54 protein-coding genes and 1 other annotated feature (2 of these 55 only partly in view) are annotated in these 57,671 nt (G+C 39.4%); of the genes, 41 read left to right on the forward strand and 13 right to left on the reverse strand.

Annotated features, from left to right (window positions below; translation table 11 throughout):
- The 3 genes from IGL24_RS03840 to IGL24_RS03850 all read left to right on the forward strand — a co-directional run.
- Positions 1–774, forward strand: partial view of an aminopeptidase C gene (locus IGL24_RS03840; RefSeq protein WP_206856509.1) — the 3' portion only. Its footprint begins 555 nt before the window's first position; the window shows 774 of its 1,329 coding nt (coding positions 556–1,329); its start codon lies beyond the left edge, outside the window; its stop codon occupies positions 772–774.
- Between the two features lie 182 nt (positions 775–956).
- Entirely contained in the window at positions 957–1,790 is an 834-nt protein-coding gene (locus tag IGL24_RS03845; protein WP_207115817.1) for a fructosamine kinase family protein, read from the forward strand.
- Between the two features lie 16 nt (positions 1,791–1,806).
- Complete coding sequence (locus IGL24_RS03850) at positions 1,807–2,556, forward strand: acyl-ACP thioesterase domain-containing protein (protein WP_207700278.1); 750 nt, start codon at positions 1,807–1,809, stop codon at positions 2,554–2,556.
- Between the two features lie 94 nt (positions 2,557–2,650).
- Here IGL24_RS03850 and IGL24_RS03855 read toward each other — a convergent pair whose 3' ends face one another.
- On the reverse strand, positions 2,651–3,619 hold the full coding sequence (locus IGL24_RS03855) for an asparaginase (protein WP_207700279.1): 969 nt from the start codon (positions 3,617–3,619) through the stop codon (positions 2,651–2,653).
- Between the two features lie 153 nt (positions 3,620–3,772).
- On the opposite strand from IGL24_RS03855, the gene IGL24_RS03860 reads away from it, so the two are divergent.
- The 8 genes from IGL24_RS03860 to IGL24_RS03895 all read left to right on the forward strand — a co-directional run bounded on the left by IGL24_RS03860 (position 3,773) and on the right by IGL24_RS03895 (position 14,492).
- Entirely contained in the window at positions 3,773–4,606 is an 834-nt protein-coding gene (locus IGL24_RS03860; protein ID WP_429968394.1) for a DUF72 domain-containing protein, read from the forward strand.
- A 124-nt stretch (positions 4,607–4,730) separates the two neighbouring features.
- Positions 4,731–5,570 (forward strand): Cof-type HAD-IIB family hydrolase, encoded by an 840-nt coding sequence (locus IGL24_RS03865; protein ID WP_207700281.1) that lies wholly within the window; start codon positions 4,731–4,733, stop codon positions 5,568–5,570.
- Positions 5,571–5,601: 31 nt separating this feature from the next.
- Positions 5,602–6,156, forward strand: coding sequence for an HAD family hydrolase (locus IGL24_RS03870; RefSeq protein WP_207700282.1), 555 nt, complete (start codon positions 5,602–5,604; stop codon positions 6,154–6,156).
- 197 nt (positions 6,157–6,353) lie between these two features.
- Positions 6,354–8,075 (forward strand): septation ring formation regulator EzrA, encoded by a 1,722-nt coding sequence (locus IGL24_RS03875; RefSeq protein ID WP_206856525.1) that lies wholly within the window; start codon positions 6,354–6,356, stop codon positions 8,073–8,075.
- A gap of 185 nt (positions 8,076–8,260) precedes the next feature.
- Positions 8,261–9,403 carry a cysteine desulfurase family protein gene (locus tag IGL24_RS03880; protein ID WP_207700283.1) on the forward strand — a complete coding sequence of 381 codons (1,143 nt, stop codon included), beginning with the start codon at positions 8,261–8,263 and terminating at the stop codon, positions 9,401–9,403.
- A 19-nt stretch (positions 9,404–9,422) separates the two neighbouring features.
- The gene (thiI, locus tag IGL24_RS03885) at positions 9,423–10,634 is read left to right on the forward strand and encodes a tRNA uracil 4-sulfurtransferase ThiI (protein WP_207115812.1); all 1,212 of its coding nucleotides are present in this window, start codon (positions 9,423–9,425) and stop codon (positions 10,632–10,634) included.
- Positions 10,635–10,823: 189 nt separating this feature from the next.
- On the forward strand, positions 10,824–11,477 hold the full coding sequence (locus tag IGL24_RS03890; RefSeq protein ID WP_206856533.1) for a redox-sensing transcriptional repressor Rex: 654 nt from the start codon (positions 10,824–10,826) through the stop codon (positions 11,475–11,477).
- A 109-nt stretch (positions 11,478–11,586) separates the two neighbouring features.
- Positions 11,587–11,799 (forward strand) — a binding site (T-box leader).
- Between the two features lie 47 nt (positions 11,800–11,846).
- The gene (locus IGL24_RS03895) at positions 11,847–14,492 is read left to right on the forward strand and encodes a valine--tRNA ligase (protein WP_206856538.1); all 2,646 of its coding nucleotides are present in this window, start codon (positions 11,847–11,849) and stop codon (positions 14,490–14,492) included.
- 67 nt (positions 14,493–14,559) lie between these two features.
- On the opposite strand, the gene IGL24_RS03900 is transcribed toward IGL24_RS03895, so the two are convergent.
- On the reverse strand, positions 14,560–15,876 hold the full coding sequence (locus IGL24_RS03900) for an ISL3 family transposase (RefSeq protein WP_207699991.1): 1,317 nt from the start codon (positions 15,874–15,876) through the stop codon (positions 14,560–14,562).
- A 263-nt stretch (positions 15,877–16,139) separates the two neighbouring features.
- Between IGL24_RS03900 and IGL24_RS03905 the strand changes: the two genes are divergently transcribed.
- The 4 genes from IGL24_RS03905 to IGL24_RS03920 all read left to right on the forward strand — a co-directional run bounded on the left by IGL24_RS03905 (position 16,140) and on the right by IGL24_RS03920 (position 19,203).
- Positions 16,140–17,453: a glutamate ligase domain-containing protein gene (locus IGL24_RS03905; RefSeq protein ID WP_207115811.1), complete on the forward strand. Its 1,314-nt coding sequence runs from the start codon at positions 16,140–16,142 to the stop codon at positions 17,451–17,453.
- Positions 17,443–18,102, forward strand: a complete 660-nt coding sequence (locus IGL24_RS03910) for an HAD family hydrolase (RefSeq protein WP_207115810.1) — start codon at positions 17,443–17,445, stop codon at positions 18,100–18,102. The genes IGL24_RS03905 and IGL24_RS03910 overlap by 11 nt, the downstream gene beginning before the upstream one ends.
- Before the next feature lie 58 nt (positions 18,103–18,160).
- Positions 18,161–18,853 carry a RadC family protein gene (gene radC, locus IGL24_RS03915; protein WP_206856541.1) on the forward strand — a complete coding sequence of 231 codons (693 nt, stop codon included), beginning with the start codon at positions 18,161–18,163 and terminating at the stop codon, positions 18,851–18,853.
- 149 nt (positions 18,854–19,002) lie between these two features.
- Positions 19,003–19,203 (forward strand): cold-shock protein, encoded by a 201-nt coding sequence (locus IGL24_RS03920; protein ID WP_206856542.1) that lies wholly within the window; start codon positions 19,003–19,005, stop codon positions 19,201–19,203.
- A gap of 143 nt (positions 19,204–19,346) precedes the next feature.
- On the opposite strand, the gene rnjA is transcribed toward IGL24_RS03920, so the two are convergent.
- Complete coding sequence (gene rnjA, locus IGL24_RS03925; protein WP_429968395.1) at positions 19,347–21,026, reverse strand: ribonuclease J1; 1,680 nt, start codon at positions 21,024–21,026, stop codon at positions 19,347–19,349.
- Position 21,027: 1 nt separating this feature from the next.
- The gene (locus IGL24_RS03930) at positions 21,028–21,240 is read right to left on the reverse strand and encodes a DNA-directed RNA polymerase subunit epsilon (RefSeq protein WP_206856544.1); all 213 of its coding nucleotides are present in this window, start codon (positions 21,238–21,240) and stop codon (positions 21,028–21,030) included.
- Between the two features lie 390 nt (positions 21,241–21,630).
- Between IGL24_RS03930 and IGL24_RS03935 the strand changes: the two genes are divergently transcribed.
- From IGL24_RS03935 to IGL24_RS03945, 3 genes are all read left to right on the forward strand, one after another.
- Positions 21,631–23,361 (forward strand): ABC transporter transmembrane domain-containing protein, encoded by a 1,731-nt coding sequence (locus IGL24_RS03935; protein WP_207115809.1) that lies wholly within the window; start codon positions 21,631–21,633, stop codon positions 23,359–23,361.
- The gene (gene efrB, locus IGL24_RS03940) at positions 23,358–25,118 is read left to right on the forward strand and encodes an ABC transporter ATP-binding protein (RefSeq protein ID WP_206856548.1); all 1,761 of its coding nucleotides are present in this window, start codon (positions 23,358–23,360) and stop codon (positions 25,116–25,118) included. Before IGL24_RS03935 ends, efrB begins: the two co-directional genes overlap by 4 nt.
- Positions 25,119–25,192: 74 nt before the next feature.
- Entirely contained in the window at positions 25,193–25,681 is a 489-nt protein-coding gene (locus IGL24_RS03945) for a gamma carbonic anhydrase family protein (protein WP_206856549.1), read from the forward strand.
- Between the two features lie 83 nt (positions 25,682–25,764).
- Here the strand turns inward: IGL24_RS03945 and clpP are convergent, their stop codons facing one another.
- A complete protein-coding gene (clpP, locus tag IGL24_RS03950; RefSeq protein ID WP_010736070.1) occupies positions 25,765–26,358 on the reverse strand; it encodes an ATP-dependent Clp endopeptidase proteolytic subunit ClpP in 594 nt (197 codons plus the stop codon).
- Between the two features lie 244 nt (positions 26,359–26,602).
- Between clpP and IGL24_RS03955 the strand changes: the two genes are divergently transcribed.
- The 6 genes from IGL24_RS03955 (at position 26,603) to glnA (ending at position 32,055) form a co-directional block, all read left to right on the forward strand.
- Positions 26,603–27,067: a hypothetical protein gene (locus tag IGL24_RS03955; protein ID WP_371740687.1), complete on the forward strand. Its 465-nt coding sequence runs from the start codon at positions 26,603–26,605 to the stop codon at positions 27,065–27,067.
- A 140-nt stretch (positions 27,068–27,207) separates the two neighbouring features.
- The gene (locus tag IGL24_RS03960; RefSeq protein ID WP_207115808.1) at positions 27,208–27,942 is read left to right on the forward strand and encodes a glycerophosphodiester phosphodiesterase; all 735 of its coding nucleotides are present in this window, start codon (positions 27,208–27,210) and stop codon (positions 27,940–27,942) included.
- 7 nt (positions 27,943–27,949) lie between these two features.
- Complete coding sequence (gene miaA / locus IGL24_RS03965; protein ID WP_207115807.1) at positions 27,950–28,873, forward strand: tRNA (adenosine(37)-N6)-dimethylallyltransferase MiaA; 924 nt, start codon at positions 27,950–27,952, stop codon at positions 28,871–28,873.
- A complete protein-coding gene (hflX, locus tag IGL24_RS03970) occupies positions 28,870–30,114 on the forward strand; it encodes a GTPase HflX (protein WP_207115806.1) in 1,245 nt (414 codons plus the stop codon). Before miaA ends, hflX begins: the two co-directional genes overlap by 4 nt.
- 169 nt (positions 30,115–30,283) lie before the next feature.
- Positions 30,284–30,679, forward strand: coding sequence for a MerR family transcriptional regulator (locus IGL24_RS03975; RefSeq protein WP_010736065.1), 396 nt, complete (start codon positions 30,284–30,286; stop codon positions 30,677–30,679).
- A 35-nt stretch (positions 30,680–30,714) separates the two neighbouring features.
- The gene (glnA, locus tag IGL24_RS03980; protein WP_206856554.1) at positions 30,715–32,055 is read left to right on the forward strand and encodes a type I glutamate--ammonia ligase; all 1,341 of its coding nucleotides are present in this window, start codon (positions 30,715–30,717) and stop codon (positions 32,053–32,055) included.
- A 144-nt stretch (positions 32,056–32,199) separates the two neighbouring features.
- On the opposite strand, the gene IGL24_RS03985 is transcribed toward glnA, so the two are convergent.
- Positions 32,200–32,505 (reverse strand): DUF898 family protein, encoded by a 306-nt coding sequence (locus IGL24_RS03985; RefSeq protein WP_206856555.1) that lies wholly within the window; start codon positions 32,503–32,505, stop codon positions 32,200–32,202.
- A 343-nt stretch (positions 32,506–32,848) separates the two neighbouring features.
- Between IGL24_RS03985 and IGL24_RS03990 the strand changes: the two genes are divergently transcribed.
- The 5 genes from IGL24_RS03990 (at position 32,849) to IGL24_RS04010 (ending at position 38,691) form a co-directional block, all read left to right on the forward strand.
- Positions 32,849–34,459 (forward strand): CTP synthase, encoded by a 1,611-nt coding sequence (locus IGL24_RS03990; protein WP_206856557.1) that lies wholly within the window; start codon positions 32,849–32,851, stop codon positions 34,457–34,459.
- A 263-nt stretch (positions 34,460–34,722) separates the two neighbouring features.
- On the forward strand, positions 34,723–35,592 hold the full coding sequence (locus IGL24_RS03995; RefSeq protein WP_206856558.1) for a class II fructose-bisphosphate aldolase: 870 nt from the start codon (positions 34,723–34,725) through the stop codon (positions 35,590–35,592).
- 175 nt (positions 35,593–35,767) lie between these two features.
- Positions 35,768–37,039, forward strand: a complete 1,272-nt coding sequence (locus tag IGL24_RS04000; RefSeq protein WP_206856559.1) for a UDP-N-acetylglucosamine 1-carboxyvinyltransferase — start codon at positions 35,768–35,770, stop codon at positions 37,037–37,039.
- Positions 37,036–38,331 carry a transcription termination factor Rho gene (rho, locus tag IGL24_RS04005; RefSeq protein ID WP_206856560.1) on the forward strand — a complete coding sequence of 432 codons (1,296 nt, stop codon included), beginning with the start codon at positions 37,036–37,038 and terminating at the stop codon, positions 38,329–38,331. Before IGL24_RS04000 ends, rho begins: the two co-directional genes overlap by 4 nt.
- Positions 38,332–38,427: 96 nt before the next feature.
- On the forward strand, positions 38,428–38,691 hold the full coding sequence (locus IGL24_RS04010) for a type B 50S ribosomal protein L31 (RefSeq protein WP_010718705.1): 264 nt from the start codon (positions 38,428–38,430) through the stop codon (positions 38,689–38,691).
- 118 nt (positions 38,692–38,809) lie between these two features.
- Here IGL24_RS04010 and IGL24_RS04015 read toward each other — a convergent pair whose 3' ends face one another.
- Together IGL24_RS04015 and IGL24_RS04020 are read right to left on the reverse strand one after the other, a co-directional pair.
- A complete protein-coding gene (locus tag IGL24_RS04015; RefSeq protein ID WP_207115805.1) occupies positions 38,810–39,889 on the reverse strand; it encodes a nucleotidyl transferase AbiEii/AbiGii toxin family protein in 1,080 nt (359 codons plus the stop codon).
- Positions 39,886–40,623: a DUF6577 family protein gene (locus IGL24_RS04020; protein ID WP_207115804.1), complete on the reverse strand. Its 738-nt coding sequence runs from the start codon at positions 40,621–40,623 to the stop codon at positions 39,886–39,888. The genes IGL24_RS04015 and IGL24_RS04020 overlap by 4 nt, the downstream gene beginning before the upstream one ends.
- A gap of 425 nt (positions 40,624–41,048) precedes the next feature.
- Between IGL24_RS04020 and IGL24_RS04025 the strand changes: the two genes are divergently transcribed.
- The 3 genes from IGL24_RS04025 to IGL24_RS04035 all read left to right on the forward strand — a co-directional run bounded on the left by IGL24_RS04025 (position 41,049) and on the right by IGL24_RS04035 (position 45,413).
- A complete protein-coding gene (locus IGL24_RS04025; RefSeq protein WP_207114813.1) occupies positions 41,049–41,636 on the forward strand; it encodes a nucleotidyltransferase family protein in 588 nt (195 codons plus the stop codon).
- 100 nt (positions 41,637–41,736) lie between these two features.
- A complete protein-coding gene (locus tag IGL24_RS04030) occupies positions 41,737–42,927 on the forward strand; it encodes an MFS transporter (RefSeq protein ID WP_207114812.1) in 1,191 nt (396 codons plus the stop codon).
- Between the two features lie 281 nt (positions 42,928–43,208).
- The gene (locus IGL24_RS04035; protein ID WP_207699404.1) at positions 43,209–45,413 is read left to right on the forward strand and encodes a M60 family metallopeptidase; all 2,205 of its coding nucleotides are present in this window, start codon (positions 43,209–43,211) and stop codon (positions 45,411–45,413) included.
- 112 nt (positions 45,414–45,525) lie between these two features.
- Here IGL24_RS04035 and IGL24_RS04040 read toward each other — a convergent pair whose 3' ends face one another.
- The 5 genes from IGL24_RS04040 to IGL24_RS04060 all read right to left on the reverse strand — a co-directional run bounded on the left by IGL24_RS04040 (position 45,526) and on the right by IGL24_RS04060 (position 50,742).
- Complete coding sequence (locus IGL24_RS04040; protein ID WP_207699405.1) at positions 45,526–46,845, reverse strand: PTS sugar transporter subunit IIC; 1,320 nt, start codon at positions 46,843–46,845, stop codon at positions 45,526–45,528.
- Between the two features lie 27 nt (positions 46,846–46,872).
- Complete coding sequence (locus IGL24_RS04045; protein ID WP_207114808.1) at positions 46,873–47,178, reverse strand: hypothetical protein; 306 nt, start codon at positions 47,176–47,178, stop codon at positions 46,873–46,875.
- Between the two features lie 302 nt (positions 47,179–47,480).
- Positions 47,481–48,287, reverse strand: a complete 807-nt coding sequence (locus tag IGL24_RS04050; protein WP_207114807.1) for a TPM domain-containing protein — start codon at positions 48,285–48,287, stop codon at positions 47,481–47,483.
- Positions 48,284–49,477, reverse strand: a complete 1,194-nt coding sequence (locus IGL24_RS04055) for a TFIIB-type zinc ribbon-containing protein (RefSeq protein WP_206856577.1) — start codon at positions 49,475–49,477, stop codon at positions 48,284–48,286. Before IGL24_RS04055 ends, IGL24_RS04050 begins: the two co-directional genes overlap by 4 nt.
- A gap of 17 nt (positions 49,478–49,494) precedes the next feature.
- Complete coding sequence (locus IGL24_RS04060; RefSeq protein WP_206856581.1) at positions 49,495–50,742, reverse strand: SPFH domain-containing protein; 1,248 nt, start codon at positions 50,740–50,742, stop codon at positions 49,495–49,497.
- Positions 50,743–51,295: 553 nt separating this feature from the next.
- Between IGL24_RS04060 and dnaX the strand changes: the two genes are divergently transcribed.
- The 9 genes from dnaX to tnpA form a co-directional block, all read left to right on the forward strand.
- Positions 51,296–53,032 carry a DNA polymerase III subunit gamma/tau gene (gene dnaX / locus IGL24_RS04065; protein ID WP_206856583.1) on the forward strand — a complete coding sequence of 579 codons (1,737 nt, stop codon included), beginning with the start codon at positions 51,296–51,298 and terminating at the stop codon, positions 53,030–53,032.
- A gap of 18 nt (positions 53,033–53,050) precedes the next feature.
- Positions 53,051–53,362, forward strand: coding sequence for a YbaB/EbfC family nucleoid-associated protein (locus IGL24_RS04070; protein WP_206856585.1), 312 nt, complete (start codon positions 53,051–53,053; stop codon positions 53,360–53,362).
- Positions 53,363–53,385: 23 nt separating this feature from the next.
- Positions 53,386–53,982: a recombination mediator RecR gene (gene recR / locus IGL24_RS04075; protein ID WP_206856587.1), complete on the forward strand. Its 597-nt coding sequence runs from the start codon at positions 53,386–53,388 to the stop codon at positions 53,980–53,982.
- A gap of 89 nt (positions 53,983–54,071) precedes the next feature.
- Complete coding sequence (tmk, locus tag IGL24_RS04080; RefSeq protein ID WP_206856588.1) at positions 54,072–54,734, forward strand: dTMP kinase; 663 nt, start codon at positions 54,072–54,074, stop codon at positions 54,732–54,734.
- Positions 54,731–55,060 (forward strand): cyclic-di-AMP receptor, encoded by a 330-nt coding sequence (locus IGL24_RS04085; protein ID WP_010736048.1) that lies wholly within the window; start codon positions 54,731–54,733, stop codon positions 55,058–55,060. Before tmk ends, IGL24_RS04085 begins: the two co-directional genes overlap by 4 nt.
- A gap of 8 nt (positions 55,061–55,068) precedes the next feature.
- On the forward strand, positions 55,069–56,007 hold the full coding sequence (gene holB, locus IGL24_RS04090; protein WP_207699406.1) for a DNA polymerase III subunit delta': 939 nt from the start codon (positions 55,069–55,071) through the stop codon (positions 56,005–56,007).
- Positions 56,008–56,046: 39 nt separating this feature from the next.
- Positions 56,047–56,871, forward strand: a complete 825-nt coding sequence (locus IGL24_RS04095; protein WP_207114806.1) for a PSP1 domain-containing protein — start codon at positions 56,047–56,049, stop codon at positions 56,869–56,871.
- The gene (locus IGL24_RS04100; protein ID WP_010736045.1) at positions 56,864–57,211 is read left to right on the forward strand and encodes a DNA replication initiation control protein YabA; all 348 of its coding nucleotides are present in this window, start codon (positions 56,864–56,866) and stop codon (positions 57,209–57,211) included. Before IGL24_RS04095 ends, IGL24_RS04100 begins: the two co-directional genes overlap by 8 nt.
- 291 nt (positions 57,212–57,502) lie before the next feature.
- A protein-coding gene (gene tnpA / locus IGL24_RS04105) for an IS200/IS605 family transposase (RefSeq protein WP_207699407.1) crosses the window boundary here: on the forward strand, positions 57,503–57,671 show its beginning. Its footprint extends 194 nt past the window's final position; 169 of the gene's 363 nt are visible here — the first part of the coding sequence; it begins with the start codon at positions 57,503–57,505; the stop codon falls past the right edge of the window.

Genomic DNA, 57,671 nt, shown 5'->3' on the forward strand with positions numbered 1-57,671 from the left:
TTGCGTCAATTAGTGGCAGAAGGAAAAACAAGTGAAGAGATCCAAGTAGAAAAAGAAAAAATGCTAGCTGGCATCTATCAGTTTCTAACGATCTCATTGGGAACACCGCCAACTGAATTTGATTTTGAGTATCGTGATGAAGAAAAAAATTATCATATCGATCAACAATTGACGCCTCAAATGTTTTACGACAAATATATTGGTGTAAATTTGGATGATTATGTAAGTATCATCAATGCACCTACAGCGGACAAACCTTATGATCGTTCTTATACGGTTGAAATGCTAGGGAATGTCGTTGGGGGCAAAGAAGTCAAATATCTAAATGTCGACATGACGACTTTCAAAAACTTGGCGATTGCTCAACTGGAACAAGGAGAGTCTGTGTGGTTTGGTTGTGATGTTGGTCAATCTTCTACAAGAGATAGTGGGATCATGGCAACAGATGTTTATGAGATGGATGAATTATTCGATTTAGATTTTTCTATGACAAAAGCGGAGCGTTTAGATCATGGAGAAAGCTTGATGACTCACGCGATGGTCTTGACTGGTGTGGATTTGGTTGATGGAAAATCGACGAAATGGAAAGTGGAAAACAGCTGGGGAGAAAAAGTCGGAGATAAAGGATTCTTTGTGATGAGCGACGAGTGGATGGATGAATACACGTATCAAATCGTTGTCCGCAAAGACTTATTGACGGAAGAACAACTAGCAGCTTTCAATGCTGAGCCAACTTTATTAGCACCATGGGATCCAATGGGTGCATTAGCTTAATTACGAAATCAGTAAAAACAGATACAGAAGCCTCGGTGGTTTACTGTGTCTGTTTTTATTTGTTTTCTTGATTTCAGGTTTTTATAAATACCTGTGTTATACTTTTAACTAATAAAGGAGTTGTTGTGGGCGTACTTGATCGATGAATGATCGATCTTGCGAAATAGCAAGGAGGAGCGAAAATGGATATTCAAGAAGTGTTGGCAGAGATTCGTTTAAGTGGGAAAGTTATACCAATTACTGGGGGAGATGTAAATCAAAACTATCGAATTGAAGAACAACAGAAATCTTATTTTTTAAAAATCCATCCTCATGTGACGAAACGCTTTTTTGAAGCAGAAGTGGATGGCTTAAAAGAGTTGGCACCACATGTACGCGTACCTGAAACGTATATGTTAGGGGAAACAAATGAAGGTGCGTATCTATTGATGGAATGGATCGAACCAGGAAAAGGTGATCCACGTGAACTTGCAAAAGATTTAGTGAAGATCCACCGTTCGACTGCACCACAGTTTGGGTTTCGCAAAGATAATTATTTAGGCAGTTTACCACAAATCAATACGTTCGAAGAAGATTGGTGGACGTTCTTTTTTAAAAATCGTTTGGAAGCTCAAATCGATGTGGCTGAGAAAAATAATCGGTGGAATGACACCCGCCAAAAAGAGTATCGGCGGTTGAAAGAAGAAGTATTGAGTCGTGAAGTTCATCAAAAGATCACTCCTAGCCTCTTGCATGGAGATTTATGGAGTGGTAATGTTTTCTATGATAGACAAGGAAGACCAGTGTTTATCGATCCAGCAGTTTCTTATGGGAATCGTGAACAAGATATTGCGATGAGTCAGTTATTCGGCGGATTTCGCCCAGAATTCTTGGAAGCTTATCAAGAAAGCTGGCCATTGGACGAAGGGTGGGAGACTCGCCTGCCACTGTACCAACTCTATTACTTGTTAGCCCATCTCAACATGTTTGGCGAGAGTTATGGCACACAGGTCGATCATATATTAATGAAGAAGTAACTGGAGGTTTTTTCTTTTGACACAAAAATATACAAAAAAACATGAAGTATCTTACTATGAATGTGATATCAATCAAACAATGACGTTTCCGTCGATGTTAGGAGTTGTTATCAAAACTTCGGAAGATCAAAGTGATCATTTAAACCGAGGAACCGATTTTGTTAGCGGATTTGGTTTGACTTGGGTGATCACAAACTATTCAATGAAAATCAATCGCTTGCCTCATGTAGGTGAAAATATCGCTATCACTACACAAGCGATGCAGTACAACAAATTCTTCTGTTATCGTAATTTTTGGATCCATGATGAGGAAGGCAATGAATTAGTTGAGATCGAATCAGTATTTGTCTTGATGGATCTAGTGAATCGTAAGATGAGCAGCGTTAATGAAGAGATCATTGCACCTTTTGAGAGTGAAAAAATCAAGAAAATCAAACGTCAAGAAAAAATTGAGCCAATCGAATCAGGTTTAATGTTACCTTACCGCGTGCGGTTTTACGATATTGATAGTAATCAACACGTGAACAATGCGATGTATTTCAACTGGATCATTGATGTTCTTGGCTATGATTTTCTTACTACGCACACACCTAAACATGTGTTGATCCGTTTTGATAAAGAAGTTGAATATGGCAATGAGATTGAAAGCCATTATGAACAAGTCGCTTCTGGAATAGAGGTAAAAACAAGGCATGAAATCAGAATGCAAGGACAACTGTATTGTGCTGCGAATATCTTGTGGGAGAAAAAAGAGGTAACAAAATAAATCGAGTAGTACAAGTTTATGACAGAAGTGTTTCATCCTTTTCTAATAGGATGAAACGCTGGCTGCTATCATCTTGTACTACTCGATTCGTCTTTTATTGGGTCATAAATTGAATGAGATTTTCTTCTGCTAAGCCACCATTGATGGCGATCAAAAGTTTTAGTCTGGCTTTTTGACTATTGATACTATTACAAAAAATAACCCCCATGTTTGCGAGGTCTTTTCCGCCACCTTCGTAATCGTAGACGGGTTCAGCGATTCCATTGAAACAACGGGATACTAACACGACTGGGATTTTTTGGACCAAAAGTTTCTTTAGCGCAGTCAATGCCTGTGGGGGAAGATTCCCAGCGCCTAATGCTTCAATGACTAAGCCATCAACTTTCGTGTGTGCAAGTGCTTCGAGTAAATCACCTTGCATACCGGCATAGGCTTTGACGATTGGGATCGTTCCTTCGACTGACGCGATACCTAGTCTTTGTACCTCAAGTAATTCTTGCATAAACAAAATGCGATTTTTAGTGATCAAGCCGATTGGTCCTAAGGTAGGGGTACGAAAGGTAGCGACATTTGTCGTATGGGTTTTAGTGACATAACGTGCGGAGTGGATCTCATCGTTCATCACGACCAAAACGCCTTTGTCTTTTGCCTCATCACAGCTGGCTACACGAATGGCACTTTCAAAATTATACAAACCGTCACTACCTAGCTCATTGCTTGAACGCATGGCGCCTGTCAAGACGATCGGTAGTTTGTCGCCAATGGTTGAATCCAGGAAAAAAGCTGTTTCTTCTAATGTGTCCGTCCCATGAGTGATCACGACCCCTTGGATGTCAGAAAGAAGTGCTTGGTTGATTCTTTCTTTGAGTTGTAACATATGTTTAGGCATGATGTGGGGAGAAGGAAGATTAAAAATGTCTTCCATGATCAGATCCACATTCTCAGGGATTTTTACTTCTGCATCTAATAGTGGGTTTGCTACGTCTGGACTGACGCCGCCTGTTAAAGAATTTTCTTTCATGGCGATCGTACCGCCTGTGTGTAAGATAAGAATTTTTTTCATTTTCAGAACTTCCTCACGAATAATTTTGCATAGGGTTTCTTGATTATTGTATACTATATAAAAGAGTTTTGCTACGAATGAATCAATTGAAATCGATCGGCTAGGAATATAAAATGAAGATAATGAATTTTAAACGAATGGAAGTGATTCGCCGTGATCAAAATTGGCTTGACTTCATTTAAAGAACATGACAAATTAACAGGAAAAAAGAATAATACGCTTTACGATTATGCGAGTGTGCTTTCATTCGTCGAATTAGATACAGCATATTATGGGATCCCTAGGAAATCATCGGTGGAGAAGTGGGTGAATGAAGTACCCGCATCTTTTCGCTTCGTGATGAAAGCTTATCAAGGTATTAGCGGTCAAGGGGACTGGCAGAAGTACTATCAATCAGAAGAAGAGATGATCGAGCGTTTTTTAGACGTCATGGCGCCAATGTATGAAGCAGGGAAACTTTTTTGTTTCCTCGTTCAATTCCCCGCTTCGTTCAAGTGTACGAAAGAGAATGTAGCGTATTTAAGAAAACTAAGAAAATGGTTTGCCGGCTATCCGATAGCGATCGAGTTACGTGATTATTCTTGGTATAGTGAACAGTTTCTATCTCGAACAAGACAATTTATGACTAAAGCAATGTCTTCCTTAGCGGTCATTGATGAACCACAACTATTAAATACGACGATTCCTTTTGATCCTTATGTTACAAATCCGGATTTTACGCTTTTTCGTTTTCATGGAAGAAATGAGCAAGGTTGGCAAGCGAATGATCAGGATTGGCGAAAAAAAAGAACGTTGTATCGATATTCTGAAGAAGAGTTGCAAGAACTAGCAGCGGCAATCAAAAAAGTAGAAGGATCAACAAAACAGATCGGTGTGATTTTTAATAATAACTCTGGTGGAGATGCGGCCGAAAATGCCTTGGCGTTACAAAAAATCTTAGGAATCGAACCAGAGGAGCTTAATCCAAAACAAATCGATTTGTTTTGAATAATTGGTTTCTAGCCAATTTTTGTCAATATATGTAAAATATGAACGATGTTTATCAATCAGAAATGATAGTATTGGACCATAAATTTAATCAACGAATAATCGAAAGAGGTGATGGAACTACATGATCAAAGCAGTTTTTTTTGATATCGATGGCACATTAGTCAATAATCAAGCCAAAGCGTTGACTTCAACTAAAGATGCGATTGGACAATTACAAAAAAAAGGCATATTGTGTGGTGTCGCCACTGGACGTAGCCCCGTTAAAATCAAAGAAGTGATCGATGAACTTGAACTAGATATGTTTGTTGTCTACAATGGGCAATTAGTCTTTGATCGTGATCACACGATCGTCGACCAGCCATTTGACAAAAAAGTATTGAACGATATCGTCCACTTTTCGGATGCGTATCATCGACAAATCATTTTTGGTGGACGGGAACAACTGGATGGTTCAACGACGATGATGTTAGGGCAATCGATCGTCATCAAAAAAATAGTGAATCATTTGCCTAAAAAATTTCCGGTACGTCTATTGAAAAAAATCTTACAAGTCTTCAGTCCACATCGGCAACGAAAACGGTATGAAACATTAGCGATATTGAACGAGCCGATCTATCAATGTATTTTATTGAGCCAAACGTCTGAACAAGAAAAACTTGTCCAACGATTTCCAGAATGCTCGTTCCAACGCTCAAATCCTTATACGGTCGATATTATTCCAAAAGGCGGTTCTAAATTGTTAGGAATCAAACAGTTTGCGGAAAATAAAGGTATCGCATTGACCGATATCATGGCATTCGGCGACCATTACAATGATGTTGAGATGCTAAAAGGTGTGGGGATCGGTGTTGCAATGGGGAATGCCCCAACTGCTGTGAAGCAAGAAGCTGATTTTGTTACGGCGACAAATGAAGATGATGGTATTTATAAAGGATTGAAGCATTTTGGTGTAGTACACTGAACGAGTGTCTGTTAGGAGGAAGAATTTTAGTATGGAACCAGAAACACCTTATCAAAAAGTGGAACGATTTCATCGGACGTTTGATCCGAGAATCCCAGATCGACCAACTGCTTTTACTAAAAAACATGCGGATGATCGAGCAGGTTTCAAAATCGAAGAGTTAGTTGAATTTGTGGCAGCAGCGAGTGGTGGCGATGCAGAAAAATTGCATGATTCCGTCCAATATTTGCATCAAGCACTCGATCAAGCAGAGAAAAAAATGCTTACAAAAAAGGCTTGGGGAGAAGAAAGTTTAGTCGAGCAAGTGGATGCGTTGACAGATTTACTTTATTTTACCTATGGCTCTTTTTCGTTACTTGGCGTTGATCCTACCAAGATTTTTGACATCGTCCATCAAGCGAATATGGGAAAACTGTTTCCAGATGGCAAACCCCATTATGATCCAATCACGAACAAAGTAATGAAACCGGACAATTGGCAGAGAGATTATGCGCCAGAAGACAGGATTGCAAAAGAAATCCAAAAGCAAATAAGTAGAGCGGATCAGCTAAAATCTTTCGCAGAAAAACTGTCAGCAAGCGATTAGTTGCTAAAAATATAGATTATCCACGTGCAAAAAAGATTTTTTACGTAGGTAGTGTATGAGTGAACAGAGTGTGTTATAATATAAAATAGATGTCTTTTTGCACGAAAGACGTATTAACAATGTTATGCAAAATCAGATTCGTCTGATCATAAACAAATATAGACAGTAGATGCATATTGAAAACGGAGGAACCTTAAATGGGAAATAATGTTATCATCGGGATCGTCATTGCAATCATTATAGTCGCCATTCTGGCTTTTTTGGTTAGTTACGTAATGAAGAAAAAAAACCAAGATCGATTGGACGTCTTAGAAAAACGCAAGGAAGAATTATTCGACTTGCCTGTGATTGAAGAAGTTGACGATGTCAAAAAAATGCATCTAGTGGGGCAAAGCCAAAATACCTTTCGTGAATGGAGTCAAAAATGGAATGACATTTCTACCTCATCCTTTGCCGAGTTAGAAAGTCAAATCTTTGAAGTCGAAAATCTCAATGAGAGCTTTAGATTCTTAAAAGGGAAAAAAGCAGTCGAAGAAGCCGAAGCAACAATGAACCAAATGGAAAAAGAAGTTGCTGAGATTCGCGATGGTCTGAAAGAGTTGCGTGAAACAGAAGAACGTAATTCCTTGGCTGTTCAACAAGCTTTAGACGTTTATGAGGAATTAAAAGCAACGATTCGTGAGGAAGAACAACAATACGGACCAGCTTTACCTGAGTTACAAAAACAAGTGAAAACCATTGAAAATGAGTTCACACAATTTGTTACTCTAAATACTTCTGGTGATCCAGTTGAAGCGCGTGAAGTGCTAGATAAAGCAGAAAAACACACGTATGAAGTAGATGCTTTAATGAAAAAAATTCCTCCATTATTCGAAGATTTGAATACGACTTTCCCAGCGCAAGTTGAGGAGATCCAAGAGACGTATGACCGCTTGATCAAAGAGGAGTATGTTTTTCCAGAAGAAAACCTAGTTGGCGATATCGAAACGATCAATCGTCGAATCGAACGTTCGTTGATCAATATTGAGAAAACGGAAGTTGAAACTGTAGAATTTGAAAATCGTGAAACGGCCAATCTGATCGATGCACTATATGATATATTAGAGCGTGAGATGGAAGCACAGGCTTTTGTCGCTAAAAACCAAGCAACGATCGAACAGTATATCAAACATGCGACGAAAAACAATCGTCAATTGTTGATCGAATTAGATCATACCGCTCAAAGTTATACATTGAACCATAATGAGATCGGGCGTGTCCGTGGTTTCCAAACAGAAGTGGAAGAGATCGAACGTCAAAACGAGCAGATCAAACCACAGCTGCAACAACACGAAGTTCCTTACTCAGAAGTGAGAACGTTCTACAAAAAAGTTTTCAAAGTGTTAGAAGATATTGAAAACCAACAGGTTGAAATCAGCGATTCTTTACACGAACTAAGAAAAGGTGAAAAAGAAGCGCAAGAAAAAATCGATACATTCGAATTTAAATTGCGTAGTCTTAAACGGTTTGTTGAAAAACAACGATTACCAGGTTTGCCAAATGATTATCTAGAGTTTTTCTTTGTGGCAACAGAACGCATTGAAGAATTGAGTACTGTGTTGAATAAAATCAGAGTCAACATGGATGAAGTCGAACGTCTTGTCGCATTATGCGAAGAAGACTTAGAGTTACTAGATAAGAAAACTCACGATCTAGTGGATGCAGCAGCATTGACCGAACAAATGTTGCAATATGCGAACCGTTATCGCCACACACACGAAGAAGTGAAAGAAGCGATTGAAAAGAGTTATTACTTATTCAATAAAGAATATCACTATCAAGAAGCTTTGGATGAGATCGGCACAGCATTAGAGCGCACAGAACCAGGTGCATTCAAACGAATTGAAGATTTTTACTTCAATCATCCTGATTTAGTATGATCGCGTGATCAAAAAAGACAACACAGGCAATTGCCAAGTGTTGTCTTTTTTTCAGGAACTGAGCCATCATGACCGATCAGTGAGGAGTGTTCAATTGTTTTTATCTTGTCTCAAACAAACGCCTCTTGAAAGCGTAATGGACAACCGTTATAATAGAAAAGAATTTCAAAAAAGAAGGGTTTTATATGATATATTTCGATAATAGTGCGACAACACCGATCTATCCTCAAAGCTTGGATGCGTATGTCAAAACAAGTCAGCGGATCATCGGCAATCCATCAAGTCTACACGATTTAGGGAATCAGGCAAATCGCTTGTTACAGCAAGCAAGAAAACAAATCGCTGAATTAGTTTCTGCCTCTCCTGAAGAAATTTATTTTACATCAGGAGGAACAGAAGGAAACAACTGGGTACTGAAAGGAACGATGCTGGAAAAACTTGGCTATGGCAACCATATGATCATTTCAGGCGTTGAACATCCAGCAGTCAGTGAAACAGCTGAACAATTAACGAAGCTCGGTATCGAAGTGAGTATTGCGCCTGTCGATAAAAGAGGGATCGTACGCATAGATGAGCTGAAAAAATTAGTACGTAAAGAAACGATTTTGGTTTCAGTTATGGCGGTCAATAATGAAGTCGGTGCGATCCAGCCAATCAAAGAAATCAGTACCTTTTTGAATGATCATCCTAAGATTCATTTTCATGTGGATGCAGTACAGGCAATCGGTAAAGTACCTTTGGCGGAGTGGTTGACTGAACGAGTGGATTTTGCCACTTTTTCTGCACATAAATTCCATGGGCCTCGTGGTGTTGGCTTTATTTATTGGAAAAAAGGTCGTCGTTTATCGCCGCTATTGACCGGTGGTGGGCAAGAAAAGAATCAACGTAGCGGAACAGAAAATGTGCCAGGAATCGTCGCGATGGCTAAAGCTTTACGATTAGCATTAGATATCAAAGCACAAAAACCAAACCAAACAGCGTATCTTAAACAAGCATTGATTGAAGCTTTACATACGTATGATAAAGTAACGATTTTTTCTGAGGGTGACGATTATGCACCACACATTTTGTGTTTCTCACTAAAAGGAATCCGCGGTGAAGTACTGGTCCATGCACTGGAAGAAAAACAAATATTTGTTTCTACGACTAGCGCTTGTTCTTCTCGCAAGCACATGGCAAGTAGCACACTACATGCGATGCAAGTTCCCAATGATCTAGCTACTTCCGCTATTCGTGTCAGCTTGGACGAAAGTAATACGATGGCAGAAGTTGAGCAATTCATGATTATTTTCAAGCAGTTGTATAAGAAATTTTCAGTCATCAATTAAGAATCAGAGGAGTGTTTTTTTGAAGTACAGTGAAATTATGGTTCGCTATGGTGAACTTTCAACAAAAGGAAAAAATCGTAGAAGTTTTATTATGCAGTTGGCACAAAATGTCAGACAAGCATTGAGCGATTTTCCTGAAATCAAGATTCATGCAGAGCGCGATCGTATGCATCTCCTTTTAAATGGAGTAGACGGTCAGCTAGTCATCCCTAAGTTAGCAAAAATCTTCGGGATCCAAAACTTTTCACCGAGCGTGCAAGTGGAAAAAGACGTACAAAGTTTAAAACAAGCAGTTCAGGAGATCATGCAAGAAATCTATACAGGAAAAGAAACATTTAAGATCATTGCAAAGCGTAGTGATCATAGTTTTGAATTGAATAGTAATGAACTGAATCAAGCCCTAGGAGATGCAGTCATCGATGTTTTTCCTGATATCCAAGTACAAATGAGAAAGCCAGATATTGCCTTACGTGTGGAGATACGCCGAGATGGTGCTTATCTTTCCTATGAAACGATCAAAGGTGCCGGTGGTCTGCCGGTTGGTACAAGCGGTAAAGGCATGTTGATGCTTTCAGGAGGGATCGACTCACCTGTTGCCGGTTATTATGCTATGAAACGTGGGGTTGAGATCGAAGCGGTCCATTTTGCTAGTCCGCCTTATACAAGTGAACAAGCGTTGCAAAAAGCCAAAGATCTAACAGTCAAACTAACGCCTTATGTAGGAAAAATCGAGTTCATCGAAGTACCATTTACAGAAGTGCAAGAAGAAATCAAACGAGTGGTACCACAAGGTTACTGGATGACGATCACTCGTCGTATGATGCTTCGCTTAACAGACGAGATCCGCCGTATTCGTCATGGCTTGGTGATTTTAAATGGGGAATCTTTAGGACAGGTGGCTTCGCAAACACTTCAAAGTATGGTAGCTATCAATGAGGTTACGAATACACCGATCATTCGCCCTGTAGCGACGATGGATAAACTAGAGATCATCGAAGTAGCGGAACAAATCGATACGTTTGATTTGTCCATCCAACCATTTGAAGATTGCTGTACGATTTTTGCTCCACCGCAACCCAAGACACGTCCGCGACTTGAAAAAGTCCATCAATATGAAGAACGATTGGATATCGATGGCATGATCGAACGTGCATTGGCAGGATTGAAGATCGAAACGATCCACACGGAAACAACGAAGCAACAAGCAGAAGAGTTTTCTGACTTACTCTAAACGCTGGTAGCAGGCAAAAAAGTCCAACTTCAAGAAATAAGTAAGAAAATCAAAAAATAACTTTTTATATTTTTGATTTTCTTGCTTATTTTATTTGTTTTTAAAAGGAGTTGAGCGTCCGCCTATTGCGAGGTTCCTCGTTCCATGCTAAACTGAGATTATGTGAAATGATTAACAAGGAGAAGCGATATGCGAGAAAAATCAGAAACGTTACCCAAAGCAACAGCCAAACGGTTGCCTTTATATTTACGCTATTTGAATATGTTGAATGATTCTGGTGTTCAACGGATCAAATCAAATGAATTCAGTGAAATCACGCAAGTACCTTCCGCAACGATCCGCAGAGATTTTTCTCATTTAGGGGAATTGGGACGAAGCGGTTATGGGTACGATGTTCCCTATTTGATTGAAGTGTTTGATCGGATCTTGAATACAGAAGAAGAAAAAAGAATCGCCTTAGTTGGTTTTGGTAATTTAGGAAAAGCATTAAAGCATAATAATTTCAGAAGAAATGCGAATTTGAATATTGTTTGTGTCTTTGATAATGATCCAGCCATTGCAGGGAAAGAAATCGAAGGCGTGATGGTATACCCTATGGATCGTTTTAGTGAAATCGTTGAAAAAGAAGGCATCAAAGTGGCGATATCAACTGTGCCGAGTAAGTATTCACAATCAGCCATCGATGAGATCGTCAAAGGTGGAATCACTGCGATCTTGAATTTTGCGCCTGATCGTGTCAGTGTCCCGCCACATGTCCATATGCAATACATCGATTTGACTACTGAATTACAGACATTGATTTATTTTGATGAGAATTATTCACAAGTCTTTTCTTCTAAATAACAGCACAGAGAGCGAACAATGAACGTTCCAAGGGTTTGTTTTTCAGCAAATCGATCAGTGATTCATTAAGAGCTTTTATTGACTTTAGATTCTAACCATTGTAAAATGAGTCAAGATGTTGATCAAGAGGAGTAACTAGTCCGACGTTTAGAGAGAGAGAACGAATGGTGGAACGTTCTTAACGAAAGCTAGTGAAGGTAGCTTGGGAGTTTTTATCTTGAATCGAGTAGAGATAAACGAGTAGTGATCGTTAACTCACTTTGAGAGGTAATAGGCAGCTATTACAAATTAGGTGGTACCGCGTAATCTATACGTCCTAAATACGAAAGTATTTTAGGGCGTTTTTTTATTTTAAAGGAGGAACACAGTATGACGGAAGAAAAGAATCTCTCCACAAAGTACAATCCGCAAGAAGTTGAAGCGGGACGTTATCAAAACTGGTTAGACGAAGATTTGTTCAAACCTAGTGGCGACAAGAAAGCAAAACCTTATTCGATCGTTATCCCCCCTCCCAACGTGACTGGTAAACTCCATTTAGGTCATGCTTGGGATACAACATTACAAGATATGTTGATTCGCCAAAAAAGAATGCAAGGGTACGATACGTTATGGTTACCCGGAATGGACCATGCGGGGATCGCGACACAAGCAAAAGTAGAAGAAAAACTACGTGAGCAAGGCGTTTCTCGTTATGATCTTGGTCGTGAAAAATTCATTGATCAAGTATGGGAATGGAAAGAAGAATATGCGGGTCATATCCGTGAACAATGGGCAAAAATGGGCTTATCTTTAGATTATAGCCGTGAACGTTTCACTTTAGACGATGGCTTATCTGAAGCGGTTCGTAAAGTATTCGTTAGCTTGTACGAAAAAGAGTTGATCTACCGTGGCGAATACATCATCAACTGGGACCCGCAAGCACGGACAGCCCTTTCTGACATTGAGGTGATCCACAAAGAAATCGAAGGCGCCTTTTATCATATGAGCTATGAATTAGCTGACGGTTCAGGTGTGGTTGAAATCGCAACGACACGTCCGGAAACGATGCTTGGTGATACAGCGATTGCGGTTCATCCAGAGGACGAGCGATACCAAGCACTGATTGGGAAAAAAGTTATTTTACCTTTAGTTAACAAAGAGATCCCGATCGTAGCCGATGAATATGTCGACATGGAATTTGGAACAGGTGTTGTAAAAATCACACCAGCCCATGATCCAAATGACTTTGAGGTTGGTAATCGTCATGATCTTCCACGAGTGAATGTCATGAACGAAGATGGCACGATGAATGAATTAGCAGGGAAATATCAAGGGATGGATCGTTTTGCAGCACGTAAAGCGATTGTCGCTGATCTAAAAGAGATCGGTCGTTTGATCAAGATCGAAACGATGATCCACAATGTTGGTCACTCTGAGCGTACAGGGGTAGTTGTTGAACCTCGTTTATCGACACAATGGTTTGTAAAAATGGCGCCTTTAGCTGAAAAGGCAATTCAAAACCAAGAAACAGAGGATGCTGTGGAATTCTTCCCACCACGCTTCAACCAAACGTTCTTACGTTGGATGGAAAATGTTCATGACTGGGTCATCTCACGTCAATTATGGTGGGGACATCAAATTCCTGCGTGGTACCACAAGGAAACTGGTGAAATGTATGTCGGTATGGAAGCACCAGCTGATAGTGAAAACTGGATACAAGATCCTGATGTCTTGGATACTTGGTTTAGTTCAGCGTTATGGCCTTTCTCAACGATGGGATGGCCTGACGAAAACAATGAAGATTACCAACGTTACTTCCCAACAAGTACATTGGTAACAGGATACGATATTATCTTTTTCTGGGTAAGCCGAATGATTTTCCAAAGCTTGGAATTTACAGAACGTCGCCCATTTGAAAACGTCTTGATCCACGGATTGATCCGTGATGAACAAGGACGCAAGATGAGTAAATCCCTTGGAAATGGGATCGATCCAATGGAAGTCATTGAAAAATACGGTGCCGATGCGTTACGTTGGTTCTTATCGAATGGTTCAGCACCAGGACAAGACGTACGTTTCAGTTACGAAAAAATGGATGCTTCTTGGAACTTTATCAATAAAATCTGGAATGCTTCGCGTTTTGTTATTATGAACGTAGAAGGGATGACAGTAGAAGATATTGATCTTTCCGGTGAAAAAACAGTAGCTGATCGCTGGATCTTGACTCGTTTGAATGAAACGATCGCTAAAGTGACTGACTTGTTTGAACAATTTGAGTTCGGTGAGGCAGGTCGTCAATTGTATAACTTTATCTGGGATGATTTCTGTGACTGGTATATTGAGATGAGTAAAGAAACACTTTATGGTGAGGACGAAGCAGCAAAACAAACCAACCGTAGTATTCTTGTCCATACACTCGATCAGATCTTACGCTTATTGCACCCAATCATGCCATTTGTAACAGAAGAAATTTGGCAACACATTCCTCATAAAGGAACTTCTTTAGTGGTTGCTGACTATCCAGTCGTTCAACCGGAATATGATGATGAAGCAGCTTCAAAAGGGATGGAAGTACTGAAAGAACTGATCCGTTCTGTTCGTAACATCCGTTCTGAAGTAAATACACCATTATCAAAACCGATCACGTTATTGATCAAAACAAATGATCCGAAGATCGATCAATTCTTGATCGAGAACACTAATTATATCGAACGCTTCTGTAATCCAGAAGAGCTAACGATCTCTAGTGAAGTGACAGCACCGGATCTAGCAATGTCTGCTGTCTTGACTGGCGCGGAAATCTTCTTACCTTTAGCGGGATTGATCAACATTGAAGAGGAAATCCAACGCTTAGAAAAAGAATTAGCGAAATGGACAGGTGAAGTCAAACGTGTACAAGGGAAATTGAACAACGAACGATTTGTTTCCAATGCACCTGATGACGTCGTTGAGGCAGAGCGTGCCAAAGAAAAAGATTATTTAGAAAAACAAGCAGCTGTAAATGAACGTATCGAACAATTAAAATCGATCAATTAGATAAATTAGGCTCTTCGACAAGTAGTGTTGGTGAATTCAAATTGAAAGAATTTCATCGTGAATCAATCTAAGCAGAAAGAAGCTTAGATTGATTCTTTTTTGTATTGGATTGGTCTTGAAAAACTAATCCTTGAATCAAATAAATTCGGTCACGAAAATGGAGAAAGTTACGGTAACCATACGCAACGCGTTTGATTACCTTGATTTTATTGTTTGTCCCTTCTAACGCCCCGTTACTATAGGGTGTTTGAAAGGCATTCTCGATGCCTGTTCTATATTTATTGAAGAAAGTGAGCTTCTTACGAAACCACTCAGGAAGTTGTGTATCTAAGGTGTTCACTACTTCGAAAAAGTAGTTCGTATCCTTTTGTTTATAATGATAAAGAAGGAGTTGGCAGGTGTCATAAGCCAGCTTCAAGGTGGAATCATAGCTTAGTAGTTCATCAACAATTGCTTTTTCAGTCATTGGTCGCTTAAAGGAATAATCATAACGGTAATGAGAACTATTTAATAGATAAGAATCCTTTAGAAGCAACTTCCAGAAACGTTTGAATCGTTTGTACTTCAGGCGATCGTTTTTGCGAGAAGTGTTCATGATTTGTATCCGTAAATGGTTCAATGACCGGTGGATATGTTGGATAATATGAAACCGATCCGTGACAATTTGTGCATGGGGAAAAATACTTTTCGCTAATTCAAAATAAGGAGCGTTCATATCCATGACGATATATTGGACGTTTTCTCTTGCTTGACGGGTGTAGCGAGAGAAATAGGTACGTAAATAAGCAAGTTTACGACTTTCAAGAAGACCTAGAATCTGATTGGTTTGACCATCCATGAAGATAAAGCTCATTTTCCCAACGCAAGATTTCATCGCTTTAAATTCATCAAAGCAAAGAACAGAAGGCAAATAGTCAAAGCGGACTTTCACGTTCTTCACGGCTCCTTTCATGATTCGTAAAATCGTTACATCCGATACGAAGTACCGGATGGCAATGTCTTTTCTACTGGAGTTGATCGCTAATTCTGCCATGATTTTTCGTTTCAAGTCGACAGAAATCGAACAATTTCGATCGACTAAAGAAGTTTCAGCGGAGAAAGTTGCGCCACACTCTTTACATAGAAAGCGAGTTTTTTTAAGACTTAAGACAGTTTTGTTTGAACGAATCGGCAGTAAATGAATCGTGGTTTGGTGAGTACCATACTTAATTACTTGTCCTTCATTTTTAATCCCACATCTTGTACAACAAGAGGGAGTGTAATCTAAGCGACCATGAATCACATGGGAGGTAATCCCTCCTTCTTTCTTTTCAGAAAGCCAATCTGTAGGGAAAATGATATTTTCATCTGTTAAACCGAGTAATTTTTTAGTATGATAGTCCATGGAGATATCCTTTCTTGATGAGTTGGTTTTGGTCGACTTAATTCTATCAATTTGGATATCTCTTTTTCTATCTTTTTTTACAAAAAATAGTGTTAGCAGAAAACAAAATTGTTTTCCACCAACACTAGATATTATAGAACCATAAATTAAGAGAGGTGACGAAAGTTGCCTCTTTTTTTTTTTGAGAAAAAAACTCTTCTGGATTTCATTGTTTCTTACGTGGGCTTTTTTGTTATAATGAAGAGGAATGGGGGAATGGAAACGTGAAAATCGAAGAAGCAATCAATTGGATCCATAGCCGATTACCATTTGGCTCACGTCCTGGGTTAGACAGAGTAGAAGCCTTATTAGAGGTAGTCGGGCATCCAGAAGACAAAGTCAAAACGATCCATATTGCAGGAACGAATGGCAAAGGTTCAACAGTAACTTATTTAAGATATTTATTGGAAGAAGCCGGTTTAACAGTCGGAACATTTACATCCCCATACATTGAATCATTCAATGAACGCATTTCCATCAATGGTCAAGGCATCCCTGATGAATCATTGATCCGACTGGTAAAGAAATATCAACCGCTAGTCGAGCAAATGGATCAATTTGAAGCGGTAGCCGGCATTACTGAATTTGAAACATTGACTGCGATGGCGTTTGATTATTTTCTGGAAGAACAAGTCGACGTTGCGATCATCGAAGTTGGCTTAGGAGGTTTACTCGATTCGACAAATGTTGCAAAACCTTTGTTGACGGGCATCACGACGATCGGCATGGATCATACGGATATCTTAGGCGATACGATCGAAGAGATTGCCGCTCAAAAAGCGGGCATCATCAAACAAAATGTGCCACTAGTCACTGGGAAGATCGTACCAGAAGCGATGGCAGTGATCGAAAAGCAAGCCAAACTAAAAAATGCGCCACATCACGCATGTGGAGAGGATTATACGGTTACCTACAAACATCCGGCAGAAGAATGGGGCGAGATTTTTTCATTCCAAAATGAGTATGGTAAGATCCCCAAGTTGATGATCCATATGATCGGGCAACACCAAGTAGAAAATGCCGGTATGGCAGTTGAAATGTATCAAGTGTATTGCAAATTGATGAATCTCCCATTCCGCGAAAAAGACGTGATGAATGGCTTGAAAAAGGCGCAATGGCCTGGACGAATGGAACGATTAAGTGAAGAACCATTAGTGATTTTAGATGGGGCGCATAATACGCATGCCATGGCACGTTTAGTCCAAAATCTAAAAGAAGAATTCAAAGGGGATCATATCCATCTTTTGTTCTCTGCTTTACGAACAAAAGAGGTTGATAAAATGTTACACCAATTACAAGACATACCAAACGCAACGATCTATGTCACCACTTTTGATTATCCTAAAGCCATCGAGCTGACGGATATCGAAGCAAGCACGGAAGATCAAGTCACCATTGTTTCAATGTGGCAATTTGGACTTGCGGAGATTTTGGAGAAGATGACGGATGAAGATGTTCTTGTAGTAACAGGTTCACTCTATTTTATTTCTGAAGTGCGACATTTACTTGTACAGTTGGGAGGAAAAAATGAAAGTTAATGCAGTGATTTTCGATATGGATGGCTTATTATTTGATACAGAGATCGTATACTATGAGGCATCTCAGACAGTAGCGGATCGAATGGGATTTCCCTACGATAAAGACCTTTATTTACGATTTTTAGGGGTATCTGATGAAGAGGTTTGGGCGAACTACCATACTATTTTTGCAAGTTTTGGTCGAGAAACTGTCCAAAAATTTATTGACGATTCCTATCAAGAAACACTTGACCGTTTTGCTTCAGGGCAAGTGGAATTAAAGCCAGGAGTGTTGGAATTTTTGAACTTTTTGGAAGAACAGGATATTCCAAAAGTGGTAGCATCAAGCAATCAGCGCCATGTGATTGAGCTGTTACTAGAAAAAAATGATCTACGCCATCGTTTTGACACGATCGTCTCCGCTGAAAATGTCAAACGTGCAAAACCAGATCCGGAAATTTTTTTACGTGCCCATGCTTATTTGGGAACAGAAAAAGCAGAGACTTTGATATTGGAAGACTCTCAAAATGGCGTACTAGCCGCTCATGGTGCTGGCATCCCAGTTATCATGGTGCCAGATCTATTAGCACCTTCTGATGAATTAGCTGCAAAAACAACAGCGATTGTGTCTTCACTTCATGAAGTTCCGTCATTGATCGCAAATAAATAAAATAAATGACCTCTTTTTCCGTATCTTATTTTGAGCGCACGGGAAAGGAGGATTTTTTATGGAAACAAATTTACTTCATACAGTTCCATCGACTTCTCTGCCTAGAGAAAGAATGGAGATTTATGGCGAAGATGCATTATCAGACCAAGAGCTTTTAGCAATCTTATTGCGAACCGGTCAGCATCCTTATAATGTATTAGAAATAGCAGGTACGTTATTGAAGAAATTTGGTGGGTTAGCGCTCTTGAGACAAGCAACGTTAGCAGAATTAGAGGCTGTTCGTGGGATCGGTCGCGTCAAAGCTTTGGAAATCAAAGCGTTGATCGAGCTTGGTCGGCGCATCCAAGTCGATCAACTAAGACAAACGAAGACGGTCCATGCCAGTTACGCATTGGCAAAAGAATTGATTTTAGAACTAAAAGATCAAAAACAAGAACATTTAGTTTGTATTTATTTAGATACAAAAAATCAAATCTTGCTAAAAAAAACACTATTTATTGGTTCGCTGGATCAGACGATCGCACATCCGCGGGAAGTGTTCCATTACGCGGTCCGCTATTCGGCTGCACGGCTTGTGATTGCACACAATCATCCAAGCGGCAACGTTCTTCCGTCTAAGCAGGACATGCGATTGACTCGACGCATCCAGGAATGTGGAGAGATGATGGGGATCGAAGTGCTTGATCATCTGATCATTGGGCGCAAACAATATTTTAGTTTGAGAGAAGAAGGATTAATGGAAAAAGAATGATGTAGCTTTCTTGCAAAAAAAAACAACCAAGTGTACAATTATAATGTAATTTTGTTTGGGAATAGAAGTTGAAACATCTGTTGCACCTCTATCGTACACGAGCAATGTTACAATCAAATTAGTGCTTTGGCACGAGGAGGGTATTATTAATGGAAAAAGGAACAGTAAAATGGTTCAACGCTGAAAAAGGATTTGGTTTTATTTCACGTGAAGACGGCAGCGACGTATTCGTACACTTTTCAGCTATCCAAGGTGAAGGATTCAAAACATTAGAAGAAGGTCAACCAGTTACTTTTGACGTAGAAGATTCAGATCGTGGCCCACAAGCTACAAATGTTGAAAAAGCATAATCCATACGAAAATATACTGACATGACGCTTGCTTTCTCATGGAGCGAATCAATTAGTTGATAAAAGGGACTGTGATTACACAGTCTCTTTTTTTTCATCACAAAAAAACCACCAGACGATCGATTTCGTTTGGTGGTTTTGAGTTAGTCTTGATCCGGAGTCATCACCATAGGGATGATCATTGGATGTCTTTCTGTGCGGTCGAACAAGAAAGGTTGCAGTGCGCCGACCATCGCTTCTTTTAGTTTGTGTTCCGAACAATCGGGTGCATTTAGCACATCACGTAATGCGTGGAACAAGATACGTTGCGCTTCATTGATCATATCACCTGATTCTCGCATATAAACGAAGCCGCGAGAAAGGATATCTGGACCAGCAAGGATCTCTTTTTTCTTGATATCGACTGTCGTCACAGCAAGGACAAGTCCTTCTTCAGAGAGCAAATGACGATCTCGTAAAACAACGTTACCGATGTCGCCGATTCCACTACCGTCGATATACACATCACCAGCCACGAATTTACCTGCTAAACGAGCAGAATCACTTGTCAAAGCTAAGACATCACCATTTTCCATGATGAAACAATTCTCCGCTGGGACTCCTGTATCTTGTGCAAGAGAAGCGTGGATCTTCAACATCCGAAACTCACCGTGGACCGGAACAAAATATTTTGGCTTCATCAAACGAAGCATCAGTTTTTGTTCTTCTTGTCCACCATGACCAGAGGTATGGATATTATTGATTTTTCCATGGATCACTTCAGCACCAGCTTCAGACAACAAGTTGATCAAGTGGTTCACGCTTGTTGTGTTACCTGGGATCGGAGAACTAGAGAAAATCACTGTATCATCTGGTTGGATCTGGATTTGACGATGGGTCCCATTCGCAATACGGCTCAAGGCAGCCATTGGCTCTCCTTGAGAACCTGTACATAAAATCATTGTTTCGTTTGCCGGTAAGCGATTGATCTCATGCGCATCAACAAATGTACCATCTGGTACTTTGATGTAGCCAAGACGTTGTCCGTTGACGATCGCATTTTCCATGCTACGACCAAAAACAGCGATTTTTCTGCCAGTTGCTACAGCTGCTTCTGCTGCTTGTTGCAGACGGAAGATATTGGAAGCAAAGCTGGCAAAGATGATACGTCCTTCGATTTTTTCGAAAATCTTCAAAATTGAAAGGCCGATCGTTTTTTCTGATTTTGTGAACGTTGGGATCTCTGCATTGGTACTATCTGAGAGTAGGCAAAGCACGCCTTCTTCTCCGATACGAGCCATTTTATGCAAATTAGCTGGTTCTCCTACAGGTGTGAAATCAAATTTGAAATCTCCAGTGGCAACCACGTTACCAGAAGGCGTTTTGACAACGACACCCAAAGCATCAGGAATACTATGAGTTGTTCGGAAAAAGCTGACTGATGTTTTTCTGAAACGGATCACGGTATCTTCATTGATCTCATTGAGTACAGTATCACGAAGCAGACCATGTTCATCCAGTTTGTTTGTGATCAGTGCTAAAGCTAAAGGCCCAGCATAGATCGGGATATTTGCTTGTTTCAATAAGTAAGGAATCCCACCGATATGGTCTTCGTGTCCGTGAGTGATCACTAATGCTTTTATTTTGTGTATGTTTTGTACGATATAGTTGTAATCAGGAATGACGTAGTCAATGCCAAGCAGTTCATCTTCTGGAAATTTGATTCCAGCATCGATGATGATGATCTCATCTTGGAATTGTACCCCATACGTATTTTTCCCGATTTCACCTAATCCACCAATCGCAAAGACGCCTGTCTCATTATTTTTGATGGAAAGTTTCATCTTAAAACTCCACTAATGTGAATGCTGGGTTTTCTTTTTCGTAGTCTAGATGGTTGCCTTCTAGAAGTTGTACGAATTCGATATTGTATGGGGTATTTTCTTCCACTCGTTGACGTGCTTCAACATCGCTATTTGCCTCGATGTATAGCGACTGTGTTTCTTCACGTTTTGGGTTACGGATTTTTGACTCTTGATAATAAACTTTGTAAATCATTATATATGTCTCCTTTATCTGCATCATGCAGTAATTTAGCGTAGTATTTTTGGACAACACAAAACGAGGGGACTAGCCACCTGTATTTTTTATACTTTAAGAAAAATACTTGATTCTCCTTAAAGAGACAAGCCTCGCATTTGCTTATCCAATTGGAATATTTTTTACTCGGATCCTCTGTATGAAACATACAATAGTTAATTGCTATTCTAGCATAAATCAAGAGATAAGTATAGAAAACGGTCACCGTAAAATGAAAAAAGGTAGCAAAGAAAAATATTTTTCAGAAAAGTTTCTTTTAAAAAAATAGAAGTGTTCTCTAATGGAGGAGAGTGTGCTACTATTGAAAGTAATGGCAAGATAGTTAGAATATTCAAAGGAGATGATAAAGTGAAGTTAATGTGGCATTACACCATGCGCTACAAGAAATATTTGGTGTTGAATTTTATATGTGTATTCGGTTTTATTTTGATCGAGTTAGGTTTACCAACTATTTTAGCACGCATGATCGACGTCGGGATCCTCAATGATGATTTTGACTATGTGAAACAACAAGGGATATTAATGATCGTGATCACGGTGATCGGGATCATTATGAATATATTTTTAGGATATTTTGGTTCTAGGATCACAACGAATATCGTGGCTGACATTCGTGACGATCTATTCAAACATATCCAAACTTACTCACATCAAGAGTATGAAACATTAGGTGTGTCGTCATTGATCACTCGTACGACCAATGATGCGTACCAGATCATGTTGTTTCTACAAAATATTTTGAGAATCGGTTTTATGGCACCGATGATGTTTGTTGTTAGTTTGTATATGGTTATGCGTACCAGTCCATCTCTTGGGCTGTATGTTATTGGCGCGTTGCCATTCTTATTGTTGGCTGTTATTGGGATTGCTAAGTTCTCTGAACCTTTATCAAAAATCCAACAAAAGAATCTAGACAGGATCAATAGTATCTTACGTGAAAATCTATCAGGTTTGCGAGTGATCCGTGCGTTTGTAAATGAAAAATTCGAAGAAAAAAGATTTGAAAAAGTCAATGAGAATTATGCATCAAGTTCTAAGAGTCTCTTTCGTTTGATGGCGGTTGCGCAACCCGGCTTTTTCTTCTTATTCAATATCGTGATGATCTTGATCATTTGGAGTGGTACGCTGCAAATCGCAGATGGTCAATTGCAAGTAGGGAATTTGATTGCTTTTATTGAATATATTTTCCACGCATTGTTTTCATTTATGTTGTTTGCCAGTGTGTTCATGATGTATCCACGGGCAGCAGTATCTGCTAGTCGTATCCAAGAAGCTTTAGATGCTTCACCTGCTATTGTTGAAGATGCCACTGGGGTATCAGAAACAAAAACAAAAGGATACATTGAATTTAAAAATGTAACGTTTGCTTATCCTGGCCATTCGCAAGAACCAGTGATCCGTAATGTGAGTTTCACCGCTTCACCTGGCGAAACCGTAGCATTTATCGGTAGTACCGGTAGTGGTAAATCGACGTTGATCCAATTGATTCCTCGTTTTTATGATGTTACACATGGGGAGATTTTGATTGATGGTGTCGATGTACGTAAGTATCAGTTGAGTAAGTTGAGACAAAAAATCGGTTTTATTCCACAAAAAGCATTATTGTTTACGGGCACGATCGCTGAAAATTTGAGATACGGTAAGGAAGATGCAACACAAGAGGAAATGGAGCGTGCGGCTGATATTGCGCAGGCAACTGATTTTATTTCCAAAAAAGCAGATGGATATGATGAACATCTTTCTGAAGGTGGGGCAAACTTCTCCGGTGGACAAAAGCAACGGTTAGCGATTGCTCGAGCAATTATCCGCCGTCCAGAAATCTATATTTTTGATGATAGCTTTTCTGCACTTGATTATCAAACAGATGCAAAACTTCGCGCAAGGTTGAAAAAAGAAACCACTGACTCAACCGTACTGATCGTGGCGCAACGTGTGGGTACGATCATGCACGCGGATAAAATCATCGTAATGAATGAAGGAGAAGTAGTGGGCATGGGAACACATCGTGAGCTATTGGAAAATTGTCCGATTTATTACGATATCGCCGCTTCTCAATTATCGAAGGAGGAATTAGCATGAAAAAAACCTTCGCTTCTTTTAAACGTTTAGCCCGCTATATCCGTCCGTATCGTTTGACGTTTATCTTAGTACTGTTATTTACATTTTTGACGGTGGCATTCAACGCAGCGCTTCCTTACGTCGTAGGTCTTCCAACGACAGAAATCAGTAAAAACCTAGCAAATAATGAATCCATCAATTTTTCTTATATCATTAACTGTTTGATTTGGATCGCAGTAGTTGGTACAGGGTACTGTATCTCTCAATTACTTTCGGGTGTATTAATGACAAATGTTGTTCAAAGCGCAATGAAAGACTTGCGTAGAGATATTGAAGAAAAAATCAATCGCTTGCCGGTTTCTTATTTTGATAAAAACCAACAAGGAAATATTTTATCTCGTGTAACAAATGACGTAGATGCAGTCAGCGGTGCTTTACAACAAGCATTTATCGGTGTCGTGAATGCGATCTTAGGAATTACGATGGCAGCGGCGATGATGTTTTATATCCAACCAATCATGGCGTTGATCTCAATGATCATGATCCCAGCATCGATTTGGATCTCTAAACGAGTGATCAATGCTTCTCAAAAGTATTTCCAAGAAATGCAAAACTCTTTAGGAGAATTAAACGGCTATGTTCAAGAAAACATGACTGGTTTTAGCGTGTTAAAAGTATATGGCCGTGAGAAAGAAACGTTTGAAGGCTTTCATAAAGTCAATCATAAGTTAAAACATTTTGGATTTAGAGCGGCCTTCATTTCTGGATTGATGATGCCTTTAGTGCAGTTGACGGCGTACGCTACTTACATTGGTATGGCGATTTTAGGAAGCTTTTACGTTATCTCGGGCGTCATCGTTGTTGGGCAACTACAAGCGTTTATCCAATACATTTGGCAAATCAGCCAACCAATGGGAAATGTAACGCAATTATCATCTGTGTTACAAAGTGCCTCAGCAGCGACAAAACGGGTCTTTGAGATTTTAGATGAACCTGAGGAAAAAGAAAACAAAGTCGATGTTCCTTTGCCAGAAACGATTCAAGGAAATGTGTCGTTTGAACATGTCGATTTTGCTTATGATCCGAAGAAACCATTGATCCAAGATCTTAATTTTGAAGTAGCTGCAGGGCAGATGGTGGCAGTTGTTGGACCGACAGGAGCTGGGAAAACAACATTGATCAACTTATTGATGCGTTTTTATGATGTCACACATGGCGCGATCAAGATCGATGGAATCGATACGAAAGCGATGAGTCGTAGTGATGTCCGTTCATTATTTGGCATGGTGCTACAAGATGCTTGGTTATATGAAGGGACAATCGCAGATAATATTCGTTTTGGTAAGCTGGATGCAACGGATTATGAAATCGTTGATGCAGCAAAAACAGCGAACGTCGATCATTTTATCCGGACGATGCCTGACGGATATGATATGGAAATCAACTCAGAGGGAGAAAATGTTTCTCTCGGACAAAAACAATTATTGACGATTGCTCGTGCGGTCGTATCAGATCCGAAGATATTGATTTTAGATGAGGCGACTAGTTCCGTTGATACGAGACTAGAGGCGTTGATCCAAAAAGCCATGGATAAAGTCATGGAAGGACGAACGAGTTTTGTGATCGCTCACCGTCTATCAACTATTCGTGAGGCTGATTTGATCTTGGTCATGGATCAAGGACAAATCATTGAAAAAGGAACACATGAAAGTTTATTAGCAAAAGGCGGTTTCTACGAGAAACTTTATAATAGCCAGTTTGCTGAATCTGCGGAATAACGGAAAGAGGTTTCTAGGGGCAGACAGCCTTCTAGAACCTTTTTTCTTCAATAAAAATGAAAAGAGGGAACGAGATGGCAAGGTTTATAGCAGAAAATGCGACAGTGATCGGTGATGTAGAATTAGGAGAAGATGTCACGATTTGGTACCAAGCAGTGGTTCGTGGTGATAGCAATTGGATCAAGATCGGCAATGGAACCAATATTCAAGACGGAACAGTCATCCATGTTGATCATGATGCACCAGTCGAAATCGCTGAAAATGTCACAGTTGGTCACCAATGTATGCTCCATGGTTGTAAAATCGAAAAGGGTGCGTTGATCGGTATGGGAGCGACCGTGTTGAATCATGCAGTCATCGGTGAAAACAGCTTGATCGGTGCCGGGTCACTTGTGACCGAAGGAAAAATCATCCCGCCGAATGTTTTAGCTTTTGGCCGACCAGCCAAGGTGATCCGTCCTTTAACAGAAGAAGAAATCCGCAAAAATAAACAGAATATCGCGCATTATATCGAGATGGGACAAAAACATGCGGACGGATTTTTCAAAGAATGGCAAAACTAGGTTGATCGCCTGTTTGTATAGCGAAAAAAGAAGGACTGTCATGTGAATATGACGGTCCTTCTTTCATTGGTCTTATCGGTTGATTAGCTTAATGAAGCACTGTTTTCCATGACTTCATCGATCAAACCGTATGCTTTTGCTTGTTCAGCAGTCATATAGTTATCACGATCTGTGTCTTTTTCGATCACTTCGATTGGTTGACCAGTACGTTCAGCCAAGATTTTATTCAGGCGTTCGCGCGTTTGTAAGATGTGACGTGCAGCGATCTCGATCTCTGTTGCTTGACCTTGAGCGCCACCCAATGGTTGGTGGATCATGATTTCAGCATTTGGTAAAGCAAATCGTTTGCCTTTTGTTCCGGCAGTCAATAAGAAGCTTCCCATTGAAGCAGCCATCCCCATAACGATTGTTTGAACATCTGCTTTCACAAAATTCATTGTGTCGTAAATCGCCATTCCGGCAGTTACAGAACCACCAGGTGAGTTGATGTAGATGTAGATGTCTTTTTCAGAATCTTGCGCATCAAGAAATAGTAATTGCGCGATGATCGAGTTTGCAAGATCATCTGTTACTTGTCCGCTCAACATGATGATGCGGTCTTTCAATAAACGTGAGTAAATATCATAGGCTCTTTCCCCACGTGAGGATTGTTCAATAACTGTAGGAATTAAATTCATAATAAGGTTCCTCCTTGATTTGTTTAGAAATAGTGTAACATAAATTGATTTTGATTACCTACAAAGTAGTATACATTTTTGGTCAATAAAGGTCAAATGAAAAAACTTTCCGATAGCTAGTCTCATAAAGTCAGTTTATGTTATGATAAAAAAAGAAATCAATAAGAAGGAGGAACCATAATTGGTAATTGCTATCACAGGTTTTATCGGTGTATTAGTAGGAGCGATCTTAGTGTATTTTGGGATGGCGATCCAGATGCGTCATTTAGAGAATAAAGAGCAACGTAGACGCGAATTGGAACTAAAAGTCAAAGAAATCGAAACGTTGAATCAATTGAATAAAAAAATCAATGAGATCCTCCAAAAGCGCGCAAGCTTGTTAGAAGAATATGTCAGCTTTGATGCTTTTGACGATTGTTATATCACAATCGATGATTTTGCGTATCTGCAATCATTTTCTGCACAAAATAATTTTTATTTACCCAATTATATTTTAGACGAATTATTCCAAAATATCGCACATCGCAAAGTGATTCTTTCACCGGATGAAACAATGAAGATCGGTGGTTATGCTTACAAAGGTGGTCGTGTGATTTTAGAAAACTTTACAGACAACTTGACCGCAATGATCAATGAGAAAAAATCCCAGTTGAAAAATACGACTAGACAACCGATCGGCTTTTTCTCAAAAGATGATGTATGGAGCTAAGTAAATGCTTAAATATCGCTTGTTCAACTAAATAGCAAGCAGATACTAACGATAATAGAAAAAGTTTGGACATTCATAATGAGTCCGAGCTTTTTCTTTTTTGTTCCTGTGGTAAAATAGGGATGATCGGAGTGAGGACTATGGTACAGATTTATGCACATCGAGGAAGTAAGGGAACGCATCCAGAAAACACCTTACCAGCTTTTTCTGAAGCAGTAAGAGTAGGGGCTGATGGAATCGAGCTTGATGTTCATCTGAGTAAAGACGGACAGTTGATCGTGATCCATGATGAAACAGTCGATCGAACCACGAATGGTAAAGGTCTGGTGCGAGAAAAGACCCTTGAAGAATTAAAGAAGTTGAATGCAGGAAGTTGGTTCAGTAAAGAATTTCCAGCAGCGAAGATCCCAACCTTGAAAGAAGTACTCTCGTTGCTTCTCCAAAAAAACTATCGAGGCACATTGATGATCGAAATCAAAACAGATAAGTATGAATATGAAGGAATCGAAGCGCGAGTATCTGAACTAATGACGAAAAACGAATGGCCGTTTCGTCATGCGTATTGCAGTTTCAATCTTCGTTCATTAGAACGCTTATCCGTCATCGAACCTGATGCACAGTTGGACCTTTTGATGAGTGATTCAATGGAGAAATTCGAATTAGCTAAGACATTGCCTTTTATCGAAGGGCTTCATCCTAAAGCGGCTTGGGCATTTAAACACTCTCAGGAACTACAAGAGTTTCCAAAACGTATTCGCCTTTGGACAGTCAATACGACCGAAGATCTTGAAAGAGGCTTCAATGAACCTGTTGATGCGCTCATCACAGATTTTCCTGAACGTGCCTGGTATGTGAAACAATTAAAGAAAAAGTAGGAGTCATATGGAAAAAGTATTAGTGATCGTAGGACCCACAGCAGTTGGTAAAACAGCATTGAGTGTGACACTTGCCCAAAAATTCAATGGCGAGATCATCAGTGGGGATTCCTTACAAATTTATAAACAACTTGATATCGGTACAGCAAAAATCAAGCCGAGTGAAATGATGGGAATCCCACATCATTTGATTGATGTGATCGAACCGGATCAACAGTATTCGGCAGCGGATTTTCAGCGAACAGGTAGACGACTGATCACTGAGATCACCAACAGGGGCAAGTTGCCGATCATCGTTGGTGGTACAGGTTTATATATTCAATCGTTATTGTACGACTTTCAATTAGGAGCAAATGAAGATACAGACCCAGACGTTCGAGCGAAATATGAACAAATGGCGGAACGACTAGGAAAAGAAAAGCTATGGGCTTATTTGAACGATCGTGATCCGCTTGCAGCAGAAAAAATCCATTGGAACAATCAACGAAAAGTGATTCGAGCGTTGGAAGTATTCGAGACAACTGGCTACAGTATCATGGCACCAAAAGAAACGCCAGTGTGCTTATATGATTACTATATGATCGGTCTGGATACCGAGCGTGAGTTCCTTTATAGCAGGATCAATCAACGAGTGGATCAAATGTTGGCGGAAGGACTGATTGCAGAAGCAAGAAAAGTCTATGAGCTTGGAACAGTTCAAGCAAGTCAAGGAATCGGCTACAAAGAATTATTTCCTTATTTTGAAGAAAAGATCACTTTAGATGAAGCAGTCGAACAAATCAAACTGAACTCGCGGCGGTACGCGAAACGTCAACTGACTTGGTTTCGTAATCGCTTGACGGCGAATTGGTTTGATCTATTAAAAGAACCGACAGATCTTGCAAATATCGAAAGTGCCATCGAAGGTTGGCTGAAAGAGGTGAGCGCGTGAAAGAAGCAAAAGAAAAAGTGATCATCGTTGGTGTAGAAACAGAAGAAAATCAACGGTATTTTGCTGAATCAATGAAAGAATTAGCACAATTGACAGATACGGCGGCGGGTGAGGTTGTTTATACCCTTACGCAAAAGCGCCCTCAAGTAGATCGGCAAACGCTGATCGGTAAAGGAAAACTCCAAGAATTGACACAATTAGCGGATGCTTATGAAGCAGAGCTAGTCATTTTCAATCATGAACTGACTCCGCGTCAAAGCCAACTGATCACAGATGCGGTAGGCGCCCCAGTGATTGATCGAGTCCAATTGATTTTAGACATCTTTGCCATGCGTGCGCGTTCGAAAGAAGGAAAGCTTCAAGTCGAGTTGGCACAATTGGAATACTTATTACCTCGTCTAGCTGGGCAAGGAAAGTCGCTTTCTCGTCTTGGTGGAGGAATCGGTACAAGAGGTCCAGGGGAAACAAAATTGGAAACAGATCGTCGCCATATCCGTAATAAGATCTTAGGCATAAAAAGAGAATTAAAAACAGTAGAAGCGCATCGAGAACGCAACCGCCAGAAAAGACAAAGCAGTGATGTGTTTCAAATTGGGTTGATTGGTTATACGAATGCCGGTAAATCGACGATCCTCAATTTATTGACGCAAGCAGAATCATATGCAAAAGATCAATTGTTTGCCACGCTAGATCCACTCACTAAAAAATGGCGTTTTGCGGAAGGGCTTGAGCTGACTGTGACGGATACAGTTGGATTTATCCAAGATTTGCCCACACAGTTGATCGATGCGTTCCATTCGACCCTTGAAGAAAGTCAAGGCATGGATCTGTTATTACATGTCGTTGACGTGAGTTCTTCTGATCGGATCTTGCAAGAACAGACGGTTTTAAAATTAATGGATGAGCTAGAGATGAAAGAAATGCCTGTTTTGACGGTCTATAATAAATCTGATTTGATCGATCCAGCTACCTTCACGCCAACGCTATTCCCGAATGTCTTGGTTTCGACTCAAACACAAGAAGGGAAAGAACGCTTGATTGAAGCAATCAAACGACAGTTGATGGAGCTGATGGTCCCATATACAAAACTGGTACCTAGTGATCAAGGACAACTGCTAAGTGAGTTGAGAAGACAGACGCTTGTACTAGATGAGCATTTTATTGAAGACGAAAATAGCTATGAAGTACGAGGGTTTGCGAATAAAAACTCTAAATGGATAAAAAAAGATGAGTTATTTTAAAAAGTAAATAGTAAGAATAAATATACTTGGTTGGCTTCATTTAGGAGTTGACCAAGTTTTTTTATAAAAAAACTTGGTTTCTATGTAAGAAAACCTTACATGAGAGGTTGACAGCATTTTTTGTGATTGGTATACTTTAGTCAATTGATAGGACGAAAGGAGACGTCAGATGGGAGAAAAGGAATTACGTCGTTCAATGTCGGTTTTTCCAATTGGTACAGTTATGAAACTAACAGACTTAACCGCTCGGCAAATCAGGTATTATGAAGAACAGGAATTTGTTCATCCTGAGAGAAGCGAAGGAAATCGGCGCATGTATTCTTTGAATGACATCGATATTTTACTAGAAATCAAAGACTATCTTTCAGAAGGACTGAATATGGCTGGGATCAAACGTGTCTATGAAATGGCACAGGCGAAAAAACAAGAAGAAAAAAGTAAAAAACCGCTGACCGATCACGACGTTCGTCAAATTTTCCGTGATGAGATCTTAGCTCAAGGCGGGTTAGCGAAAACAGGACATTATCAGTCACAAGGGTTGCAACAACGTCAATACTTTGACTGAATGGAATAAAAAATAGAAAGAGGGATACAGATACCATGGTAAAGAAACAAATCACAGGCGAAGAGATTAAACGAATCATTGAGGATGAAAACGTACGATTTTTACGTTTAATGTTCACAGATATTTTAGGAACGATCAAAAATGTTGAGGTTCCAGTGAGTCAAATCGACAAAGTGCTTGAAAATAAAATGATGTTTGATGGTTCTTCGATCGAAGGATTTGTCAGAATCGAAGAAAGTGATATGTACTTGTATCCTGATCTTTCTACTTGGATGATCTTCCCATGGGAAAGCGACCACGGTAAAGTGGCACGCTTGATCTGTGATATTTATAATCCAGACGGTACACCATTTGCTGGGGACCCTCGTGGCAATCTAAAACGTTCATTGAATGACATGAAAAAACTTGGTTTCACCTCATTCAACTTAGGCCCTGAACCAGAGTTTTTCTTATTTAAGTTAGACGAAGATGGCGGGATCACGACGACTTTGAATGATAAAGGTGGCTACTTTGATTTTGCCCCAACTGACTTGGGCGAAAACTGCCGCCGAGATATCGTGTTAGAATTAGAAAGCTTAGGCTTTGAAGTAGAGGCTTCTCACCATGAAGTCGCTCCTGGACAACACGAGATCGACTTCAAATATGCGGATGTCGTAGACGCTTGTGACAATATCCAAACGTTTAAATTAGTAGTAAAAACCATTGCACGTAAACATGGCTTACATGCGACCTTCATGCCAAAACCATTATTCGGAATCAATGGTTCTGGAATGCACTGCAATATGTCTTTGTTCAATGAAGAAGGAAACGCCTTTTATGATAAAGATGGCGATTTAGAGTTAAGCCAAACGGCATACCACTTCTTAGGTGGTTTATTGAAACATGCACGCGCGTATACCGCAGTCTGCAATCCAACAGTCAACTCTTACAAACGTTTAGTTCCAGGTTATGAAGCACCTGTTTATGTAGCATGGAGCGGACGAAACCGTTCACCATTGGTACGTGTGCCTGAATCTCGTGGTCTATCGACTCGTCTAGAATTACGTTCTGTGGACCCGGCGGCGAATCCATACTTAGCGATGGCTGTGTTATTACAAGCAGGATTAGACGGAATCCGTAACGAATTGACACCACCACCAGCGGTTGATCGCAACATTTACGTGATGAATGAAGAAGAACGTGAAGAAGCGCAAATCCAAGATCTCCCATCAACGATCCACAATGCGATCAAAGAATTGCGTAAAGATAAAGTGATGATCGATGCGTTAGGCAATCATATCTTTGCAAACTTTGTCGAAGCGAAACGCCTGGAATGGGCAGCCTTCAGACAAACAGTTTCTGAGTGGGAAAGAGAACAATATTTAGAACTTTATTAAGCAACGATTTCTAATAAAAGTGTACAATGCCGAATCTATGGGGTAATAGCCATGGTTCGGCTTTTTTTAAATTATATTCGTTAGTTTTGCGATGGATTCTAAAGAACTAATTTACTGTCATTGGTTTAATGTAATATGTAAATATCAATTGATTGTATGTGTGTGTTTCACTCGCCATTGTTCTAACTTGATATTTACCCAGAAACCATATATTCCTAAAGTGATGATAGTGAGTAAGAACCATTTGATCCAATGACCGAATAATTGCATTGCTGTACCATCAAAGTAAAGCCTTTTTCCATTGATTACAGTATGTTTGATTTTCCAATTATATAAGAGACAAAATCCCCAAGGTGCGCAGATACCTAACGTTAGAATGGTGATAAGTGAAGCTAAAATCGATGTACCAATATAAGTGGCAAGTCCACCATCAAAATAAGATTCTTTCATAAATGTTCCTCTTTTCTAGATAAATTTTTTTTAGTTCAATATTAATAGTAACATTTTCTTCTTGTATTTTCCTAATAATTTCTCAATATTTCCTATATTCTATTTTACTTCTTATTTTAATCAATCGAATAATAATTAAAGTCTTTTAAGAAAGTGAGCGGATTCAATCACAATTGAACACTTGACTTTCTCCTAGATAGCTTGTAATATACACCTTGGGCACCCTTTTAGAGGGTCAGAAGTTTACAGAAATTACCGCTCCCTATTCTTTTGAAGGATAGGGAGCCTTATTTATTTTCTTAGACTTTTCCTGCAGATAAAACAAGAAGGAGTTTTTGAACATATGACAAAATACATTTTTGTGACAGGCGGCGTTGTTTCATCGATTGGTAAAGGGATTGTCGCAGCATCTTTAGGCCGTTTGTTGAAAAATCGTGGATTGAAAGTAACGATCCAAAAATTTGATCCATACATCAACGTGGACCCAGGAACAATGAGTCCTTACCAACACGGAGAAGTTTTCGTCACAGATGATGGAGCAGAAACGGATTTGGACTTAGGCCACTATGAACGTTTTATTGACATCAACTTGAACAAATACTCCAATGTGACGACAGGAAAAATTTATTCAGAAGTCCTACGTAAAGAGCGTAAAGGGGAGTACTTAGGAGCAACTGTCCAAGTTATTCCACATATTACCAATGAAATCAAAGAAAAAATCATGCGGGCAGCAAAAATGACCGATTCAGATATCATCATCACTGAAGTTGGAGGAACAGTTGGGGATATTGAGTCACTTCCGTTCTTAGAAGCTTTACGTCAGATGAAAGCGGATGTTGGTTCTGATAATGTGATGTATATCCACACAACCTTGATCCCTTATTTGAAAGCGGCTGGTGAAATGAAAACTAAGCCAACACAACACAGCGTAAAAGAATTACGTGGTTTAGGTATCCAACCAAACATTTTAGTTGTTCGAACAGAGCAACCTGTTTCTCAAGATGTTAAAAATAAATTAGCTCAGTTCTGTGATGTGGAACCAGAAGCAGTGATTGAATCGCCAGATGTGGATACATTATATTCAATCCCATTATTATTACAATCACAAGGAATGGATCGAATCGTTTGTGATCATTTGAAACTATCAACCCCAGAAGCAGACATGACAGAATGGAAAGCGTTAGAAAATCGCGTATTGAACTTGAAGAAAAAAGTACGGATCGCTTTGGTCGGAAAATATGTTGAATTACCAGATGCCTACATCTCAGTTGTAGAAGCATTGAAGCATTCTGGCTTTGCGTTTGATGCGGATATCGAATTAGATTGGGTAAAAGCCCATGAGCTAACGAGTGAAAATGTCGACGAACGATTGAAAGATGCCGATGGGATCTTAGTACCAGGCGGATTTGGTGACCGAGGTATCGAAGGAAAGATCGAAGCTATTCGTTATGCACGTGAAAATGATGTGCCTTTCTTAGGAATCTGTTTAGGAATGCAAATGGCTTGTGTTGAGTTTGCACGTAATGTCGTAGGTCTAGAAGACGCTGCTTCAGCAGAAACTATTCCAGGAACAGAACACAACATCATCGACTTGATGGCAGATCAAGAAAACATTGAAAATCTGGGTGGTACGTTGCGTTTAGGTCTTTACCCATGTAAAGTCAAAAAAGGTACGACAACTGCTGCAGCTTACGATAATGCAGAAGTTGTGCAAGAACGTCATCGTCATCGCTATGAATTCAACAATAAATACCGTCAACAATTTGAAGAACATGGCTTAGTGTTCTCTGGTGTCTCTCCAGACAATCGTTTGGTTGAGATCGTCGAGATCACAGAGAAAAAATTCTTTGTAGGATGTCAATTCCATCCAGAATTGATCTCACGTCCAAATCGTCCGCAAAAATTGATCAAAGCATTTGTTGGTGCTTCATTAGCAGAACGCGAAACAAAATAGGCCGATGAAATTATTTGATTCGTCAAAATCGTGCGGTGTCAAATAATTAGAATTGTTATTAATAAATAACTAAAAATGTTCGTGGCGAACCTTTTACCAATGATATTTCAGTAGTGGCTGTTTTTTAAATGAAAAAAGCTTCTTGAAAATTTTCATTTTTATTGATTTTAGTAGAAAACTACTGAAATGTTTGGTAAAATAGGTTCGTTGGTTAAGGAATGTCTTAACAAATTTAGTTATACAAAATTTAGGAGGAATTTATTATGCCAGTAGTATCAGGAGCTGAATTTTTACAAGCTGCTCGTAAAGGCGGTTATGCAGTCGGCGGGTTCAACACAAACAACTTAGAATGGACTCAAGCGATCTTAGAAGCAGCTGAAGCTAAAAAAGCACCAGTACTTATCCAAACTTCAATGGGTGCAGCTAAATACATGGGTGGTTATAAAGTATGTAAAGACATGATCACTAATTTAGTTGAATCAATGAACATCACTGTTCCAGTAGCAATCCATTTAGACCACGGTGACTACGATGCAGCATTAGAATGTATCGAAGTTGGCTATACTTCAGTTATGTTCGATGGTTCTCATTTACCATTCGAAGAAAACTTGAAATTAGCTAAAGACGTTGTTGAAAGAGCTCATGCTAAAGGAATCTCAGTTGAGTGTGAAGTAGGTTCAATCGGTGGAGAAGAAGATGGAATCATCGGATCAGGCGAATTAGCAGACATCGAAGAATGTAAACAAATGGTAGCAACAGGTATTGACTACCTAGCATGTGGTATTGGTAACATCCACGGTCAATATCCAGAAAACTGGAGCGGATTAGCATTTGACCACTTACAAGCAATTGCTGATGCTGTAGGTTCAGACGTACCTTTAGTATTACACGGCGGATCTGGTATTCCTCAAGATCAAATCGAAAAAGCAATCTCAATGGGTATCTCTAAAGTAAATGTTAACACTGAATTCCAATTATCATTTGCTGCAGCAACTCGTGAGTATATCGAAGCTGGTAAAGACCGCGAAGGTAAAGGATTTGACCCTCGTAAATTATTAGCACCAGGTAAAGCAGCAATCGTTAAAGATGCTGAATCTCATATCGACTGGTTCGGTTCTGCTAACAAAGCATAATCGATAAAAACTAGATCGATTCCAAGAATTGAAAGAAGAGAGCAATGTGCCAGTCAGGCGGTTGTTCTCTTCTTTTTTGTTTAAATAAAACGAACGATGCTCGTTTCTTCGTTTCATCTATGATAAAATACAAACATATGTATAAAATTTGAGGAATAAACAAGGTGGGGAACAAATGAAAAAAATAATTATCGAAGGAAATCGTCCATTGACCGGTGAAGTAACGATCAGTGGTGCTAAAAATAGTGCAGTTGCCTTGATACCGGCAGCGATTTTAGCAGATTCTCCGGTGATCTTGGAAGGTGTACCTGATATCCAAGATGTTCATTCATTGATAGAGATTTTAGAGATCATGGGCGCTACTGTCCGTTTTGCAAATAATGTCTTAGAGATCGATCCTCGTGGCGTTGTTTCAGTACCAATGCCAAGTGGAAAGATCAATAGTTTGCGTGCGTCTTACTATTTTATGGGAACATTATTAGGTAAATTCGGTGAAGCAGTTGTCGGTTTACCAGGTGGTTGTTACCTTGGTCCCCGTCCCATCGACCTTCATATCAAAGGATTTGAAGCATTAGGTGCGAAAGTAACCAATGAACACGGTGCGATGTATTTACGAACAGAAAACAAAACACTTAACGGAAACCGTGTATTTATGGACGTGATTTCTGTTGGTGCAACGATCAATATCATGCTAGCCGCAGTAAAAGCAAAAGGACAGACAACGATCGAAAATGCAGCACGTGAACCTGAGATCATTGACGTTGCGACATTATTGAACAATATGGGTGCCAAGATCCGTGGAGCTGGTACGGACGTCATTCGTATCGAAGGGGTAGAAGAACTGCATGGTTGCCGTCATTTTATGATCCCTGACCGTATCGAAGCAGGGACTTATTTAGCTGTGGCTGCTGCGGCAGGAAATGGCATAAAAATCAAGAACGTGATCTATGAGCATCTTGAAAGTTTTATTGCAAAACTTCAAGAAATCGGCGTAAGTATGAAAATCAGTGAAGACGAGATCGAAGTCTATCCTTCAAAGGATTTGAAAGCAGCAAATGTGATGACTTATCCGTATCCAGGTTTTGCCACAGACTTACAACAACCGTTGACACCGTTATTATTGATGACCACAGGAACTGCTGAAATCGTGGATACGATCTATTCGAAACGAGTAAATCATGTTCCTGAGTTGGCACGAATGGGTGCTGATATTTCGGTAGAAGGCAATATGATCATTTTGAATGGCCCAAATAAACTCCATGGCGCTGAAGTCGTTGCTTCAGATTTACGTGCAGGTGCTTGTTTAGTGATCGCAGGATTGATGGCAGAAGGCACGACAACGATTTATAATGTCGAATATATTTTGCGAGGCTACGATCATATCATCGAAAAGTTAACTGCAATTGGAGCAAGTATTAAAATGGTGGAGGAAGTGGAAGCCGAATGAGCGATTATTTGACAATGGCCGAACTGGAAAACAAAACGCTAAAAGATGTTTACAGTTATGCAAAAGAATTCAAGATTCCTTATTACAGTAAAATGAACAAAAAGGAATTATCCTTAGCTGTTATCCGGGCACAGGCTGAGAAACAAGGCTTCTATTATATGGAAGGGATCTTAGATATCGTAGGACAAGATGGCTATGGCTTTTTACGGCCGATCAATTATGGTCCAAGTGTTGAAGATATCTATATCTCTGCTTCTCAGATTCGTCGTTTCAGTTTAAGAAACGGGGATAAAGTAGCTGGTAAAGCAAGACCGCCAAAGGAATCAGAACGTTATTATGGGTTGATGCATGTTGAAAGTGTCAACGGTAAAGATCCAGAAGATGCGAAAGAACGCCCGCATTTCCCAGCACTGACGCCTCTTTATCCTGAGAAACAGCTTCGCTTAGAAACAACGCCACAACAAATAGCAACTCGCATGATCGATATTTTTTCCCCTATTGGATTTGGCCAACGTGGTTTGATCGTTGCACCTCCGAAAGCAGGAAAAACATCCATCCTAAAAGAAATCGCCAATGGCATCACTGAAAATCATCCAGAAGTTGAATTGATCGTCTTACTGATCGATGAACGACCAGAAGAAGTCACTGACCTTGAACGCAGTGTCAAAGGTGATGTGGTTTCTTCTACGTTTGATTTGCAACCGCAAAACCATACTCGGGTTTCTGAATTGGTGTTAGAGCGTGCCATGCGTTTAGTTGAAGACAAACGAGATGTCGTTATCTTGATGGATAGTATCACACGATTAGCACGTGCATATAACTTAGTCGTGCCGCCAAGTGGTCGAACATTAAGTGGAGGGATCGATCCAGCTGCCTTGTACAAACCGAAAAAATTCTTTGGTGCTGCCAGAAATATCGAAGAAGGCGGTAGCTTGACGATTTTAGCAACGGCATTAGTTGATACAGGGAGTCGGATGGATGATGTCATCTATGAAGAGTTCAAAGGAACAGGGAACTTAGAGTTACAATTGTCACGTGAATTATCAGAGCGACGTATTTTCCCAGCAATCGACATCAAAAAATCAGGTACGCGTAAAGAAGAGTTATTGATGGATAGCGAGCAACTAGAAGAAATCTGGAAATTGCGTAAGCATATGATTGGCGACTCATTAGAATATACGGAACAATTGATTCGTTTCTTGCGAAAAACTAAAAATAACCAACAATTTTTTAAAGAATTCCAAGATGTTTCTTTTGGCAAAAAAAATCCCACAAGAAATTTAAAAAGATAATTGCAAGCTCATAGGAAACATGGTAAGATGTAAATGTTGTAAATCGACAAATCAACTCTGGTTCAGCAAATGAAGCAGGGCAAAGGAGCGAATAGCATGAAAGAAAATATCCATCCAGATTACCATCCAGTAGTATTTTTGGATTCTACAACTGGTTTCAAATTCTTGTCAGGTTCAACAAAAACTTCACAAGAAACAGTTGAATGGGAAGACGGTAATACATACCCAGTCATCCGTGTCGAAGTAACTTCTGACTCACATCCATTCTATACTGGACGTCAAAAATTCACACAAGCAGACGGACGTGTGGACCGTTTCAACAAAAAATACGGTCTCAAAGACGCAAACGCTGCGGAATAATAAAAACGTTGTTAAGTCAAGGTTTAGCAGACTATCCCATGAGGATAGTCTGTTTTTTTTATTTTTTGTAAATTTCTATGTAAAGCTCATGAACTGGGTATCTATTAAAAAATAATCTCTAAATAGTATCGTTAGCCGTTTGATGTATATAATTACTGATTTCTTGAGCTTTCGCAAAATAATAATATGCTTCTGGACTAAATTTTTTAATCTTTCCCATCTTTTTAAAGAGGAAAGCACCGGTTAGTTCAGGCAAAGATTTAGATGAGTCGTAGTGTTCGATAGTTGTATGATTAGATTTTATCAGACAAGCTAAATATGCAGCTTTAGAAGCACTCACCACAGCTTCTTCTAATATATAGTTTTTACAAATGATATGAGACTTGATTCTCCGGATTCCATCTTCTAATTTTAAGAATGTCTCTTTATAACTACTACCACGTCCCCCAATAACACATGCAGTTTTTAGGATATCATCTAAGACGTCATCAGGATCCATGTTACTTAATTCGCGATAGATAAGTTCTTGTTTCGCGCATTTGATGAAAGCGGCTCTTATTTTATCTAAACCTTTTGCTTGGTCAAATAAGCTTTCAACGTCAAATAACTGTTTAATAATTTCCATTTCTTTTCCCTTGTTGTAAGGAATACCAGTAGTATTTGGGGCAAATGCAGTTAACTTATCGCCTAGTATGTTTTCGATATCAGGGACGTAAACTGCTTTGTTTGGTGGTGAAGTAACTACGAAAGGACTATTGATCGGCAGTTCTATTACCTGATTGTAGGGAGAGGACTCAAATAAAATATCAAGTAATACATAGGATTCTGTACCATCTAATGGTGATGGATAAAAAAACTTAAAATGCGCCTTGGGAATCTCTGTTTGATAGCGTGATTGTTCTTCAAATCGGGTAAAGAGAGAACAATCAATAATTGTTTGTAACGTATTAGAAAGTTTTTCTTTGGAGATTGTTCTAGTAATAACAATATCGATATCAATAGAGAATCGTTTAATTTCTTCAAGCAATAAAAGTAAACAAGTTCCGCCTTTAAAAATAAACTCTAATTGAGTATCTGTAAGCTTTTCTAGTAAATATAAAGCGTGTGTTACTTTGTCCAATAAATTATGGTCTAATTTTTGATAGTCCTTTTCTACAGATGAATACCAGTCAGCAGTAAAACTAGATTCTTTAATCATTCTTCTTCTCCTTTTTTAGCCAATATTTGTTTTAGTTCTTGGTTTACATTTCTCTTTTTTGCGTAACGGGTAAGCGTTGAATAATTAATATTATACGTATTTAGAATAGTAGAGATAATTGTTTGGATTTCTGCAGAGCTGATTGGGAGAATAATGGGATTGTTTACTAGTAAATCGACAATTAATTTTTCTATTTTAGGAATGTAAAAGTTTCCATCAAACTTATTTAAAGGAGCATCAACATATAAGCGATTGATAATAATATTTTCTTCTGAAGGACTAATATAGTAGTCATACATCTTTTGATCCGGGGACACAAAAGTATTAGGGAACTGATCCTTCAAAAAATGAAAGGAAGCATCTAAGGTATCAATTTCGATTTCGATGATTAGATTGTTTGTCTGGTACACGTGATTAGACAGATTACCAATATATCGTGTGGAATATATGCTAAAGTTCACATAAGGAAATTTAGTTTGTAAAAGGTTAGCTATGTGTAAAATTTTATCATTAGGTGCTGGAGTAAACGTCTCCTTTTCGCTGAGTGCATAGACACCTCTTTTGGGACTATAAATGAGTCCTTGTTGCTTAAGCGTATAAATCCGCCAACGTAATGTATTCATTGGTAAATTAGGAGTGAATTGTCGATAAAACATGTGGAGTTCTTCCGTGGAAATTTCTGATTTATTTTTCAAATAGTTAATTAACTCATTTTTATATAGATTACTAGACATAATAATTCTCCTAGGCAAATAATTGGGTATAAATAATCATAAAACCCGAATGTTTGATTTATTTTAACAAATAATTGGGTGTAAATCAAATTATTACCCTAATATTTGTTTAGTTATCCAATTTCTAATTTAAAAATTTGAACTTATAATAAAATATTCAGTAATAGAATTAGCGAGCCTTCTTTTGAACGTAAAACAAATGTTACTAATCTAATGAAAAAGCATTAAGCTATGAGAATACCTGTTAGTTCAATGATGAAATTATTTGTTTTTTATCCGTACAACTCTATTATAGGATCGCTTTGTTTGCTGTTTAATAATCAAACGTGGGAAGCTCTATTGCCAACTGCAACCGCTTCCTGTAAGATTTTATTTAAGAAAATAATCGTTTGAACCGGAACATTATTAAAAAGGCGGGAAAAAACATGACAAAAAATGAACTGTTGCAGACTCAAAAAGAATCACTTCACGAGATACTAAAACAAGATACTGCTCTTTATCAAATCATCCAAATGGTTTCTAACATGGCGATACCAGAACTATATGTGGGAGCGGGATGTATCGTGCAATCCGTTTGGAATCGGCTTTATGGCATGCCAATCGGCTACGGGATAAGTGATGTCGATATTGTCTATTTTGATGAAGACTTGAGTGAAGGAAAAGAACTAGAAACGAGTAAAAAGATCGCAGGAGAAATCGAATCTTCAAACTATTCGCTGGATATCATCAATGAAGCAAGGGTCCATCTTTGGTATGAAGAACGATTTGGCTTTCCGATACAGGCGTATGGTTCTTCAGAAGAAGCTATTTCTACCTGGCCAACTACAGCTACAGCAATCGGTGTTTCTCTAAATGAGAATGGACAGTTACAAGTTTTTTCTCCTTATGGACTGGATGATCTATATGAAGGGATCGTCCGGCCGAATAAAAAAATGATCACGAAAGAAATCTATGATCAGAAAGTAGCAAAATGGACAAAGAAATGGCCAGACCTCAAGGTTATTCCTTGGTAATGTCTGTTTTTAGAAAGAAAAATGTGTTAGGAAAGAGTAAAAGATACAATGAATAGCGACAGATGGATGTGATTGATTCCTCTGGTTGAAGGAGATAAAAATGAAAAATAAGAAAGCATTCCTGTGCTTGATACTCGGTCAAGCGGTAGCAAATATCGGTGATACGATCTACACGGTAGCAGTCATCAGCGCCGTTTATTCTTGGACAAATTCGGCATTTGCTTCAGCAATTGTGCCAGTTATCGTTACAGGAGCGATGATGGTGGCGGGATTTTTGACTCCTTTGTTATCAATGAAATTATCGCTTGATAAAATGTTGAAGCTGAGTCAGCTAATGAAGACTATTTTTTTGTTTATTTTAGCGGGCTATCTTTCCTACTTGTCTGAGCAAATTGAACTAGGTGTGATCTATCTTTTGATTGCTTGCATTGCATTCTTAGATGGGTGTGCAGAACCGGTTAGTATGGCGCTGATTCCTCAATACGTAGAAAAAGAGGCGTTGATTCGTGCAAACAGCTTATTCAGCACGATGCTTCAAGTTGTTAACATTGGTAGTTGGGCGGTGGGCGCCTCTTTGCTTGTGTGGTTCTCGGTTTCTGAACTAGTTTGGATAGATGTGGGGCTTTTTTTACTTTGTTCTGGTTTATTTTTACTGCTACCTCGGACCGTTCAAAAAGCAACGCAAGGTTCAAAGTGGAAAGAGCTTAAAAAAGGGTGGCAGTATGTGTGGAAAGAACCGTTGATACGGACAGTCGTGGTCATGGACACGTTGGAAGGAATCGCTAATACCGCTTGGGTTTCTTCTCTTGTTCTGGTATTTGTTTCCGAAGTGTTGAAGCAATCAGATAAATGGTGGGGCTACATCAATGCTTTTTATTTTGTTGGTGCGTTACTTGGAAGTGTGATCGTGATGAAAAATCCAGAGTGGTTCGATCGAAGTAAAGGAAAAGCAATCGTAGCAGGTTCTTTTTTTGGCGGAATTGCCACATTACTAGTCTTATCGACTGAATATGCGCCATTTATTTTGATGTGTACTTTTTTGATCGGAATATTTTTTCAAGTCAAAAATATTCCGCAAGCAACGGTCATTCAGCAAAGAGCAAAAGAAGAAAAACTCCTCGCTGTTTATGCTGCATCAGGGATGATTTACATGGGAACTTTCTCTATCGCAATGCTGTTCATGGGAAGAGTTGCGGACGTGTTTGGTGTAAAACTCGTCTATCTTTTTTCGGGTATACTTCTTCTACTTGTTTCGGCTATTGGACAAAAGAAGAAAAATTTATTTACTTAGAAATTATCGAAATCGTTTATTTCACAGACTGCATGGTTTATGTGGTCTGTTTTTTTATTTCAGTGAGAATTTATGGAAATTACTACTTTTTTTAGATGATCAACTGATCGAAATAATTAATGTGAATCATCTAATTATAGGCATTTGCTAATCAATGCATAAATGGAATGAATCTTCCTCCTATTTTTCCCGAATGGAAGAAAAATTGGAAAATAACATATTCAGATGGATGTTATAGTTATTTTGTAACAAATAATAATTTTAGGAGTGTTATTTTAGATATGAAAAAGACTTTACTTTTTAGTGCGGTTTTGTTAGGGATGGTTATGTATTCAGAGATAAATCATGCAGATGAAGTTATTGATAAAAATGAAACTTCCACAGCAATCCAAACGAATCAAAATGTTTCAACGAAATTAGAAATCAAGCAAAGTGAGAATTTGAACGCCTATAAGGCAAATATTTTAAACAATACATATGGACCAAGTTCCAATCAATCAACAGGGATTTATAAACGTGCGAATGATGTGATCGAAATTTACGTTGATGAAAATACAGATCAATCGAAACTACCGACTTATTCGATCACTGGAGCTGGATTGACCGACTACCTTGAAGGTTGGACAAGAGGAATTCAATTAAATAGAGGAAGAAACGTGATCTCAGGAACACAAGTTGGTATTATCCATATTCAAAATGAACAAGATCAATTAACTTCTTCTGGAAAGGTAAATATTGAAATCAAAGGTGGTATCACGATCCCACGCTTTATTCTTGGTGAAACAACGAATGCACAATGGGATCAAATCGTAGCAAATCATCCAGGAGCACCAGGATATGAATTACTAGGTGAACGTGTATTGATTACAGGATCAAGCAGATCGATTCATTTGGTAAGGAATCCGACCAATATTGTAGAAACGCAAGATAAAGTCATCAAATCACACGATAAGATTTCCGGTCTTGATAATAGTGCCTCGAATCACCGTACTCCTGTTGGTTTAGTCCAACATATGCGTGAAACGCATTCTGCTGGTGCTTATATGTATGCTTACTTGCAACATACTGGTTATCATGCGGATACGATGTATGCTTTGTTGATGCCTGAACGTCAAGAGCAATGGGGCATGTATCATGAAATTGGACATACGTATCAAATGAATCGGATGAATTGGAATGGTTTGACAGAAGTGACAGTCAATATCTATTCTTTACGTGCGGAAAAGGAATTTGGTATTCGTAGTCGTTTGGAAAGAGATAATCGTTATACATCTATTTTCAATTATTTGAATAGCACTGGACAAAAACAATTTGATAGCCAAAATGTTTGGACAAAATTAGCGATGTTCTGGCAATTGGAACTAGCCTTTGGTGAAGATTTCTATCCAAACTTACATAAAATGTACCGTAACGAGCAACGCTCATTACCATCAGAACAGGATAAACGTCAGTATTTCGTTGTAGCAGCTTCTAAAATCAGTGGCAGAAACTTGCAGCCTTTCTTCCAACAGTGGGGAATCGATGTAACAGCAGAGAGTAGACTTGAAATGGAAAAACTACCGAAATTAACGAAAAAAATCTGGGAATATCGCGATGAGATGACTGGTGACGTTGGCAATATCGATGGTGAAGATAATAACAGCGATGATAAAGAAGCACCGACGATCCCAACTGGACTTGCTACAGAAGAAGTAACAAGCAATTCTGTAAAAATCAAATGGAATCAATCAGTTGATAACACAAAAGTCAAAGGCTATCGTATCTACCGAAATGGGGTACGAGTTGGGACGACTGAAACATTGGATTACACAGATAAGAATTTAGCGAGTGATACTGCTTATGTCTACCAAGTAAGTGCTTTTGACGAAGCAGGTAATGAGTCTGAGAAAACACAATTTATCACGGTTGTGACAAAGCAAGAGGAAAAAGATACACAAGCACCAAGTATTCCGACAGGCTTGACTGCTGGGACAGTGACTGCTAATAGTGCGCAGTTCAGCTGGGGACCATCAACGGATAACAACCGAGTAGCAGGATACAATGTGTATCGTAACGGTGTGAAAGTCAATGCAGTAAGTGGTTCGACGTTTACGGATACGAATTTAGCGAGCAACACAGCATATACTTATCAAGTAAGTGCTTATGATGCAGCGGGGAATGAATCAGAAAAAAGCCAAGCAATCACGATCACTACAAAAGATCAAAGTGTGTTGGAAGATACATGGCGCATCGACCAAGTGTATACGACAGGCAATTTAGTGATTTATAATGGGATTCAATATCGTGCCAAATGGTGGATCAAAGGAGAACGCCCAGATATTTCACAAGCATGGGAAAAAACAGATAAAACACAAATAGAAGAATGGGTAGCAAGTAAGGCATATTCTGGTGGTGATCGAGTAAGTTACAAAGGGAAAACTTATGAAGCAAAATGGTGGAATACCAATGCGAATCCAGAAACGAGCGATGTTTGGGCATTGAAATAGCAAAACATTTATCGTAAACAGTAGTTTTAGACGATTATTAAAAACGGCAGTACTTACTTTCAAATGAAGGTAAGTACTGCCTTTTTGTTTGACGTGAATCTAAGATTATAAACTAGTTAGCAACTGTACGATCCTTTGAAGTTTCTTCTAAAGCATGTTCTTTTGCTAATTCATTTTTATCATAAATCTTGACGAATGGGTAATACATAAAAATGGAAAGAATGATCAATAGAATGTTTAACACAGCTGCCCGCCAGTCTCCGCCGGTTGCTAGATATGCGCCGATTGGTCCAGGGAGTGTCCACGGTGCAGTGATCGTGACTGCACTGACTAAGCCGAGTTTTGTCGCAAACCAAGCAATAGTTGCACAAACCATTGGCGCAAAGATAAAGGGAATGATCAATGTCGGATTCAATACGATCGGTACCCCAAAAATAACTGGTTCATTGATATTGAAAAGGGAAGGAGTAATAATCGCTTTCCCTAGCTTTGAAGCGTATTTCGATTTGGCAGTAAAGGCGAGCAGGATCGCTAAACCAATCGTACAACCTGCACCACCGATCCACACAAACCATTGATAAAATGGCTCAGCCGCAATATTTGGCAACGCCTCTCCAGCTGCCGCCGCGGTCGTATTCGATTCTAAGATCTGTAACCATAGTGGACGAGCAAGTGAACCGATGATGGAGACACCATGGATACCGAACGCCCAGAAAAAGGTGATCAGAAAAATAAGTAATAGTACACTCGGTAACGTGTCGGTAGCGCTGATCAAAGGGCTGACAACTTTTGAAACGGCTGTATGCCAATCAAAGCCGATATAATAGCTGATCGATGCCATAACTAAAATCACGATCAACGTTGGCGTCAATGCTTCGAACGATCGAGCAACTGCTGGCGGTACTTGTTCGGGCATGGTGATTTTGAATTTAGATTTGTCTGTTAATCGATAAACTTCCACAGCAAAAATAGAGGTAATGATACCAACGAACATTCCGCCGCCACCTAAATTTGCCATTGGCAAAACAAAACCAGAAGTGCCAGCAGCTTCCGCAGCCTCAAGAGGAATGTTGACAGGGATGAATGTTAATAAAAAAGCAATCGTTGCTAATAACCCCCCAGAAACGACATCGAGTTTATAGGTTTTTGCCAAACTAGCGCCAATTCCAAATGTGGCATAAAGAGACATGATATACATGGTCATGCGATAAGGTAGTAAAATCGTTGCGGCATTTTCCGACAAGAACTGATAGATTCCCCAGCTAGGTGGTAAGGGAGGAAAAGCAATGATCAAGAAAAATGAGCCTACGATGATCAGTGGTAAAGTGGCGATGATTCCATCACGAATAGCGCGTAAATGACGTTGGTTTGCAATTTTTGCCATTGGTTCAGCTAAATAACGCTCAATGACTTCTGTGAATTTGGTTAACATTTCAACACTCCTTTTTATCAATAAATTCTAAAAGATGATCCCTTTGTACAACCAAAGATAGGCAACAATCATCAAGCAAGCTGTGGCAAAGAAAAATGTGCGGATACAGCCTTTAGTGATACCTTTTTTCGTAGAAATAAAATAATGATTGCTGGTGATGACAGTAGCTAAAGAGACGGGTAGGAAGAGTAAGATACCAAGTCGAACTTCCCAGTGCAATAAATAGAATAAATATGGAATGAAGATTCCACCGAACATACAAGCAAGAAGCAAATAGCAAGATGATTTGATCCCAAAATGAATAACCGCTGACGATGTTTTTTTGTTGTTCATTTCAATACCTCCTTTCTTTTTGAAGCGTTTACATATTTTAAGTATACCTATATGAAATTTAAAATCAATATATTTGTTGCTATCAAGTAATTTTATTTCTAATGATTTGTTTTAACAGAGAAAAATAGGAGTTAGTGTAAAATAAACGCACAAAAAAACGAGCCTGAGACATTAGTCACCTTGTATCCCTTAAAACCGACTACAGAAATAAGCGTGAACCCCCGAAAAATTGAAGAACAATTTTCGGGGTTCACGCTTATTCTTGGAGATGAGTATTTTCGTCATAATCTTGAGAGCGCTAGTTAAAAGCTTCGACCACCGCCACCAAAGGTTCCGCCACCACTCGAATGAGTCGTGCTGCCACCGCCACCGCTTCCTGGTGGTGGTGCTTTAGGGATACGACGGGTCGTAACAAACGAATTCGTCAAACGATCCGTTTTGTCCGTTAACTTGATACTAGCCTTTTCACGAAATGGGTATTTGTATGTCCCAGATTTCAATTGGTAGCGAGAGACGTTTATGACATAAAAAGCGATGCCCAATACAGCAGCTAAGACAAGTGCAATCACTATCTCTATCGTAGTCAGTACCTTGTATCGAGTGATTTTACCTGTCGCTTCATCTACGCGGTAATGACCACCAGGCACACCTTCATCCACATAGCTAGAAGCTTTAGTCAGATAAGCCTGAGCTGCCGCGAAATAATTCGCATTCGTCATTTCGTCATAAACATCGTCTAAGGTCGAATCGATCCGGCGATCCGTCAAATAGTCGATCATATTCCCAGAAGTAGAGATATAGATTTCTCGTTGACCCATATCTAAAAGTAAAACAGAACCATTTTGATCGTTTCCTATTGCGTTTCGCAAATAGTTGTCAGCAAAGTCTCTAGGCTCTTCAGAGTTAGAGTCAGTAGTTACGATAAATACCTGACCTTTGATCTTTTCGTTGATTTCTTGTGCCTGTTGGTTCAATGTTGCGATTTGGTCGCTTGTAAATAGACCTGCTTCGTCATTGACCGTTGGAGTAGCTGCACCTACGATCGGTGTCCATAGTAAACTAACCGCTAATAAAAAGAAAAGATAAAGACTATTTTTTGTCTTGGTCATATCAAGTAGCCTCCAATCATAAAGAGGATGGCTAAAACGGCGAATATGCCAAAAGAGGTCAAAGCTAGCTTTTTATGACTGATTGGTAATACACCACTGACCTTACCAGTTTGACCATTCATGGCATAATAGTAGACTTTCTTATCGGAGTCATTGCTACGGTAAGTAACTAGCCAAACAGGTAACAGCACGTATTCATTTTTTTCGCCGGTGATCTGAGTAGAAGTTCGTACCCCGGTCAACGTAGTATAGCCATTTGCTGTATCCCGCAACAATTTTTCCGAATAGTCACGTAGCTCATTTTGGATATCTGCTTTGATCGCTTGGTACTCAATGTCACGTTTTTCTGCTTGGAAACCTGCCAGATATTGACTCTTGAAATCAATCGCTTTGTCTAATGGAAATGGCTGGACCGCTTCCACCATCTTTTGCTGAGTATTTTTTGACAAGGCATTTTTCACTAATTCTTTAAATGAAAGTTTCCCTTCACGTTGGACAGCATATTGTTTTGTTTCGGTGTATTCGATATCGCCGACACGCCAGATTCTGATAACTGTTCCATTGGCTTGCAAGGAACCGTCCAGTTCGGCATCGGTCGCCCAATAAGGGAAATAAACGCCGGTCAATTTATCGATTTGATCTTGATTGAAAAAGGCTTTTGGCACAAACCATTTTTTCTTTGTCCAGGCGAGAAATTGTTTGATTGCTTCTTCTTTTTCTACCGCAAAAGGTAAAACTTTATTTGGTAAAAAGTCACCGCTCAGACGTCCAGATAACACAACTGGGTTATGGCAGTAGTAGCAGTAGGTAGCAGCAGTAGTTGCCTCTGTAACGATCTCTGCACCGCAACTCGGGCATAAAAATAGTTCCATACTGCTTTGTTCGCCAGTAGTTGTCTGTTCAGCGGTTGCTTCTGCATCAGACACTCCGCCAGCATCTGCAAATGCTTGTCGTTCCGTTTCATCCATTTGATCAAGTTGTTCTTCAGCAGTAAAAGTGAAGTCATCACTTGCAGCTGGTTGCTCTTGATTCCCATCGATATTGCGGGCCGCTTTTTGTTCCTCTTCATATTGACTGACTTCAGCTTCTGTATAGACATTCAAGCAATAGTCGCAATGAAATTTTTGATCTTTTGGATCGAAGGTCAATGGTCCGCCGCAATTGGGGCATTTATGTGTTAAAACATCCATTCGGGCACCCCTTTCAACTAGTCGAGTGGGATACCTTTGAATGGTTTTCCACAATTAGGACAAAACTTAGGAATACCATTTGAAAGATCCACCACTTCATTACATTCGCTACATTTCATTTCAAGCTTTGGTTGGCTATTCGCTACAGGTTTTGCCCCGCCACAATTTGAACAGAACTTCCCTGTATTTTCGGTGCCACAGACAGGGCAAGTCCACGTATCATTTGTGCCTTGAGCGGTTTGTTGATTTTGTTTTTCTTGTTGTTGTTTGATTTGGTCTTGATTGTTTTGTGAGGACTGTGCCAGATAAGAACCATTGGCATTCATCCCCATGCCCATACCCATGAAGCCTGTCATTGCACCGGCATCATTTTTACCAGCGGCTTCCATCCCACGAGCAATCGAGCCTTGGACATAACCTTCACGGACACTTGGATCACCTAACATTGCCCCTTCATTACGCATGTTGATCAGTTTGACTGAATCATCTGTATAAGAGATGCTAGCAACTGCGACAGAAACGATTTCCATGCCACGAAGCTCACGCCATGAATCATCTAAGGCTGTTCCCATGTATTTGCTTAGTTCCAAGCTTTTTGATGGGACATAAGAAATCCGTTGCCCATCAGCAGACATTTGGTTGATTGCTGATTGTAAAGCAGTTAAGAATTCTGCTAAATACTGTTCATTGATATCTGCGATTTCAACTTGTGTTTTGTTTTTAGGGATCGCATTTGTATAAAATAAAATCGGATCAGTGATGTGGATAGAATACGTTCCATGTGCACGTAGGAATAGCTCTGCATTATAGAAATTATCAAAGTAATTCAATGGCGCGCTTGTGCCAAATTTGATTCCTTTGATCTCTTGGAGATTGATATAGAATACTTGTTGTTTTTGTGGTGTGACGCCACCAAATTTAAAACGGTCGAAGGTTTCAGCGATTGCACCTTTCAATGAACCATTGAACATAGAAGGAGCGGCATCGTTTTTCACCGTATAGTAGCCTTCTTCAGCCGTATAATCGATGATTTTTCCGCCATCCACTAAGAGCATCATCATATTTGGATAAACATGAACGACAGTACCATCTGTCAATACGTCATCTGTTCCTTTTCGATTTGAACCACGTTTGTCATCTTTTCGTACTTTGACACCTTTAGTCATGACTGTTGTATCGCTCATATTATCTGGTTCAATGACCTCGATCCATTGATCTGCCAATCCGCCGCCGATCATACTAGTTGCTGCTTTAATAAGTCCCATAAAAAGTCCTCCCTTTGATCAATTATTTGTTACTAAGTATATGTTTGTATTATACCATAGGAGTATGAAAATGCTCTCAGTCGAAAGATGTAGAAAAAGAGAGGGGCGATTTTCCCACATTCCCTATTTATATATGAAGTTGACCATTTTTTTACAAGCTAGATAAAAGATGTTCAAAAGCAACTCCTTCAATGTTCCGTCTTATTATTCGGAGCTGCCCGGCTTTCTCACAACCTCTGATAAACGGTGTTCAAAAAGCTGACCTTCAACATTAAGCTAAAAAATTACAAAATATGAGGAGCTATTTTGCAATTTTCTATCTTACTGCTCAGGTCAAGGCGCTTTTTTCACAACCTCTGATAAACGGTGTTCAAGGAGCAGCACTTCGGTCATAAGCCAAAAAAATCAAAAATGAAAGAGCCATTTTCGATTTTTCTGTCTTATGCCTTAGTGCTGACCGCTCCTCTCACAACCTAATAAACTATAGTAGTTTTTTTATCCTAAATCACGTATAATAAAAGATAGTGAATTTTTCAAAAGAAGGGGGATCCTTATGGCATATCAAGCACTTTATCGTGTGTGGCGTTCACAGCGATTTGAAGATATCGTTGGACAAAAAGCTGTGACACAAACATTGAAAAATGCGATTGTTTCCCATAAAACCTCACATGCCTATTTGTTTACAGGACCAAGAGGGACAGGGAAAACAAGTGCGGCAAAAATATTTGCCAAGGCGATCAATTGCCCAAACAGTAAAGATGGTGAACCTTGTAATCATTGTGAGATGTGTCAGTCGATTACGACTGGAACGCAAGAAGACGTCATTGAAATCGATGCGGCAAGTAATAATGGTGTCGAAGAGATCCGTTTCATCAGAGACCGAGCAAATTATGCACCGACAAAAGCCGCTTACAAAATTTATATCATTGATGAAGTCCACATGCTTTCAACTGGGGCATTCAATGCCTTACTAAAAACACTGGAAGAACCAAAAGAAAGTGTTATTTTTATTTTAGCAACGACCGAACCGCACAAAATACCTGCAACGATCATTTCTCGAACACAACGTTTTGACTTTAAGCGAATCAATGCAGCGGATATCACCGAACACTTAGAATATATCTTGGATCAATCAGAGATCACCTATGAGGCACCTGCACTGACTGTCATCGCAAGAGCAGCAGAAGGTGGGATGCGCGATGCGTTGAGTATTCTTGACCAAGCGATTTCCTTTAGTAATGGGACGATCACGTTGGATGATGCGATGCAAGTCACAGGTAGTTTGACAAATGAGATGATGGATGCGTATCTGTCGGCTTGTTTCAACAAAGAGATCCCACAAGCCTTACAAGAATTGAATCAAATTTTAGCGGCAGGAAAAGAGTCGCGACGCTTTTTGGAAGATCTGCTGTCTTACTGTCGTGATTTATTGATGTATCAACAAGCACCGAATTTGTTAGAGGAAACTTCACATGTCAAAACAGAAACATTTACGACATTAGCGAAGGAGATTCCAGCACAGCGGTTGTTCCAGACGATTCAAATTTTGAGTGATACACAAAATGAGGTACGGTTTACGAATAGTGCGACGATTTATTTAGAGGTTGCGACTGTGAAACTGGCACAAGCTTCAGCAGCTGTCAGTCAACAAGCGCCAAGTGAAACCGACCAGCAACAAGTGAAGCAACTCCAACAAGAGATCCAAGAACTAAAAAAAGAGATCAAAGAGATCAAAAATGGTACGGTGAAAGTCGCGACCAATCAGCAAACGACACAAGCACCTGTTCAGAAAAAACAGCCAAGTACGTACCGTATTCCGACTGAACGGGTGTATAATGTATTAAAAGAAGCAACAAGAAAACACTTGAATGATGTAAAAGAAGTCTGGGATGATCTTTTGATGAGTTTGTCGGTCACGCAACGAGCAATGTTAAAAGCGAGTGAACCAGTTGCGGCTGGTCCAAGTGGGCTTGTCATTGCGTTTGATTATGAGATCGTCTGTCAACGAGCAGCAAATGATGAAGAACTGCAATTAGCGATCCATAATCAACTTAGCCGAATGATCAAAGACTATGCGCCTGAACCTGTGTATATCACAAGGGAAAGCTGGCCAGGTCTAAGAAAGAATTACCTTGTTCAAGTAAAAGACGGAGGAGCAGAAGAATCGTTTGCGTCTGATGATGAGTCGGATGAGATCGAATTGATCCCTCAAGAACAAACAAACCAAGAAAATGTAGTGACGAAAGCTGAAGAACTTTTTGGTTCAGCAGTCACAGTAATCGATGATTAGAAAAGGAGAGCGATAACAATGATGCGCGGAATGGGAAATATGCAAGGGATGATGAAACAAGTCCAAAAAATGCAAAAAGAAATGGGACAAGCCCAAGAAAAACTAAATGAAACAGAATTTACTGGTAGCTCTACGAATGATTTAGTCAAAGTAGTTTTCACTGGAAATCGTCGAATGAAAGATATCCAGATCAAAGAGGAAGTCGTTGATCCAGAAGATACAGAAATGCTACAAGATTTGATCGTGATGGCTGTCAATGACGTATTAGAAAAAATCGATACAGAATCAGAAAAAACAATGGGAAAATATACTAAGGGCTTACCCTTTTAAGTTTTCCTGAAGGGGAAATGAACATGCAATATCCAGAACCAATTGCAAAACTGATCGACAGTTATATGAGACTACCAGGTATTGGTCAAAAAACAGCGACAAGATTGGCTTTTTATACGATCGATATGAAGGATGAAGTAGTCAACGAATTTGCTAAGGCATTATTGAGCGTCAAACGTGATCTGCATTTTTGCAGTATTTGCGGAAATATCACAGAAGAGGACCCTTGTGAGATCTGTAAAGATCCATCAAGAGATCGTGGCATCATTTTAGTCGTCGAAGAACCAAAAGATGTCATGGCGATGGAGAAAATGCGGGAGTATCGCGGGTTGTATCATGTACTACATGGGGTGTTGTCTCCAATGGAAGGCACTGGGCCAGAAGATATCAATATTCCTCCTCTCTTGCAACGCCTGCATGATGCAGAAGTCCAAGAAGTGATCATCGCCACCAATGCAACAACTGAAGGAGAAGCAACAGCAATCTACCTTTCACGCTTGATCAAACCAGCGGGGATCAAAGTCACACGTTTAGCTCATGGCTTATCCGTTGGTTCCGATATCGAATATGCGGATGAAGTGACTTTATTAAAAGCGGTCGAAGGTAGACGTGAATTATAATTTTTTGACATACATTTGAGTATGTCAATTTGATCGACAAGACTTTTCCGATACAATATAGAAGCAAGAGAAGAGATGGAGGCAAAAGTGTGAACGGCTTATTTATTACGATCGAGGGACCGGATGGTGCAGGTAAAACAAGTATCATCAATGAGTTATTTCCTCTTTTACAAGAAGTAGCAAAAACAGAGATCATTCAAACTCGAGAACCAGGAGGAATACCGATCGCTGAACAAATTCGTGCAGTGATCCTTGATCCGAAAAATGATCGCATGGACGAACGGACAGAAAGTTTGTTATACGCAGCTGCGCGAAGACAACACTTAGTCGAAAAAGTTTTACCCGCACTTTCAAGTGGGAAAATCGTTTTATGTGATCGCTTTGTCGATAGTTCTTTGGCTTATCAAGGTGCTGGTCGACGGATCGGTATCGATGAGATTGCTGAGTTGAATGAATTTGCTACAGAAGGGACAACGCCTGATTTTACTCTCTATCTTGATGTGGACTCTGACACAGGGTTACGTCGCATCGCAAAAAATCGACAAAACCAAATCGATCGCTTAGATTCAGAAGGATTAGAGTTCCACCAGCGTGTGCGTCATGCGTACTTGAAACTGGCAGAGGAACATCCGGAACGTATCCATAAGATCGATGCAAGAAATAGTTTTGAAGAAGTGTTACAATTGAGTTACCACGCAATTATCAACCAATTTCCACAATATTTTGAAAGTCAGGAAGGTGAACGTAAATGAAAATCATTTTAGCAATCATTCAAGATAAAGATAGCAACCGTTTGTCCAACGAATTGATCGATGCCAATATTCGTGCCACTAAATTATCTTCGACTGGTGGGTTCCTTAAAGCCGGAAACAGCACATTTATCGTGGGTATCGAAGACGATCGTGTCGAAGAAGCATTAGAGATCATCAAAAAAACGTGCGAGTCAAGAAAACAATTTGTTTCTACTCCAGTAACGTTAGATATTTCAATGGACGGTGGCGTTCCTTATCCTGTAGAAGTTGAAGTAGGCGGAGCAACAGTCTTTGTCTTACCAGTTGAAGGATTCCACCATTTTTAGGAGGAAGTATGGCTGAAGAAACTGTACTTGCGCAAATGCAACCTCTCGTGTATCAACAACTTCAACGAAGTTTTGAGCATGGGCGTCTCGCTCATGCTTATCTTTTTGAAGGTGAAATGGGCACAGGAAAACATGAGATGGGCATTTGGTTAGCGCAACATTTATATTGTACGCAAATGAACGAACAACAGCCTTGTGGCGTATGTAATAATTGTCAACGAATAAAAAACCAAGAGCATCCGGATGTACTTGTTCTTTCACCGGAAGGTCAATCGATCAAAGTCGAACAGATCCGACGCTTACAGACAGAGTTTAGTCGAAGCGGATATGAATCAAGAAAAAAAGTATTCTTGATCCAAGAAGCAGAGAAAATGAACGCGAGTGCGGCAAACAGCTTGCTGAAATTTTTAGAAGAGCCACCAGGTGATTTTCTGGCGATTTTAGAAACGGAAGCGATTGGTCGGATTTTACCGACGATCCAATCTCGTTGTCAAACACTCCATTTCCAAGAATTATCAAAAGGTTCATTGATCCAAAAATTACAAGAACAGCAAATTTCTGCGGAAAAAGCGAAACTTTTAGCGTTCTTGACGAACAGTTTAGGAAAAGCAGTTGAAATCTCAGATGATGAATGGTTTAATGAGGCTAAGGACTTGATTTATCAATGGTTTGTCTACTTGGATAAACGAGATACACAAGCATTTATCTATGTCCAAAAACGATTGGTGAAAGCATTTAAAGAGAAAAGCCAACAATTTACCGGTTTTTCAATCTTGATGTATTATTATCAGGAAGCTCAAAAACAGGCGATAACATCTGGGGAGTATGGTAAAGTCAAACGGCTGAATCAAACGATTGAACGCATTTTGGTCGCAGAACAAAAACTGCGTAGCAATGTGAGTTTTCAAGCCGTCGCTGAGCAATTCGTATTACAAACGATTTTTTGATTTGTCAATTTATATTTTGCGAAATCAAGGAGGCCGCAAATGGTAGAAGTAGTAGGTGTCCGTTATAGAGATGCTGGTCATGTCTATTATTTTACACCCGGAGATTCAGAATATTCATACAATGATAAAGTGTTAGTCGAGTCTCAGCAAACTTTACATATCGCAACGGTTGCTATTCCCAAAAGAGATATTGATCTGGAAGATTTACCTGAAACCATCAATCCCATTTTGCATAAAGCAACGACTGCTGAGCTGAAAAAAAGCAAAAAAAACGAAGAAGATTCAAAAAAAGCTTTTTTGATTGCGAAAGAAAAGATTAGATTTAGAAAATTAGAAATGAAGATCGTCCACGTTGAATACACATTTGACCGAAGCAAATTGACTTTTTATTTTGCGGCAGATGGGCGCATCGATTTTCGTGAATTAGTGAAAGACCTTGCTGCTGTTTTTCGTACAAGGATCGAATTGAAACAAATTGGTGTTCGTGATGAAGCGAAGATGATCGGAAGTATTGGGCCTTGTGGGCGACCACTATGTTGCTCGTCTTTCTTGGGAGATTTCGTTCCTGTTTCGATCAAAATGGCAAAGGAACAAGGTTTATCACTGAATCCAACTAAAATATCTGGCTTGTGTGGTCGCTTGATGTGCTGTTTACAGTATGAAAGTGAAGCATATGAAGCCGCAAAAAAAGAACTCCCTGACTTTGGGAAAATACTTGAAACTCCTGATGGTAAAGGGAAAGTCGTAGGGTTAAATCTGCTCAGTCGCTTAGTGAGTGTGCGACTGAACGGACGGGAGAATCCTGTTGAATATGAATGGGATGAACTAAAAAATTTCATCCAAGTAGGTGAGATGAATGGATAAGAGATCATTATATGATGGGTTGAACCAATTGGAGTCAGAGTTACGAAATACATTGACTGAACTAGTCGAGATGAAACATGCACTGCATGAGATCGTTGAGAAAAATACCACGTTAGAAATGGAAAATCAACGATTACGTGAACATCTACGTGAATTGAACCAAGTGGCGCAAGCTCCAGCTGAAAATGCAAAACAAGAACTATCAAAATCCCGAATGAATCTGGAAAAGATTTATGAAGAAGGATTTCATGTTTGTTATGATTTGTATGGTTCAAGACGTGAAAATGATGAACCTTGTGCGTTCTGTTTAGAAGTGATCTATCGAGAAAGTGGACGCTAGATCATTTGATCTAGTTGCTTTTTTCACGGTTGGTGAATACCGCAAAGCATTCTTGTTTTGCAGTATTCGTCGTTGAACGATCCATAAAATTTTTAAATTAGAGTAACTTCCTTTACTGAACTTCTGAACGAGAAAGCCCACGGTTTTTAATCGTGGGAGGATAGTGAAGTAGGTATGAAAGTTCACCTTAGAGAACTCGAAGACCTAAAACTATGTGCTTTCTCGTTTTTTAATTGTCTTTGTTTCGTAATTGTAATGGTTATACATACGAAAAGGTGGTATGTTTTTGCTATGGAAGACTATCGCCGAACCAAAACAACCTTAAGCTTCATCAACTATCATTTCGTTTTTTGTCCTCGATACCGTAGAAAGATTTTTCTAAATCAAAAATTAGATAAGCGATTTAAAGAGTTGATCAATCAAATTGCTGAAAATGAAGAATTTAAAATTATTGCTTTAG

Origin of the sequence: Enterococcus sp. DIV2371, assembly GCF_050498525.1 — a bacterium.
Taxonomy (GTDB): Bacteria; Bacillota; Bacilli; order Lactobacillales; family Enterococcaceae; genus Enterococcus_B; species Enterococcus_B mangumiae.

Coding starts and splice junctions, on each gene's coding strand:
- IGL24_RS03845 (WP_207115817.1), top strand. CDS start 957: ATGGATATTCAAGAAGTGTTGGCAGAGATTCGTTTAAGTGGGAAAGTT.
- IGL24_RS03855 (WP_207700279.1), bottom strand. CDS start 3,619: ATGAAAAAAATTCTTATCTTACACACAGGCGGTACGATCGCCATGAAA.
- IGL24_RS03865 (WP_207700281.1), top strand. CDS start 4,731: ATGATCAAAGCAGTTTTTTTTGATATCGATGGCACATTAGTCAATAAT.
- IGL24_RS03870 (WP_207700282.1), top strand. CDS start 5,602: ATGGAACCAGAAACACCTTATCAAAAAGTGGAACGATTTCATCGGACG.
- IGL24_RS03875 (WP_206856525.1), top strand. CDS start 6,354: ATGGGAAATAATGTTATCATCGGGATCGTCATTGCAATCATTATAGTC.
- IGL24_RS03880 (WP_207700283.1), top strand. CDS start 8,261: ATGATATATTTCGATAATAGTGCGACAACACCGATCTATCCTCAAAGC.
- IGL24_RS03890 (WP_206856533.1), top strand. CDS start 10,824: ATGCGAGAAAAATCAGAAACGTTACCCAAAGCAACAGCCAAACGGTTG.
- IGL24_RS03895 (WP_206856538.1), top strand. CDS start 11,847: ATGACGGAAGAAAAGAATCTCTCCACAAAGTACAATCCGCAAGAAGTT.
- IGL24_RS03900 (WP_207699991.1), bottom strand. CDS start 15,876: ATGGACTATCATACTAAAAAATTACTCGGTTTAACAGATGAAAATATC.
- IGL24_RS03910 (WP_207115810.1), top strand. CDS start 17,443: ATGAAAGTTAATGCAGTGATTTTCGATATGGATGGCTTATTATTTGAT.
- radC (WP_206856541.1), top strand. CDS start 18,161: ATGGAAACAAATTTACTTCATACAGTTCCATCGACTTCTCTGCCTAGA.
- IGL24_RS03920 (WP_206856542.1), top strand. CDS start 19,003: ATGGAAAAAGGAACAGTAAAATGGTTCAACGCTGAAAAAGGATTTGGT.
- rnjA (WP_429968395.1), bottom strand. CDS start 21,026: ATGAAACTTTCCATCAAAAATAATGAGACAGGCGTCTTTGCGATTGGT.
- IGL24_RS03930 (WP_206856544.1), bottom strand. CDS start 21,240: ATGATTTACAAAGTTTATTATCAAGAGTCAAAAATCCGTAACCCAAAA.
- efrB (WP_206856548.1), top strand. CDS start 23,358: ATGAAAAAAACCTTCGCTTCTTTTAAACGTTTAGCCCGCTATATCCGT.
- IGL24_RS03945 (WP_206856549.1), top strand. CDS start 25,193: ATGGCAAGGTTTATAGCAGAAAATGCGACAGTGATCGGTGATGTAGAA.
- clpP (WP_010736070.1), bottom strand. CDS start 26,358: ATGAATTTAATTCCTACAGTTATTGAACAATCCTCACGTGGGGAAAGA.
- IGL24_RS03955 (WP_371740687.1), top strand. CDS start 26,603: ATGGCGATCCAGATGCGTCATTTAGAGAATAAAGAGCAACGTAGACGC.
- IGL24_RS03960 (WP_207115808.1), top strand. CDS start 27,208: ATGGTACAGATTTATGCACATCGAGGAAGTAAGGGAACGCATCCAGAA.
- miaA (WP_207115807.1), top strand. CDS start 27,950: ATGGAAAAAGTATTAGTGATCGTAGGACCCACAGCAGTTGGTAAAACA.
- IGL24_RS03975 (WP_010736065.1), top strand. CDS start 30,284: ATGGGAGAAAAGGAATTACGTCGTTCAATGTCGGTTTTTCCAATTGGT.
- glnA (WP_206856554.1), top strand. CDS start 30,715: ATGGTAAAGAAACAAATCACAGGCGAAGAGATTAAACGAATCATTGAG.
- IGL24_RS03985 (WP_206856555.1), bottom strand. CDS start 32,505: ATGAAAGAATCTTATTTTGATGGTGGACTTGCCACTTATATTGGTACA.
- IGL24_RS03990 (WP_206856557.1), top strand. CDS start 32,849: ATGACAAAATACATTTTTGTGACAGGCGGCGTTGTTTCATCGATTGGT.
- IGL24_RS03995 (WP_206856558.1), top strand. CDS start 34,723: ATGCCAGTAGTATCAGGAGCTGAATTTTTACAAGCTGCTCGTAAAGGC.
- IGL24_RS04000 (WP_206856559.1), top strand. CDS start 35,768: ATGAAAAAAATAATTATCGAAGGAAATCGTCCATTGACCGGTGAAGTA.
- rho (WP_206856560.1), top strand. CDS start 37,036: ATGAGCGATTATTTGACAATGGCCGAACTGGAAAACAAAACGCTAAAA.
- IGL24_RS04010 (WP_010718705.1), top strand. CDS start 38,428: ATGAAAGAAAATATCCATCCAGATTACCATCCAGTAGTATTTTTGGAT.
- IGL24_RS04015 (WP_207115805.1), bottom strand. CDS start 39,889: ATGATTAAAGAATCTAGTTTTACTGCTGACTGGTATTCATCTGTAGAA.
- IGL24_RS04020 (WP_207115804.1), bottom strand. CDS start 40,623: ATGTCTAGTAATCTATATAAAAATGAGTTAATTAACTATTTGAAAAAT.
- IGL24_RS04025 (WP_207114813.1), top strand. CDS start 41,049: ATGACAAAAAATGAACTGTTGCAGACTCAAAAAGAATCACTTCACGAG.
- IGL24_RS04030 (WP_207114812.1), top strand. CDS start 41,737: ATGAAAAATAAGAAAGCATTCCTGTGCTTGATACTCGGTCAAGCGGTA.
- IGL24_RS04035 (WP_207699404.1), top strand. CDS start 43,209: ATGAAAAAGACTTTACTTTTTAGTGCGGTTTTGTTAGGGATGGTTATG.
- IGL24_RS04040 (WP_207699405.1), bottom strand. CDS start 46,845: ATGTTAACCAAATTCACAGAAGTCATTGAGCGTTATTTAGCTGAACCA.
- IGL24_RS04045 (WP_207114808.1), bottom strand. CDS start 47,178: ATGAACAACAAAAAAACATCGTCAGCGGTTATTCATTTTGGGATCAAA.
- IGL24_RS04050 (WP_207114807.1), bottom strand. CDS start 48,287: ATGACCAAGACAAAAAATAGTCTTTATCTTTTCTTTTTATTAGCGGTT.
- IGL24_RS04055 (WP_206856577.1), bottom strand. CDS start 49,477: ATGGATGTTTTAACACATAAATGCCCCAATTGCGGCGGACCATTGACC.
- IGL24_RS04060 (WP_206856581.1), bottom strand. CDS start 50,742: ATGGGACTTATTAAAGCAGCAACTAGTATGATCGGCGGCGGATTGGCA.
- dnaX (WP_206856583.1), top strand. CDS start 51,296: ATGGCATATCAAGCACTTTATCGTGTGTGGCGTTCACAGCGATTTGAA.
- IGL24_RS04070 (WP_206856585.1), top strand. CDS start 53,051: ATGATGCGCGGAATGGGAAATATGCAAGGGATGATGAAACAAGTCCAA.
- recR (WP_206856587.1), top strand. CDS start 53,386: ATGCAATATCCAGAACCAATTGCAAAACTGATCGACAGTTATATGAGA.
- IGL24_RS04085 (WP_010736048.1), top strand. CDS start 54,731: ATGAAAATCATTTTAGCAATCATTCAAGATAAAGATAGCAACCGTTTG.
- holB (WP_207699406.1), top strand. CDS start 55,069: ATGGCTGAAGAAACTGTACTTGCGCAAATGCAACCTCTCGTGTATCAA.
- IGL24_RS04095 (WP_207114806.1), top strand. CDS start 56,047: ATGGTAGAAGTAGTAGGTGTCCGTTATAGAGATGCTGGTCATGTCTAT.
- IGL24_RS04100 (WP_010736045.1), top strand. CDS start 56,864: ATGGATAAGAGATCATTATATGATGGGTTGAACCAATTGGAGTCAGAG.